Origin of the sequence: Acinetobacter sp. XH1741 (genome assembly GCF_041021895.1) — a bacterium.
In the GTDB taxonomy this organism is placed as follows: domain Bacteria; phylum Pseudomonadota; class Gammaproteobacteria; order Pseudomonadales; family Moraxellaceae; genus Acinetobacter.
In genome coordinates, this window is the sequence record NZ_CP157428.1 from 1,382,355 (window position 1) to 1,440,025 (window position 57,671).

Genomic DNA, 57,671 nt, shown 5'->3' on the forward strand with positions numbered 1-57,671 from the left:
ACAGGCTCAGCGTTACCACCGTAGATGATAGCTGGAACTAAAGATTCGCGACGAAGGCGGCGGCTCGCACCTTTCCCTTGTTTGTCTTCAGCACGCGCTTGAGCGTTTAATACGAAGTTTGCCATGAGTAAATCCTCATTAAAGATTAAATAAACTAAACTTGCGACCAGTCTAGTGATAGAAAACCCCAGCCAAAGCCAGGGTTAAGAAAAAGCTGCAATATTATAAACTATCGAACATCGCGCTGATAGACTCTTCGTTATTAATACGACGAATCGTTTCAGCAACCATACTAGCAACAGAAACTTGGCGAATTTTACCTAAGTTCAATGCTTCTTCAGAAAGAGGAATTGTGTCAGTTACAACTAACTCATCAATGACTGAGTTACGTAAGTTCTCAATTGCTTTACCTGAAAGTACAGGGTGAGTTGCATAAGCAACAACACGACGTGCACCAAATTGCTTAAGTGCATCAGCTGCTTTACACAATGTACCAGCAGTATCAACCATGTCATCTACAATAACACAATCACGATTTTTTACGTCACCAATCAAGTGCATAACTTGCGACTCATTGGCTTTTTGACGACGTTTGTCGATGATAGCTAAATCGATGTCACCCATCTGTTTGGCAACAGCACGAGCACGTACTACACCACCAACGTCAGGAGAAACCACCATAAGGTTATCATGTTGCTGTTGACGTAAGTCAGCAAGCAAAGCAGGAGTACCGTAGATGTTGTCGACTGGAATATCGAAGAAGCCCTGAATTTGGTCAGCATGTAAGTCAATCATTACGACACGATCAATACCAACAGTGGTAAGCATGTCTGCAACAACTTTAGCTGTAATCGGCACACGCGCAGAACGTGGACGACGGTCTTGGCGAGCATAACCAAAATAAGGGATAACAGCGGTAATACGACCAGCACTTGCACGACGCAAAGCATCTGCCATAACCAAGATTTCCATAAGGTTATCATTGGTAGGAGCACAAGTAGGCTGAACGATAAATACGTCTTTACCACGAACATTTTCAGTAATTTCTACTGAAATTTCTCCATCAGAAAAGTGACCGACTGATGCAGCACCTAGAGGGATATGTAAGTGACTTACGACTTTTTGAGCGAACTGTGGATGAGCATTTCCACTAAAAACGACAAGATTGGGCATGAAGCACCCTTGGCGGTTGGTATGTAATGAAATAGATGGCAGGGGCGGCTGGATTCGAACCAACGGATGCCGAGATCAAAACCCGGTGCCTTACCACTTGGCGACGCCCCTAATGCGGCAGAACTTTAATATTTTTGCAATGCAATGTCAAGGATAATCAACAAAAAGCAAGGCAATTAAGTCTGTCTTTAAAATAAGAGAATGGCAGGGGCGGCTGGATTCGAACCAACGGATGCCGAGATCAAAACCCGGTGCCTTACCACTTGGCGACGCCCCTAAATTCGATGATATATATGATGGCAGGGGCGGCTGGATTCGAACCAACGGATGCCGAGATCAAAACCCGGTGCCTTACCACTTGGCGACGCCCCTAATATAATCATCATTACAGGTGAAATTGGCAGGGGCGGCTGGATTCGAACCAACGGATGCCGAGATCAAAACCCGGTGCCTTACCACTTGGCGACGCCCCTAACTTGTAACTTTAAAATGACGTAAAGGAGATTCTTTTAAACTGTTTACCAAGTAAGACTTACATGGTGCATGTTTAAGAATGTCATCAACATTCATTTCATCGGTTACTTCAGTAAAAACACAAGCACCTGTACCTGTAAGCTTTGCATGACCAAATTGATCAAGATATTGCATTGCTTCTTCAACTTCAGGGTATAACTTTCTAGCCAGAGGCTCAAAGTTATTTCCAAAATTAGAAGGTTCTAACTGATAGGCGCAAAATTTAGTGGTCTTAGTGTCTCTTGTCAATGTTTTTTGTGAAAAAAGCAATTGAGTGCTGATAAAACAATCAGGTTTTAAAATAATGAACTGTTTTTGATCTAAGTCTATGAATGTTAAATGTTCACCAATGCCTTCAGCCCATGCATTTTTACCATAGATAAAAATAGGAACATCGGCACCGAGCTTTACGCCATAGTCCGCAAGCTCTGCTTGAGTCAGGCCACATTCCCATAATTGATTTAATACAATAAGCGTGGTGGCGGCATTGGAAGAACCACCACCTAGGCCTGCACCCATTGGAATATTTTTTTCAATTTTGATGTGTAGACCACAAAGTTTTTTTGCATGTGGTCTGAGGATTTGAGCCGCTCGGTAAATTAGGTTTTGCTCAAGTTGAACTTCACCTAAACCTTCGATTTGAATTTCATCTTTCTCAATGGGCGAAAAAACCATCCAGTCATATAAATCAATGAGTTGGAAAATGGTTTGCAATTCATGATAACCATTTTCACGACGTCCCGTAATATGCAAAAACAGGTTGAGCTTGGCTGGAGAAGGTACTCGAATCATAGATTTATAGAATTAGATTTAGCGGTTTTGGATGACCATTGTAATACGGTTTTCTTTATCTTCAGCAAGAGCCTGCTTTAAAACCAGTTTATTTGGTAAAGTTTGTTCGCCGTTATAACTAAAATCAACAGTCCATCCATCTTCAATAAGTTGGCTAACGCGATTTGCGTTATCTTTGCTAATTTGAGCATTTAAAGTTGCTGGCTTTGCTAAGATCCAACTCGTTAAGTGCGTAATCGGTGCTTGCCAGCCTGTAGCACGTTCTAGTAGCTCCTCAGGAGACGCAGCTGTAATGAGCCCAGTTTTTGAACTGTTTAGAGTGACTTCACCCGGTTTTCCCTGAATTTGTGTTTTTCCAACACCTAAAATACCGCTTAATTCGATATCAAAATTATCTTGTTGCTGAACCCATGTAAAGAAGGCGCTACCACTTTGTTGTGGTGTGCGCACTCCAATTTTTCCTTGCAAGTTGAAGTGTTTTTCATCTTGTACTTGGTGGGTAACTGCGGGTTTAGGCTGAGTAAAATGCTGACAACCGGTTAAAAATAACACACTTGATCCACAGATCGCTGTGCACAGTTGGGCAAGTTTGCTCATAAATTTAACTCTTTTTTACAGATGTAGGTAAAATTAACGCATCAAGCTGCTGTAATTGTGGATCATTCGCGTGCTTTTGTTTCAGTTGTTGTAACACAGCGCTAAACTGGGTTAATGATCCTTGCATATACAGTGCTTTAGCGTAACGAATGCCAATGTTTATGTTATGACTGAGTTCATAAGCTTTGCCTAAAACTTCTGCAGCAGCTTCATAATCATTTTGTAAAAATGCGATATAACCTAGCGTATCAAGAATTGAGGCTTGTTCAGGCGCATATTCCAAAGCTTGTTCAGCATATTGTCGTGCTTCTTTTAACCTACGATTTTGCAGAGCTAGTGTATAAGCATATGCATTAAGATAGGTCGGGCTATTTGGTTCTAATTGTAATAGCTGTTTAAGCGTTTTATCGAGTTTATCGCGATCTGTATAAGGGTCTAGTAATAGAACCTCTGCATAAATGAGTTCTGGGTCATCCGGTAAATTTTTGATTGCTTCATCGAGTAAATTTAAAGCAGCCTTTTTATTGCCCATTTTCTTTAAAATTTCAGCTTGAGCCTGATAGAGAAAGCTTGCGTGCTGAGGGTAATTGACCCGCTCTTGGGTTAAAAAACGTAGAGCATCATGTAAATTTTCTTGTTTATCGTAGATTGCAATCAGATTACGTCTTGAGACGATATATAAACTGCCATCTACTAAACGGTAATAGGCTTTTGCAGTTTCATAATGCTGTTTTCGTTCGGCATTAATGGCTAAGTAGTAATATGCTTCATTTTGATATTTTGCAGAGTTGCGTAAATCAACCAAATATTGTTCTGCTTTATCATATTGTTTAAGGTCAATACTGGTTAAACCAGCGATGAACAATGCCTCTTCAGCATGAGGATTGCCCTCTATAATTTTCTCTAATTTTTCAAGCGCAAGTTGAGGTTGGTTAATCTGAATGAGATAACGTACTTCTGCTAATCGAATATCTAAATTTTTCTTATATTTACGACTAGATTTTGCGTACCATTTTAAAGCACCTTCCTGATCACTTAATGCAATAAGCAAGTTCGCTTTCATTAAAATAAAGCTTGTAACTTTAGGGCGGCGGCGTAGTGCACGGTTAATTGTTTCTAATGCAGGTTCTAATTGACCATTTTGTGCTTCAAGATTGGCGATAAGAGCCAAAATAGAAGGGTTTTCCTTTTCTGCACTAGAACGTAAAGCAGTTAATAAGACTTCTCGATCCTGCTCATTTTCAGGTGCAATACTTGCCAAAATTTGTTCAAGATCGGCAGTTGGATCGATTTTTAAAATTTTATCTAAAGTCTCGGCCGCAAGCTGATATTCATGAGTTTTTAATGCAATATGCGATAAATAGAATAAAGCTGGAACGTCTTTGGGCTCTTGAACAACCCAGTGTGTTGCAATATTTAATGCAGCTTGTAAGTCGTTATATTCAAGTGCAACGTCTAGTGCACGCTGCTTAATTGTTGTTGAGTTGCTTTTAATCGCAAGCACTGTGTAGTTGTGTAGTGCTGTAGGAATATCGTCATAAGCTAATGCAAATTCAGCGACCATACTCTGTTGTAGAGCCTGATCAAATGAATGCACTGCATAGGTCTCTTGCAACGGACGTGCATAGACATACGAGGACATGCTACCTAACAATAAGAATGTGGTAGAATACTGTCTTATCGAAGCACCGTTAAAATTAATACGGCTATTCATTTGACGCAATTTTTATTGATCCAAAGTAATGCTTTTTATGACACCAATGTTGCACAATAGCATAAATTTAGCGAAATGATGATCTGATATGTCTTTCTTTGCATTGGGTGTCAACCATCAAACAGCTTCTGTAGAACTCCGCGAGCAAATTGCTTTCAATGCGGAGCGATTAAGTAATTTGCTTGCTGAACAACGTTATCACGAGTCTTTAAAGGACTTGGTGGTTGTCTCAACCTGTAACCGTACAGAAGTCTATGCCATGGCGGAAGATGCCGAAAGCCTTCTGAAATGGTTAGCCGACGCCAATAATATTGATGTAAAGCAGTTAATTCATCATGTTTATCGTTACGAGAATGCTCAAGCCATTACACATTTAATGCGTGTAGCAAGTGGTTTAGACTCATTAATGCTGGGTGAACCACAAATTTTAGGTCAGGTAAAAAGTGCTTTAGCATTGTCTAAAGAAGCACAGACCGTGTCTCCTGAATTAAATAGTGTGTTTGAGTATGCTTTTTACGCTGCTAAACGTGTGCGCTCTGAAACAGCAGTAGGCAGCCATGCAGTTTCAATGGGATATGCTGTTGCACAGTTGGCTTTACAAGTTTTTAGTAAACCTGAAAAGTTAACAGTTATGGTGGTTGCCGCAGGCGAAATGAACAGTCTGGTTGCCAAGCACTTAGCTGAAATGGGTGTTGCCAAGATTATCATTTGTAATCGTAGCCGCGAACGTGCTGATCAATTGGCTCAAGAAATTACCCATCAAGTTGAAGTTGAGATTATTGATTTTTCAACGCTATCAGAAAATTTATATCGTGCTGATGTGGTTTCAAGTTGTACGGGGAGTTTGTATCAGGTTATTGCCTATGCAGATGTTAAAACCGCACTAAAGAAGCGCCGTTACCAGCAAATGTTAATGGTTGATTTGGCTGTACCACGTGATATTGATCCTAAAGTGGAATCACTTGATGGTGTGTATTTGTATGGAGTTGATGATTTACAAAGTGTGATTGATGAAAACTTGGCTCAACGACGTCAAGCGGCTGTTGAAGCGGAAGTAATGGTTAATCAGCTAGCCACTCAGCTCATTACACATCAAAAAGTTAAAGAAGCGGGTAGCACAATTCATGCATATCGCCAGCATAGTGAAGAAATTAGCCAGCAAGAGCTTGCTCATGCATTAGAAACTTTGCACCATGGGGGAAATCCTGAGCAAGTGCTTAAAGAGTTTGCTCACCGCTTAACGCAAAAGTTAATGCATCCTACCTCTATGTTATTGCGCGAAGCTGCCAAAGCAGAAAGTCCTGACTATTTCGAGTGGCTACAACAGCATTTACAAGATGTATTTGACCATGAGCGAAAACCTAAACGTTAAGACAGTAGTCTTAAACTAATTTGTTTAGTCAGTTCATTAAGTTGTTGTCTTAAGTTTCGTGACTCAACTAATGAAATTTTAGATTTCAGTTTTTGACGTAAATATCTTTCTTGCAAGCCTAACGCATATTCTTTAGCAAGTTTATCAGCGACTTCAGGAGCTTGAGTTAACGCTTGAATATTGGTTCTTTGCATAATATCTGCAACTTCATGGCAGTAACTGCTACAAGCGCCTAGTACATAATAAGTTGCTAATTCTTGATCATCAGGTAGATCATCAAATATACGGTTTAGAATTGCTAAAATTTTAGCCAATAACTCATCTTGTGCAATATAGGCACGCAATCCTTCAAAATGAATATAAAGAAATGGATGATGCATTAAAATTGCAACAGCAAAGTCTTCATCTTTCGTTTGGATGTTAAAAGAGAGTGATGCATCGTGACTAACTTGTGGAGTAAAGCGCTTGCCTAAACCTAATTTTTCACGGAAAGATTGTGTTAATAGGTAACGGAAAGATCCTTGTTTCGGCAATAGCTCGGTGAGTTCCCTTAACTCACCCATGACAAGACTCTTGCCTTCAGGGGTACTAATGTTATGTTGACCCGTAAGATGAGCAAAAACGAAGTCAGAGAGCAGGGGAGCTTGATCTAATAGCCTTTGGAAGTTTTCAAGACCTTCACGTCGGATTAGAGAGTCTGGATCGTCGTCATTAGGCAGTACAAAGAATTTAAGCTCACGACCATCATTGAGTAGTGGTAATGCAATTTCTAAAGTTCGACGTGCTGCTTTTTGACCGGCAGCATCACCATCAAAGGCAATCGTAATTCGATTATTTTGTTTAAATAAAATATTTAAGTGTTCAGTATTACTTGCCGTTCCTAAAGTTGCGACAGCACCCGTGATGCCATATTGCTGTAATGCAATGACATCCATATATCCTTCTACCATTAACCAGTCATTAGATTTTAATTTTCGACCTTCATATAGACCATAAAGCAGTTGGTTTTTATGGAAAACTTCTGAATCTGGTGAGTTAATGTATTTGGGTTTAATTTCGTCATTGAGCGCACGACCACCAAATCCAACGACACGACCTTTCGGGTCTCGAATTGGGAAAATAACGCGATCACGTAAAAGGTCAAAGTCACGGCCATTATCACTTGAACGGATGAGTCCGAGTTGCTTTAGACCTTCAATATCGTAAGGAAAAGCTTTTTCTAAATGCTGCCAATCTTCGGGAGCATAACCTAAACGCCAAAACTGAATAGTTTGGTCAGTTAAACCACGCTGCTTAAAGTATTTTTTAGCTTTTTGACTGGTTGGTAATTGATGTTCGTAAAACTGAGCAACATTTTCTAAAAGGTCGTATAAATTACCTTCTTGTACGGGTTCATCAAAACTAAAAGGCTGTTCAAACTGTGCAAAAGGATCATCAAAATATACTGGCTCAAGCGTATTATACTGATCATCTGTAGGTGCTTGAGTTGTGGTTTCATCAGTCGTTTTTTGTGGCGCAGGTGACTTAGTAACTTGGCGTGTATAAGATAGTTTTTTATTATCGGTATTATCTTTTGGTAATTCGACACCCGCATGACTCGATAATTCCTTCATCACATCAATGAAGTTTCGGTTATCAATATCCATCAAAAAGCGAATGGCATTACCGTTTGCCTGGCAGCCAAAGCAGTGATAATACTGCTTATCACGGTATACATGGAAAGAGGGAGTTTTTTCTTGATGAAAAGGGCAACAACCAGAATATGTTCGTCCGGTCTTTTTCAGTTTCACACGTTGACCAATCAGATCGACAATATCTGTCCGATCTAAAATCTGATCAATCGTATGTTGTGGAATTGCCATAATTCAAATAACCGTGTTTAAACTAATGATGCGATAGGTCAGATTATTCTGACATGATGAACCGAGATATGCCCGATAAATATTTTACTATTTTATAAAAACAAACAGGCAAGTGATATCACTTGCCTGTTTGTTGTTTATTTTTAAGCTGTTATTGCTTATTGAGCAGCGTCATTTACTTCATTCGAAGAAGCCGCAGGCGCAACTGTTGCACCTTCTGCTGCTTTTTCAGGTTTATCAAGTAAACCGAAACTTAAACGATTAGTCCAGCTACGTTCAGGTTTTGGCGTTTCAACAGGTTTACTGGTTGATTCTTCAGCTTCTTCTTTGCCAGAGTTACCAATTAAACCAAAACTTACGCGGTTCAATAAACTACGTTTTGGTTCAGTCGCAGAAGTTGTTTCAGCTGTTACAGATTTAGATTCGCGACCGAGAATACCCAAGGTTGCACGGTTAATCCAGTTACCTTCTTTACGTGCGGCACGCATATTCACTGTGCCATTTTTATTTACAAGGCTAGGGTAGTTAAGTTTTAGAACTTCGATATATTGTTGCGAAGTTGCCTTATCACCTAGCTTGTCATAGCTATATGCCAAAGTTGCTAATGCTTCTGGCACTTGAGGCGTTTGTGGATAGTGTTCAATTACCCATTGTGAACGCTCAGCTGCGGCAATCCATGCTTTACGTTTAACATTGAAACGTGCTGCATTCATTTCGCTTTCAGCAAGCTCTTGACCAATAAACTTCATACGCTGTGCTGCATCTACAGAGTATTGGCTACTTGGGAAGCGACGAATCAAATCAACAAAGTTTTGATAAGCAAGTTTTAAATAACTGATGTCACGGTGAGATTGTTGCAAAGAGGTATAACGCAATAAGCTGTCGTAGTTCAGCTCCATGTTAGATACGCCACGTACATAGTATGCATAATCTAAATTTGGATGCTGAGGATTTAAACGAATAAAGCGTTCTGCTAGAGCAATTGCTCCTTCATAATCTTTTTGCTTAAATTTTGAATAGAGAAGTTCAAGTTGTGCTTGTTGTGCGTATTGTCCAGTTGGATAATAAGTATCAATCGCTTCTAATGACTTAGTGGCGTCAAGATATTGACCACGATCAAGAGATTTTTGGGCCTTTTCAAAATACGCTTGTTCACTAGATTGAGGGCCAGTATCGACCACTTCTTTTTTACTTGGATTGCTGCTACAGCCCACAAATGCAGACGCTACACCTAAAGATAAGGCAAGCATCGTAATTTTATAACGTGGTAGCGACATAAAAACTCCTCTGTTATGTTGGGCAATGAGCTACAATTGCGCTATTAAACCACTTTTATCTCAATGATCAAATGACTTCAGCACAATCTTCAAACACAAACTTCTCTGAAACTGACTTCAATTTACTTGAAGATTCTGAGGATGCAGATAACCATACTTCTGATACAACTGCAACACGTTTATCGTTGCAAGTTCAGCTAGATGAAAGCTACTTAGGGCAACGTATCGACCAAGTTGCAGCTATGGTGTGGAGTGAATTCTCCCGCGAAAAACTTAAACAATGGATGAAGGAAGGTCATCTGTTGGTAAATGGTAACATCGTAAAGCCTAAATATCGTTGTGAGGGTAGTGAAACACTTACATTAAATGTTGAACTAGAAGCACAGACCACCAGTCAGCCAGAAAATATTCCACTTGATATTGTTTATGAAGATGAAGATATTTTAGTCATTAATAAGCCAGTAGGTATGGTGGTGCATCCTGGGGCGGGGAACACCTCTGGAACTTTGGTGAATGCTTTACTTTACCATTCTCCAAAATTGGCTGAACTCTCTCGTGCCGGTTTAGTACATCGTATTGATAAAGATACTAGCGGTTTATTGGTTGTTGCTAAAACATTAGAAGCTCAATTTTCTTTAAGTAAACAGCTGGCAAATAAATCGGTTTACCGTTTATATGATTTGGTTGTGTATGGAAATATTATTGCTGGCGGTACGATTGATGAACCGATCAAACGTCATCCAGTTGACCGTGTGAAAATGGCAATTTTACCGGGTGGGCGAGATGCAGTGACCCATTACAATGTAAAAGAGCGCTTTAAAGATTTTACCCGTGTGCAAGCTCGCCTTGAAACAGGTCGAACTCATCAGATTCGTGTGCATTTTAGTTACATTGGTTATGGCTTGATAGGTGATCAGGTTTATATGAACCGTGTACGTGTGCCTGCTGGTGCTTCTGAATTGCTCATTGACACTTTACGTGGTTTTAAACGTCAAGCGTTACATGCAGCGAAGCTTGGCTTAAAGCATCCTCGTACTGGTGAAGAAATGACATTTGAAGCACCATGGCCTGAAGATTTTACCCAGCTAATTAATGTGTTACGTTCAGAAAACGCTGCATATTAAGGATATACATATGGAATTTGTTCAAGGTTTACCTCAAGGTGTATTTGTAGGGCAGACGCGTATTCAACATCCTTTGGCATTACCAACGGATCAAAGTGAACTAACAGGTTTTAATCTTGCTTTACATGTTAAAGATGAAGCCCAGCGCGTTCAGCAACATCGAATGATGCTGTTAGACGAGTTTGCTCAGTTTGGTGTTAAGAAAATGACATGGATGACTCAAACGCATAGTACGATTTGTCATACGGTTAATGAACAAATTCCTTTTATCGCATTAATTGGTGATGGCTTGGTCACACAAACCAAAGGTCATGCATTAATGATGATGACCGCCGACTGTTTGCCTGTGGTACTGGGTAATGCTGAGGGTACTGAAGTTGCCAATTTACATGCAGGATGGCGTGGTTTGGCGGGTGGTATTATTGAAAATACAGTTGCTGCTATGCAGAGCCCTCCAACATGGGCTTGGTTAGGAGCTGCGATTAGTCAACCCTGCTTTGAAATTGGAGCTGAAGTAAAAACTGCTTTTTGCAGTAAATATCCTGAACTGGAAACAGCATTTATTGATGGGAAAGCTCCAGATAAATTTCATGCAGATTTGTATGCGATTGCTCGTTTTATTTTGCAAAAACTCGGTGTTAAACAGGTTTTAGGGGGCGATCAATGCTCATATCAGCAGCAAGATGAGTACTTTTCTTATCGCCGTGATGCTAAAACTGGCCGTATGGCAACTTTTGTTTTTATGTAGTTTATAAAATCCATATTTTATTTTAGAAATATGGTCGTTGCTGATTACTCTCTTATGTTATTTAGATATTTAAATATCGTAAGAGAGTTTTTTATTTTTTGAGTTTTTAATATTGAATAAAATCAGTCATTAAACAGCTGGTCTTTATATTCATAGATCATGGTTTAGCAAGTTTTAATAAAATGATAAAATAGAAAAAATCGCTCAAAATATTAAACTTATGTCTTTGCCTGAAAAACATCTTTCTATTGTCTATCACAGTCCTTATGGTCACACTGCAAAGGTAGCATCTGCTATTGCTGCTGGTGCAGAGGTGATGGGTGTTAAAGTACATGTGATGAATATTGAGCACATTGACTGGGATGTTTTAGATGCTTCACAGGGGATTATTTTCGGCTCGCCAACGTATATGGGGAGTGTAACTGCTGATTTTAAAAAGTTTATGGATAGCACATCCAAACGTTGGAAAAATCGTTTATGGCAAGGCAAGTTAGCAGCGGGTTTTGCAAATTCGGGTGGTTTGAGTGGCGATAAACTGGCGGTTCTACAACAGCTTAATATTTTTGCAATGCAACATGGCATGTTGTGGTCTGGTTTGCCTTTAATGGCGACAGGTCATACTGAAACTGATTTAAACCGATTATCAAGTTGTTTGGGTTTAATGACTCAGTCGGATAATGCACCTGTTGAAATTACGCCACCGCAAGGGGATTTAGATACTGCTAAATGGTTTGGTGAATATATTGCTGGACTTTTATATAGATTAAATTAAATAAATCGTACGATATAAAAAAGCCTCTAACAGAGGCTTTTTTATTCAATTATTTATGAAATATTCGAGCTTTATCACGCTGCCAGTCACGGTCTTTTTCAGTTGCGCGTTTGTCATGGAGCTGTTTACCTTTTACAAGCGCAATTTCTAGTTTAACCAAGTGTCCCTTCCAGTAACATGCTAATGGAACGCACGAGTAACCTTTTTGGTTCACTGCGCCCATTAAGTGTTCAAGCTGACGTCGGGAGAGTAATAACTTACGAGTACGTGTTGCTTCAGGCACAACATGAGTTGAAGCCGATAATAAAGGCTGAATTTGTGAGCCAAGTAAAAATGCTTCGCCATTTTTAAAAATGACATAACTTTCTGTCAAAGTCATACGCCCAGCACGTAAGGATTTTACTTCCCAACCTTGAAGTGACATACCTGCTTCAAATTTTTCTTCGATAAAATAATCATGACGGGCACGTTTGTTTTGTGCGATGGTTCCGCCATTATGTTTCTTTACTACTGTTGCTTTCGCCATAATTCAAACTTCCACAATTACCTCTATTGTGCCGTAAAGTGATGCTAAGGTGAAGTTTTTTCCCACATATCAATATTTCGTCTCTTGTATAACTTTTGCTAAAATAGGCGCACAATACAATTAGAGTACTAGCGGATGTCTAAAACGCGTGTAATTTATCCTGGAACATTTGACCCTATCACAAATGGGCACGTTGATTTAGTTACTAGAGCATCAAGAATGTTTGATGAGGTCGTAGTAGCTATTGCAATTGGACATCATAAAAATCCTTTGTTCAGTCTAGAAGAAAGAGTTGCACTGGCACAGTCATCATTAGGTCATCTATCAAATGTCGAATTTGTAGGTTTTGATGGTTTACTGGTTAATTTTTTCAAAGAACAAAAGGCCACAGCAGTACTACGTGGTTTAAGAGCAGTCTCTGATTTTGAATATGAGTTTCAACTGGCCAATATGAACCGCCAACTTGATCCGCATTTTGAAGCAGTGTTTTTAACACCTTCTGAACAGTATTCTTTTATTTCTTCGACGTTGATTCGAGAAATTGCACGCTTAAAAGGGGACGTAACCAAGTTTGTTCCGCAAGCTGTGGTCGAAGCTTTTGAACGTAAACATCAACAAGGTTGGTAAAGTGTCGTTATATATCACCGATGAGTGCATAAACTGTGATGTTTGTGAACCAGTTTGCCCAAATGAAGCAATTTTTATGGGTGAAGTGATTTATGAAATTCATCCGGATTTATGTACCGAGTGCGTTGGTCATCATGACCAGCCACAGTGTCAATTATTTTGTCCAGTCGACTGTATTCCTAAAGATCCGCAGCATGAGGAAACGGAAGAACAGCTATTAGACAAATATAAAAAACTAATTGCTCAAAAAAGCACAAGCAATTAGTGAATAAATTTGTTAATATGCGCCCTCGAAGTGAGCCGGATGGTCGCTGCTGTGGAGGTCTCCGTGACTGAAGCAGGAGAGGAAAGTCCGGGCTTCATAGGGCAGGGTGCCAGGTAACGCCTGGGCGGTGAAAGCCGACGGAAAGTGCAGCAGAGAGTAGACCGCCTCATTCGTGAGGTAAGGGTGAAAGGGTGCGGTAAGAGCGCACCGCGTGTCTGGTAACAGTTCACGGCATGGCAAACCCCACCAGAAGCAAGACCAAATAGGAATCCTAGGTGCGGCCCGTACTGGATTCGGGTAGGTCGCTTGAGCGTATGAGTGATTGTACGCCTAGAGGAATGACCATCCTCGACAGAACCCGGCTTATAGGCTCACTTCACCTCATTTTATTTAAAATTTTTCTTGACGCGCGGTAAAGAAGCTAAGATAATGCGCGCACAGTTTACGGCTATGTAGCTCAGTTGGTTAGAGCACCGCACTCATAATGCGGGGGTCACAAGTTCAAGTCTCGTCATAGCCACCATTTTACAGACCACGCTCCTGCGTGGTCTTTTTTTATGCTTTTTTTGATTAAACACAGTTTGTAAAGACCGACTTCATAGTTCTGGCATTGTTTGTCTAGGGCAATTTCTTCATGTTCTTATATCACTTAACAAGGATGTTGAAGACATGAAAAGGTCATTATTATTTTTAGGAATTTTAAGTCTAACTGCGGGAGCACAGGTTTCTGCTGCTGATTTAAGTTGGGGAGATCCCACTTTAGATTCAGGTCAATTTAAAGTGTCTGGGGCGGTACGTTCCCGTTATTTACATAAGGACTATGTAGTTGGGGCGAATGAAGGTTCTCAAAATGATGATTGGCGACTCACAGATATTAAATTAGTTTTAGGTTATGAAAATCCAGATTGGATTGCAGGTTTAGATGCCCGTTGTTATCAATATAACCGCTTGTGTGATGCAATTTTTCTAAAAAAAGCATGGGCAGGTTATAAGCTATCTGACCAGCAAAGAATTACAGTAGGTTTACAGCCTGTTGATTTTGGCTTTGGAGAGTTTTGGGGAAGTAGTTACTACGAAACGCTTTTAAATACGGTCGGTTTAGAAGATATAGATAATTTAGGCATTAAATATAAATTTGCAGATGATAAATATAATTTGACCTTAGGTTTCTATCCAACGGATGGAGGAAATTATAAGGGGACTTCAAAGGACTCAAGTCGATATAGTGGAAATTTTGTTGAAGCTGATGATTTGGCTACAGGGACTAATATTAAAGAAAAGAATATGTGGATTGGCCGAGCTTCTAGAAAATTTGAATTAGATAAGTCTCAGAAATTTTCGACAGAGCTGGGTGGTTCAGTTTGGTATTCTGATTTAGAAAATAAAAGAACAAATGTAGATGGACATCGTAAAACATGGAACGTCTTTGCTCAAACGCAATATCAAGCTTGGCAATGGATGTTTTTAGCAGGTAAGCAAGACGTCACGAATGGCGATAATTTGTTTCCTAATAGCTCAACCATTGGTGCATTTGATTATCCATACCAAGTCGCTAACAAGGGTAAATATTTGGTTAATGAAATTAATTACACCTTTGCTCAGCCATTCCATCAACTTACCAATATTAAGCCGTATATCTCTCATAGCCGCTTTTTTAAAGATGAAGATGGCTATAAAGACTCTGAACGTTTAATTGCCGGAGTTTATTTTAATTACAAGGCCATTGGTATTCAGGGTGAATATATTATGAGTAAAAATGACCCAATGGTCGGTGGTGGAGCAAATGGTCTTGCACAAGGCAGCAGTAATGAGTGGGATAAATTATTTTATCTTTCAATTGGATATTATTTCTAAAATTTAAAAGTAATCTATTGCCCTAAGTGAATAAGCCTCACTTAGGGTATTTTTTATAGAAATACTTTTTCAGGTGGAGGTTCTCGTTTAACTGCCGGAGAGACGAGTTGTCCACGGTTTAGATTCTGGACATGCTGTAAACGATTAAGTAATTCATTTTGAATAAACAAAATACAGGTTTGCAGTTTAGATGAGCTTTTGAGTCGTGATGGATAAACCGCCCAAATATCTGCATCTTGCCAATATTCAGGCAAAATATGTTGAAGTTGTCCTGTAATTAATTCATCTTCCACATCCCAGATTGAGCGGAAAATAATACCATGGCCCTCGATAGCAAGCTGATGGATAATCTCGCCGTTATTTGAAACAAAGCGGGGTTTGATATGCACGGAGACATCTTCAGAAGCATGCCTAAATTTCCATAGGACAGATGATTGGTCGCGCTCACTGATCGTCAAGCAATCATGTGATTGCAAATCTTCAATACTGTCTGGTACGCCGTGTTTAAGTAAATAACTTGGCGCTGCACATAAAATCCGAAAATTAGAAGCTAACTTTTTCGCGATCATATTTGGTGCTATTTCATTACCAATTCTAATATCCAAATCAATACTGTGTTGAATCAGGTCTTTGGTATTGTCGATGGTGTCAAAATGAATCTGAAGTTTTGGATAAAGCATCATTAATTTAGACAGAATAGGGGCGATATGTTTTCTGCCAAAACCAAAACTGCTAATAATATCCATACGACCTGTAGGTGTACTTAGCGGGTTATTCACCAGTTCACATACTTCATCAAATTCTTCAAGAATATTTGAAACCCTCTCAAGGATAAGTTTCCCATCTTCTGTCAGGCTAACATGACGTGTGCTGCGATGAAAAAGTTTGCAGCTTAGAGTGTTTTCTAAAATATTAATTCGCTTGCTAATAAAAGCTGGCGATGTCCCGAGTTCCTCAGCAGATTCGACAAAACTTTTCAGCTTCGCGACTGTGCAAAAAACCTTAAGATCCGATAGGTTAGGTAGATTGTTCACGATCCGTGTCCATTGGAGTGATAGTTCCGTTGTTGATCATTTTCGCTTAAAACATCATGTTAAAGCTATACAAGGATATTAGTCGAAGGTGTAAAGGAAGCTTATGGCAAAAAGATATAAAGTTGCCACGATTGCAGGCGATGGCATTGGTTTAGAAGTTCTACCAGAAGGCATTAAGGTTGTAAAGGCAGCGGCAGAGAAGTATGGCATTGAGCTTCAACTCGATGTATTCGACTGGGCAAGCTGCGATTATTATCTTGAACACGGCAAAATGATGCCAGATGACTGGTTTGAAACCTTACAAGGCTACGATGCAATTTATTTTGGTGCTGTAGGCTGGCCTGATAAAGTTCCTGATCACATCTCGCTTTGGGGGTCTTTACTTCAGTTCCGTCGTCGCTTTGATCAATATGTAAATTTACGTCCAGTGCGTCTAATGCCAGGTGTGAAGTGCCCATTAGTGGGTAAAAAACCAGGTGATATTGACTTTTATGTGGTTCGTGAAAACAGTGAAGGTGAATATTCAGCTATTGGTGGTAAAGCGTTTGAAGGTACTGATCGAGAGTTTGTACTTCAAGAAGCAGTATTTACTCGCCATGGCGTAGACCGTATTTTGCGTTACGCATTTGAGTTTGCAAATCAGCGCGAAGCGAAAAAAATTACAGCAGCAACCAAATCAAATGGTATTGCTGTCAGCATGCCGTATTGGGATGAGCGTGTTGATGAGATGGCAAAGCAATATCCACAAATACAGGCAGATAAGCAGCACGTTGATATTTTAGCAGCTCGTTTTGTTCTACAACCTGAGCGTTTTGATGTGGTTGTAGCATCAAATTTATTTGGCGACATCCTTTCTGATTTGGGTCCTGCTTGTACTGGAACCATTGGTTTGGCCGCTTCAGCCAATTTAAACCCTGAAAGAAAATTTCCATCATTGTTTGAACCTGTACATGGTTCAGCACCAGATATCTACGGTAAGCAAATTGCCAATCCAATCGCTGCAATTTGGTCGGGTGCCATGATGTTTGAGTTCTTTGGTGAAGAGGATGAGCGCTGTATTCAAGCTGGTCAAGACATTATGCAAGCCATTGAAAATGTATTGATCAATGGGCCAAAAACAGCCGATATCGGCGGTCAGGCAAAAACTTATGAGGTAGGAGATGCAATTGCATCGTGTGTAGCCGAAATTAAAATGGACGTGTTCGCTATGGAATAACGCCATCCAAAAATGGATGTATGGATATGGATAACCAAAACTCAAAAATTTATACGGATAAGGTACTTGCCGTAACCAGCTTGCTGTTTGTGTTTGTCTCAGTTGCTGGTTTGGCGATTTATTCGCAAGAATCGATAAAGCTTGCTGCAACATGGATGCAGTGGACAACATCGATGTTTACAACACCCGTATTATTGTTCGCTTTCTTAGCTATTATTTTTACTTTTGGCCTAGCCTTTAGTAAATACGGCAAAATTAAACTGGGTGAGGGAAAGCCTCAATACAGTACGATGTCATGGATTTTCATGTTCATCTTGTCGGGTATCGGTTCATCAACACTCTATTGGGGGTTCCTTGATTGGGCGTATTACTACCAGACGCCGGGTCTAGGTTTATCACCAGAATCAGCTGATGCCTTGAAATACAGTGTGGCTTACTCTTTTTTCCACTCGGGTTTAAGTGCATGGGCAATTTATGCTTTGGCATCAATTTCTTTATGCTATAGCTACCATGTTAGAAAAAACAAAGGTTTAAGTCTAGCTTCTGTGATTGAGGCAGTGACGGGTTTTAAATCAACAGGTGTGGTTGGACGTTTAGTCGACCTTATGTTCCTGCTTTGTATGTTTGGCGCCTTGACCATTTCGTTGGTACTTACCGCTGTGACATTTACCAATATTTTGTCTCAGCTTACAGGCATCCCAAATACCTTTATGACTAAAGTCATCATTATTTTGGGTGTTTCTGTTCTGTTCGCACTAAGTTCTTATGTGGGTATGGATAAAGGCATGCAGCGTTTAAGCCATTTGGTGTGCTTAGGTGTGGTGTTATTTGCAGTTTATGTGCTGTGCTTTGGCCCAACGCAATTCATTTTGAATAATTCACTAATGAGTTTTGGGTTAATGGCAACCAACTTTGTCGATATGAGCCTATTTACTGACCCGATGGGTGATGGCAAGTTTACTCGTGAATGGACTGTTTTTTACTGGTTATGGTGGATTTCCTATGCACCGGGTGTGGCGCTGTTTGTAACTCGTGTTTCTAAAGGTCGTACCATTAAAGAAGTGATCTTTGCCATGGTGATTGGTGGCAGTGTTGGCCTCTGGTTTATCTTTGGTGTATTTGAAAACTACAGTGTATATAGCTTCATTCATGGGGCTGTAAATGTGCCACAAATCTTAAGCCAACAAGGTGGTGAGGTTGCGATTGGTCAATTACTTAGTCTGTTACCTGCTGGAAAGCTCATGATGTGGATTTTCCTTGGCATTATGGTGGTGTTCTTGGCAGCACACATGGATGCAGTAGGGTATGCAGTTTCAGCAACTTGTACACGTGGTTTAAGTGAAGGACAAGATCCATCGCCAAATGCTCGTCTGTTCTGGTGTGTCATGCTGACTTTGGTTCCAATTGCCATGATCTTTAGCAAAGCGCCTTTGGACACCATGAAAACAGCGACCATTGTGACGGCTTTACCATTCATTGTGATTATTTTGATTCAAACCTACGGTTTAGTGAAATGGCTGATTCAGGATTATGCCAAAGTCCCATCGCATTTGATTGAACAACAAGGTTATGATGATGCGGAAATTGGTTTAAACCAGTCTCAAGATGAACATGCAAAAAGGATGCAGCTTGATCTTGCAAGCTCAATCAAACTGGACAGAAAAACCAGCTAGAGGGAATGGTAATGACGACATGTGAACAGAACACTTATGCCTTAAGTGAAGAAATGCAAAGCCTCGTGTATTGGAGCAGCATTTACTCACCAGCAGATGCAGATATCGACTCAATTCGTGCAGCATATGATGCAATGTGTCGACACTACACTTTGCCACGTGATGGCAAGATCGAAGTCGAAGATCGATTTGTTGCAAATCAAGAGCATCAAGTTCCTGTTCGCGTGTATTTACCAAAAACAAATCGACCTGATTCAGGTTGGCCATGTGTGTTGTATTTCCATGGTGGTGGCTGGATGGTCGGCGGGCTTGATTCACACGAATTTATTACAAGTTATCTCTGCCAAGATTTGAGTGTTGCGGTCATTAGTGTGGATTATCGCATGGCGCCAGAGCATCATTTTCCAGAAGCTTTTGAAGATTGTTTGGCAGTTTATCAATGGCTTAAACAGTATGGTTCAACTTGGCAGATCGACAGCGAACGTATTGTTTTGGCAGGTGATAGTGCAGGCGGTAACTTGGCAACGGCCCTTGCAGTGGAACTACAGCATAGTGGCTTGCAAGCGCAAGGACTGGCATTGGTTTATCCATGCTTAAGCACTGCACTTGATACACCATCTGCACAAAAGCATGCATATGCACCGTTACTCACAACGGAAGATATGCACTTTTATTTAAAGGAATATGCACCGAACTCACAAGATTGGCTGGATTTACGTCTAGCGCCTTTATTGGCAACTGATTTTTCAGATATGCCTATGAGTTTCGTAGCAGTAGCCGAATATGATCCTTTAAGTGATGACGGTTATCTCTTTACCCAAAAATTGGAACAAGCAGGCATCCCTAACGAGTTCCATTTAGGCAAAGGTTTATTACATGGCAGTTTACGTCTCATGCGTGATTGCCCAGAAGTTCAACATTTATATCAAAACATGCTTGGTGCGATACGTCGCATGTTTGGAAATGTTGAAAAAACATCAATTTAATATCGAGTCATTTGGACGAAAAGAATTTAATGGAGTAAGAACATGAGTGCAGTTGAAAAATTACCTGAAGATTTTTGTGCAAACCCAGATGTTGCATGGACTTTCCCTAAAGTTTTTTATACTTCATCACAAGTTTTTGAGCACGAAAAAGAAGCAATCTTTGCTAAAAGCTGGATTTGTGTTGCACATGGCAGTGAGTTAGCACAGCCGAACGATTATATTACCCGTAAAGTAATTGGTGAAAATATTGTCATCATTCGTGGTAAAGATAGTGTTTTACGCGCGTTTTATAATGTGTGTCCACACCGTGGTCATGAGCTTTTAAGTGGTAGCGGTAAAGCAAAAAATGTAATTACTTGTCCATACCATGCTTGGACTTTCAAGCTAGATGGTAGCTTAGCTTTGGCACGTAACTGTGACCATGTTGAGTCTTTCGATAAAGAAAACTCAAGCATGGTGCCTTTAAAAGTTGAAGAATATGCTGGCTTTGTTTTCATTAATATGGATGAAAATGCAACTTGTGTAGAAGATCAGCTTCCTGGTTTTGCTGAGCGTTTAAATCAAGCATGTAGCGTGATTAAAGATTTGAAACTGGCAGCACGTTTTGTGACAGAAACTCCGGCAAACTGGAAAGTGATTGTTGATAACTATTTAGAGTGTTATCACTGTGGACCAGCGCATCCTGGTTTTGCCGATTCTGTTCAAGTTGATAAATACTGGCATACCACACATCAAAACTGGACACTACAATACGGTTTTGCCCGTTCATCAGAGAAGTCATTCAAACTTGATCCATCGATAACAGATCCAGAGTTTCATGGTTTCTGGACTTGGCCTTGCACCATGTTTAACGTACCACCCAGCAGCAATTTCATGACGGTTATCTATGAGTTCCCGGTCGATGCAGAAACGACTTTGCAACATTACGATATTTACTTCACGAATGAAGAACTGACTCAAGATCAGAAAGATTTGATTGAGTGGTATCGGAATGTATTCCGTCCTGAAGATTTAAACTTGGTAGAAAGTGTACAACGCGGTTTGAAATCACGTGGTTATCGTGGTCAAGGTCGTATTATGACTGATAAACAACGTTCAGGAATTAGTGAGCACGGTATCGCTTACTTCCAAAACCTAGTAGCGCAGCATCATAAATAAAAACAAATGGATTTATTCAGGTGTAATGATGAATTACACCTGATTCTTCAGTTAGGAAGATGATATGTCGAGTTTACAAAGCACTGAATTATTTCAGCAACAAGCCTATATTAATGGGCAATGGCTAGCTGCACAATCGAATGCGACGGTTCCGGTAAGTAACCCTGCAACAGGCGAAGAAATTGGCACAATTCCAAATATGGGAGCGGCAGAGGCGACTCAAGCAGTCGAAGCTGCTTATACTGCTTTACAAAGTTGGAAAGCTTTAACGGCTCAAAATCGTGCAGATATTTTATTAGCTTGGTACAAACTGGTTCTCGATCATACCGATGAACTTGCTTTGATTATGACTATTGAGCAAGGTAAGCCTTTGGCAGAAGCGAAAGGCGAAGTACGTTATGCTGCATCATTTATTCAATGGTTTGCCGAAGAAGGTAAGCGCATTTATGGCGATGTGATTCCGACCGTAAATAACCAACAGCGTTTCATTATTAGTAAAGAACCTGTAGGGGTCGTGGCTGCGATTACGCCGTGGAATTTCCCAATTGCAATGATTACCCGTAAAGCAGCTCCAGCTTTAGCAGCAGGATGTACGGTTGTCATTAAGCCAGCAAATGAAACACCTTATTGTGCTTTAGCGATTGCAAAGCTTGCAGAAAAAGCAGGTATTCCGGCTGGTGTGATTAATGTCGTTACAGGTAAATCTCAAGAAATTGGTTCGGTATTTACTTCGCATGAAAAAGTGAAGAAATTAACCTTTACTGGTTCAACTCCAGTGGGACGCTTACTCATGCAGCAGTGTTCGAGCACCATTAAAAAATTGGCGCTTGAATTGGGGGGGAACGCGCCTCTGATTGTGTTTGATGATGCCGATTTGGATAAAGCTGTACAAGGTGCGATTTTTGCCAAGTTTCGTAATGCAGGCCAGACTTGTGTTTGTGCTAACCGCATTTATGTACACGACAATATTTATCAAGCTTTTGCCGAGAAGTTTGTACAAGAAGTACAAAAATTTAAGGTCGGTAACGGTCTGGAAGATGGCGTGCAAATTGGCCCATTAATTAATGAAAAAGCAGTGTTAAAAGCACAGCAGTTGATTGATGATGCAGTCAGTAAAGGCGCTAAAGTCGCTTGTGGCGGTAAACAGCATGCTTTAGGACAAACGTTTTATGAGCCATCAGTTTTAACTAACGTTGATCGTAAAATGGAAATTGTCCAAGAAGAAATTTTTGGCCCAGTCGCACCACTTATTCGTTTTACAGATGAAGCAGATGTCGTTGCTCAGGCTAATGACACCATTTTCGGTTTGGCAGCTTACGTTTACAGTGAAAATATTTCACGTTTATGGCGGGTGTCAGAACAACTTGAATATGGAATGGTCGGTATGAATGCCACAGCAATTTCAAATGAAGTTGTACCATTTGGTGGCGTAAAACAATCAGGTGTCGGGCGTGAAGGCTCAAAGTATGGTCTTGAAGAGTTCATGACTATTAAATACATGTGTTTAGGGCTTTAAGGATAAGCCCTAACAACAAGAAAATGCGGTAAAAGAAGGATTCTAATATGGCTAGTCATTATGAAATGTTCCCAGCGGTTGTTACTCATGTGGAACAGCTAACCCCTTTAATCAAACGGTTTACGTTCAAACGTCAAGATGGGCAGAACTTTCCTCGATTTAGTGGGGGAAGCCATATTATTGTCAAAATGAATGAGCAGCTTTCAAATGCTTACTCATTGATGAGTTGTACGCAAGATCTATCGACTTACCAAGTCTGCGTTCGTAAGGACGTGGAAGGTAAGGGCGGTTCGGTTTTTATGCATGATCAGTGCAATGAAGGCTGTGAAATCCAGATTTCAGAACCAAAAAATTTATTCCCTTTAGCTGAAACAGGTAATAAACATATCTTAATTGCAGGTGGAATTGGTATTACACCATTCTTACCTCAAATGGATGAGCTAGCAGCACGTGGTGCTGAGTATGAATTACATTATGCTTATCGCTCACCTGAGCATGCGGCTTTGTTAGACGAGTTAAAGCAGAAACATGCCGAGCATGTATTTAGTTATGTTGACTCAGAAGGTTGTGCACTGAATTTAGATCAACTCATTTCATCACAGCCTAAAGGTACACATGTCTATGTATGTGGTCCTAAACCCATGATTGATGCGGTAATTGACTGTTGTAATAAGCATCGTTATCGCGATGAGTACATTCACTGGGAACAATTTGCTTCAACAGTGCCTGAAGATGGGGAAGCTTTTACAGTTGTACTTGCCAAGTCTAATCAGGAAATTGAAGTACAAAGTAACCAGACAATTTTACAAGCCATCGAAACATTAAATATTGATGTGGAATGTTTATGCCGAGAAGGAGTGTGCGGTACATGTGAAACCGCTATTTTAGAAGGTGAAGCAGAGCACTTTGATCAATACTTAAGTGATGCAGAAAAGGCTTCGCAAAAGAGTATGATGATTTGTGTATCGAGAGCAAAAGGTAAAAAGCTCGTATTAGATCTCTAATACATTTCTGTGGCCGATCAATTGTTTAACATATAGATTTGCTAAAAAATGAACAAATAATAATGATCTGAATTTTATTTGTTCATTTGGTGGGCATTAAGAGTTTTGAGCTATTGACCTGCTATACAGAACTATAGATAATGCGCACACAGTTTACGGCTATGTAGCTCAGTTGGTTAGAGCACCGCACTCATAATGCGGGGGTCACAAGTTCAAGTCTCGTCATAGCCACCATTTTAAAAACCACGCTCCTGCGTGGTTTCTTTTTATCTATTTTTTACTCATTGAAATGTTTTTCGATCATATCGAGCGTTTTTGCACTTTGATAAAAAGGTGCTAAGAGGGCTTGAAGTAATGGTTCTAAAATACCGTGTTCATTGAAGGCATCCATGACTTTCGGATAAAAACGTAGAGCTTCTGTTTGTAAGTCGCTTTCGGTTAATCCAATCTCACTTAATACTTCAAATAAACTCTGGTCTTTATAAAAGTCATAAAAGACTTCGACACCATACAAAATTAGATCTTGCATAAATGGCGATTGACGTAATTCTTTCCAATATTCATAAATTAAAACAAAGAACTCTTCAACATCGAGAGGAGTTAACTGTTTCATAAACTCATACATCTTTTTATGTCTAAGATCTTCCCACACATGACGTACTAGACTTTCTATATCGTCAGTCGATAAAAGACTTAGTTCTGTGAGTTGTTCATGAATAAAACTGGCAATCCACGTCTCAAGCTTATGTTCAATACGTTGCTGTTGTAAAAAAGAGAACTTTTTGAGTTTATGTTGCCACTCAAAGTGATAGTCATTCACTCGAGATGCACTTAGAAATTTTGGTAATTTTTGTTCTAAGGTTGAGGTCGCAATATATTGGCAAAGCTGCTGAACAGAAGGGCTGGTTCTTAAAAACTCATTCAGATAATGAGGAATATGTTCCATTTCCAAAAATTTGGAGAGCCACATTTCAAATTGATGATCAGATACCAAGTCTTGTAGCTGAATTGGTGATTTCATGGCAGATAAATAAATACGCTGTGCAATTTCCCCAATAAACTCAAGCAGGCCTGCACCGAGCTGCATTTCAAAAGCATAGCGTTTCACAACGGCTTGTAATTGTTCTAATTCAACAACTTCATAAAGTTTGATTTCATCGGCATGTTGCATAAAAAGTTGAATGAACTGCCGAAAATAAATAGGTGAGTTTTCTATAGATAATTGTTTTTTGAAAAATTCCACCTGCTCAAGCAAAAGTGCTTGAGCAAGTGCTGTGGTTTTTGATGAGTTTTTCTGCTCAGTCATTCGCTGTCCAACCGTTGACAATCGGATAACGTCGTTCACGACTAAACGCACGAGAAGTAATTCTCGGGCCAATCGCACCTTGACGACGTTTATATTCATTACGATCAACTAAACGGATGACTTTTTCAACAACTTCTTTATCAAAACCTTTGGCAATGATATCGGCCTGACCTAAATCTTCTTCAATATATGCATAAAGGATGGCATCCAATACATCATAAGCTGGTAAAGAATCTTGGTCTTTTTGATCTGGACGAAGTTCTGCTGAAGGTGGGCGAGTAATTACGCGCTCAGGAATTACTGGGGTTTCACTTAAGCTATTACGGTATTTTGCTAGTTCAAACACGATTGTTTTATAAACGTCTTTTAGAACAGCAAAGCCACCGACCATGTCACCGTAAAGTGTACAATAGCCAACTGAAAGTTCAGATTTATTACCTGTAGAAAGCACTAAATTGCCAAACTTGTTTGATAAGCCCATAAGCAAGGTGCCGCGAGCACGCGCTTGTAAATTTTCTTCAGTCGCATCAGCTGGTGAATTGCCAAAGAAAGGATAAAGCGTTTGCATGAAGCTATTTACGATTGAGTGAATCTCAGCAATACCGAAAGTTACGCCCATACGACGAGCTTGTTCTGCTGCATCTTCTACACTAATTTGAGAGGTATAAGTATATGGCATCATTACGGCTTGGACTTTTTCTGCACCAATTGCATCAACAGCAATAGCAAGTGTCAGGGCAGAATCAATACCACCAGAGAGACCTAAGATTACACCAGGGAAACCTGAGCGCTCGACATAGTCACGTGTTGCCATGACTAAGCCTTGATAAATCTCTGCAAAAGTTTCTAATGCTGGAGCAGACTCGATAACTTTATAAAGTTTTGTGTCACGGTCAAATTCAGCAATATAGAGGTCTTCTTTAAAGCTTGGCGCTTGTAAAGCAATTTCACCATTTTGGTTGCTGACAAAGCTCGTACCATCAAAAATTAAATCGTCTTGTCCACCAACTTGGTTGACATAAACAATATTTAAATGAAGCTGTTTTGCAAGCTCACTTAATGTTTGTTTGCGATGCTGTGGTTTACCTACTTCGTATGGAGACGCATTAAGCACAAGTACAGTATCAACATTTAATTGGCTTAATTGTTTTACTGTATTGATTGACCAGATATCTTCACAAATGAGTACACCAAACTTATGGCCTAAGTATTCAAATACTAAGTGCTGATGGCCTTTTTGGAAATAACGCTTCTCATCGAAAACGCCATAGTTTGGCAAGTTATGCTTATTGAAGACGCCCAGAACCTGACCATCTTTCATAACAGCAGCAGAATTATAACGTTGGCCATCTTCAGTTTGGTTTACGAAGCCGAAAACCATCACAATATCTTTAACTTCGCTAAGTTGAGCAAAAGCTTTTTGCATACGTTTATTTAAACTTGGACGTAACAATAAGTCTTCAGCTGGATAACCAATCACAGAAAGCTCAGGAAAAATAATCAGGTCAGCGTCTTGTTTTTTCGCCTGATTTGCTTGCTCAATCATCTTTTGGGTGTTTGAGTCAATATTGCCAATATGCGGAGAAAACTGAGCAAGGGCAACTTTAAAACTTTTCATTCAAACCTAATCCTAGATCATAACGAATATAAATACACATAGTGTTGATTTTTATGAATATAATTTTTCAACGATGTGTATATCACGATAATAAACAAGTAAAATAGTAAACAAAAATGTCAAGATCAATAATATATACCAATCACATATTTTCTGCGTAAAAATAACGAGATTTTCTGTATACAATAGAAACAAGCTTCATTATTTTTATTGTTTGTATACTGCCTTAACACTCCAAAATTTGGAATAAGTTTTTATACTTATTTTCAATAATTTGACATTAATAAACTCAGATCTCAACTTTATTTTCATATTTTTTTGTTTATAACTTTTCTGTTGGTAAGTTGGCAAAAAAGTTACGTTGAAGGCAATTTTGATTATTTAGTTACAAATCAAAGTGAGGCGAACAAATAATATTTGGAAGCTTTCCTGAGCAAATATCTCGAGCAATTTCACCTTGTTGTTCAATATTGTAAGACCTAAATGCTTTATCAGGATGATAAGTGTATTTATAAGGATTGTAATATTTAAAGCTCAGATAATAGGCGGATTGCAGCAAAGCACCTTTTAGTAATACATGAATACCTTGTTGGTATTGCAGAACATGAGTCAATTCATGAATAAAAATACCTTGTATGAATTTAGACTCTAGAGCGTAATTATTACTGTAGTCAGAAATATTAACATAAATATTTCCATTTGGAGCCATCAAAATTCCATGCGATTGCCAAGGTAAGTAACGAGTAGCAATAATTTTAGGGCGTTCGCAATCAAGCAAATTGCCAAAAACCCTTTGCGCTAAAGCCTTTTCTTCAGGCGTAAGAAATCGAATCGGATAGCTTTTTAGGTGACGAAGAATAAAAAGAGTGAAAATAATAAATTGTCGATCTAGGACAAGTTTAAAAGCGTTGAGAGTGAACATAGTTTTGCTATTAAATAAGTTCATCTATTTGTTTAGCAGCATACCACACATCAATTATGTTGAAAGATAGACACAATGAGCGACTTTCATTTCTTACGTGACGATTTGACTGTTTTATTTGGCAAAATTTCCGCTTTTAATATCATCATAGGCTTGTAAAATCTCATCATAAGTATTCATTACAAATGGGCCATGACCATTCATTGGTTCTATAATTGGCTGTCCTATTAGAATAAGAAATTTACAAGTTTGTAATGCAGTAATAGAAAAATTCTCTCCCAAGTTTGACATTACTGCTAGGCCTTGTTCTTCTAAAACTTCTTCATCTTTTTGAAATTGTGCTCGGCCTGATCGTAAATAAACTAAAGTTGTTTCACCAGATTGAGCAGGGAAGGTTGCTTGTTGACCTGCATGAAGCTCTACATCTAGCAGTTTAATTGGAGTGTGAGTAAGTGCAGGGCCTTTAATGTTGTTAAACTGACCCGCAATAACTCTTACAAATCCTGCCTCATTTTCAAGCTTTACTAAGGGTATTTCAGTTTTCTTTAAACTCTGATAACGCGGAGCATTCATTTTGTCTGCTGCGGGTAAGTTTACCCATAGCTGAATCATCTCAAAAGCACCACCAGATCGAGAAAATTCTTCACTAAACAATTCGCGATGAATAACTCCCGAAGCTGCGGTCATCCATTGCACATCACCAGCATTTATGAACCCACCTCCACCAGATGAATCTTTGTGCTCCAATTCACCTGCATATACAATTGTGACAGTCTCGAATCCACGGTGTGGGTGATCATTAACTCCTCTGCGTTTACTCGAAGGTACAATTTTTCCGGGGCCTAAATGGTCGAGCAGTAAAAAGGGTGAAAGGGTATTACCTAATTCATGATAAGAAAAAACAGAAAGAACAGGATAAAAATCACCAACTGCAAAGCGTGTATCATTACGATGAATGAAAGCCAGACTTTTCATGATTTATCCTTACTGTTTATTGAATTTATAAAAAATAATAATGTGTTTTTATAAGCATGTACTATGAAGAGTCTAAAAGTCGTTCGCTTAGAATAATAAATTATGAATAGGTTGAGTCAGTGAGGAGAATAAAAGAGTGGAGATAAAAATCTTAGATAATAAAAAACCCCAGTTAGAACTGAGGTTTTACGACAACTAAAATCACAACCGCAAATAAAATCAAGGTTGGCATTTCATTGAAGAAACGCCAGAACTTATGCGATTTGTAGTGAGCATTTCCGATGAGCTTTTTACGATAGTAACCACAAACAAAATGGTAAACCACCAATAAAGCCACTAATCCAACTTTGAGGTAAAACCATGTTGCTTGATGATAATGTCGAGTTGCATCACCCCAATCTACAAGGAAATGCGCGGTAATTAATGTGGCAATCATAGACGGCCACATAATACCTCGATACAACTTACGTTCCATTACCTCAAAGCGTTGATGACTTGCGGCATCGTCACTCATAGCATGATAAACATATAGACGTGGTAAGTAGAACAAAGCAGCGAACCAACAAACCACGGCAATAATATGTAATGCTTTTACCCACAAAAAAGCATCAGAAGGTGCATCCATCGATAATCCTACGTGGGATTATGCATCCCACTTTTTGAAAATAAGGCAAGCGTTCACACCGCCAAAGCCAAAACTGTTACTCATTACAGTATTCAATTTTGCATCACGTTTTTCAAGTACGATATCAAAAGGTTTTGCGCCTTCATCAAGCTCAGTTACATTGATGTTTGGTGCGATGAAGTCATTTTGCATCATTAGAACAGAGTAAATAGCTTCTTGAACACCAGCTGCACCTAAGCTATGACCTGTCATAGATTTAGTTGAACTAAGCGGAGGTACTTTACCTTCACCAAATGCACGTTCCATTGCTTTAAGTTCTGTAATGTCACCAGCTGGTGTAGAAGTACCATGTGTATTTACATAGTCAATTTTTTCTACGCCATGCTGCTTAGCTTCTTCAAGTGCCATCAATACACAGCGTGTAGCACCTTCACCACTTGGAGCAACCATGTCTGCACCGTCACTGTTTGCAGCATAACCGACTACTTCAGCTAAAATATTTGCACCACGTGCTTGTGCGTGTTCAAGTGACTCAAGTACTACGAAACCACCACCACCAGCAATTACAAAACCGTCACGGTCTGCTGAATATGGGCGAGAAGCTGTTTCTGGAGTATCGTTATATTTTGAACAAAGTGCACCCATCGCATCAAACAATAAGCTTTGAGACCAGTGATCTTCTTCACCACCGCCAGCAAGCATAAGATCTTGTTTGCCAAGTTGAATAAGGTTGTACGCATAACCAATTGCATCTGCAGAAGTTGCGCAAGCACTTGTAATAGTATGAGCAATACCTTGTAGTTTAAATGCAACACCAACGTTTGCCGTAATGGTGTTTGACATATTACGTGGTACAAAGAATGGGCCGACTTTACGTGCGCCTTTAGTTTCTAATAATTCTGTCATTTCAACAACAGATGCAGTTGAACCACCACCTGAACCACCTGCGATACCATAACGTGGGTTACCACCAAGTTGCTCAGGAGTCAGTCCTGCATGTTCAACCGCAGCTACAGCAGCATTGTAAGCATACATCGCACATACGCCCATGAAGCGTTTTAATTTACGGTCAATATGATCAAAATCTTGATCGGCAGCAGCGCTTACATGGCTCTTAAAATTGAGTTCAGCATAAGTTGGGTTAAAACGTGTCCCGGAGATTCCATTTTGAAGTGAGTGAGTAACTGCTTCTAAAGAGTTACCGATACATGAGTTAATACCCATACCAGTGATTACGACACGTTTCATCTACAGGTCCCTTTATGGTGATATTTAAAGTCTATGAACATGAACAGCTATTAACTAATAGGAGAATGTAGCTGTAAGAACATTAGACATATGTTTTCGTTGCTACCATGATAGCAGAAAGGTTTTTTATTTCTTATGGCAAATCTTTATGTCAATTTTGCATTTAAAAAAAATAACCAAATACACAGTATGTTGCATTTAGGGTTAACTAAAATACACACATTCAAGTTGAGATAAATCCACATTCCACCTAGTATTTATGTCTAATTAGATAAATTAAAAAATCGAGGTACTGGATGACAAAATTTAATAATAATCAATCTGACAATTTGTTTTCTCAGGTCTTCGGAGTGGCTAAAAAGCTCAGTTCTACTGGTTTAAACATCTTGCAACAAAACCAAATAGGTGAGGTTAGTAAGTTGGTTGAGCCACTTTCGAGTGGAAAAACAGTAGAGGGTAATGCTAGAAATAAAAGCCCATTTGAAGTGGAACAGTATGAAAGTCCACAACAAATGCTGCGTGAACATTTGCCTAAAGTTACTCGTCAGGTGTTTGGCCGTCATTTTAGAAAGGTCAATGGTATTGCTACATTTATTTCACCTGACTGGAATGAAAAAATATCAAGCTACTTATTTGATTGGCTGAATGATTTTAGTTCAAAAAGTACACTCACTGAAAAAATTTTAGAAGAAGCAGGGGCTAAAGACTTATTTGAACTGACAAAAGATACAGCACGCTCTCAACGTTTAAGTCAGGCCCTTATTGAACAGAATAAACTGATTGCGACCATACAAGGTGCGATTACTGGTGTATCTGGTATGGCAGGTGCAGCGATCGATATCCCTGTATCTTTAGTCCTAGTTCTAAGAACAATTTATCAAACAGGGCGATCACACGGCTTTGATTTAACCGAAGCAACTGATCAAGATGTGGTTGAATTTATTTTTAAAGAAGTTGATATCAGCTTAATTGCAGAAAAGCAGACAGTGCTTTTGGCGTTAAAAGCTTTACGTAATATGCTGGAAACTCAAGATGTTCAACAATTTCAGCAAGTACTAGGTTCTTCAAATGATATTGAAACCTTGAAAAGCTGGTTAGTTGATGAAAATGGCGAGTTTAAATGGAACTGGCTAAATAAAGTTCCACAGCTTGCCTCTGTTGGAAAGTTTACGCCGGCAGTAGGGGCAGTTCTTAGTGCTGTTTATAGTTGGAAGTTACAAGAAGATGTTGGCCATAAGGCTCAAGCTATTTTTGGGGCTGCACGACATTATTTAAATGAGCACCCAAGTGAGCATTTATCTCCTCTTCAAGCCTATTATGCTGCTGTGACTTTAATTCAGAAGGCGAGTCCTCGTCTTTTAAATGTAGGTGAAAATGGTAGTGTTCATGCAGCTCAGCATCACAAAATTGAAAATCATGACGTCATTTCAAAAGTGTCGGTTGTTGTTAAGCCAGCTACCTCTAAAAAGAATGAAGAAAAAGTTCAAGAAAATGTTCATCAAGGAATTGAACAGCTTGCCGAAAAACACGTGGTTGAGCATGAACATAGTGAACAAAAGCCAGCATTAGAAATTGAAAATGATGATGCTGTAGAAGATCAGAAGTACTCTTAACAATACAATTACAAAGAGTTGGTTTGAAAACTAAATTTCATCCCTATTTAAATTTGTAACTCACCCTGTCAAACATTGATATGGTCAACATTTGGTGATTATTGCCATGTTGACCATTTTTGCATCTTAGCTTACAATTATGTGCCCTTAAAAAGAGGTGTTTTCTTTTTAAGGTTTTTTAATAACGGGAGAATTGCCATATGGCAACAACGAATCAGTTGATCCGTAAGGGTCGTACGACTTTGGTTGAAAAATCCAAAGTTCCTGCGTTGAAGGCTTGTCCACAACGTCGTGGTGTTTGTACACGTGTTTATACAACTACACCTAAAAAACCTAACTCAGCTATGCGTAAGGTTTGCCGTGTTCGCTTAACTTCAGGTTTTGAAGTATCTAGCTACATCGGTGGTGAAGGTCATAACCTACAAGAGCACAGTGTTGTTCTTATCCGTGGTGGTCGTGTTAAAGACTTACCAGGTGTACGTTACCATACCGTTCGTGGTTCATTAGACTGTGCTGGTGTTAAAGATCGTAATCAATCACGTTCTAAATACGGTACTAAGCGTCCTAAGAAGTAATTCTAGGAAACTAGTCGAATAAGCCCTTTAGCGTTTCGCTTGTTTGAATTCTTCATAGATTTGTAATTCAAGCGACGTATAGTAAGGCCAGCGTCGTGTACATGACACTTGTACAAACTGCTGGATTATCCTGAAGTGTCATATAATTAGGTGTATTAAAATGCCAAGACGTCGCGTAGTCGCTGCTCGTGAGATCCTTCCAGATCCAAAATTTAGCAGCCAAACAATCGCTAAATTCATGAACCACGTAATGCAAGATGGTAAAAAATCGATTGCAGAAAGTATCGTTTACGGTGCTTTAGAACGCGTTCAAGAAAAAAATAAAGTAGACCCAGTTGAATTTTTCGAGACTACTCTTGAAAAAGTTCGTCCTATGGTTGAAGTAAAAGCACGCCGTGTTGGTGGTGCTACTTATCAAGTACCTATGGAAGTGCGCCCATCCCGTCGTACTGCCTTAGCTATGCGTTGGTTAGTAGATGCTGCTGCTAAGCGTTCTGAAAAAACGATGGCTTTACGTCTTGCTGGTGAGTTGCTTGATGCAGCTGAAGGTAAAGGTGCAGCAATCAAAAAACGTGAAGATGTGCACCGTATGGCTGAAGCTAACAAAGCCTTCTCTCACTACCGTTTCTAAGCGGATAAAACAGGCCTTAATCAGGAGAATATTCATGCGCACAGCAGCTCGATTCAACATTGCTCTCTATCAAAGTGGGGGCTTTGCAGGTATTTAAGTTGCCTGTTTGGATATTCGCGCGCATCAATTTAATTGGTGCGTCCTGTTTTAAATATAACATTTAGGAATGTAGACATCATGGCTCGCCAAACCCCAATTACTCGTTACCGTAACATCGGTATTTCTGCGCACATTGACGCAGGTAAAACAACTACAACTGAACGTATTTTGTTCTACACAGGTGTATCTCACAAAATTGGTGAAGTACACGACGGTGCAGCAACAATGGACTGGATGGAACAAGAGCAAGAGCGTGGTATTACAATTACCTCTGCTGCTACAACTTGTTTCTGGTCTGGTATGGCTAACCAATTCGACCAACACCGTATCAACGTAATTGATACACCGGGACACGTAGACTTCACAATCGAAGTTGAACGTTCTATGCGTGTTCTTGACGGTGCGTGCATGGTTTACTGTGCGGTAGGTGGTGTACAGCCTCAGTCTGAAACTGTATGGCGTCAAGCTAACAAATATAAAGTGCCTCGTTTAGCATTCGTGAACAAGATGGACCGTACTGGTGCAAACTTCTTCCGTGCTGTTGAGCAAGTTAAAACTCGTTTAGGCGGTAATCCTGTTCCTATCGTTGTGCCAATCGGTGCAGAAGATACGTTCCAGGGTGTTGTTGACCTTATCGAAATGAAAGCGATTATCTGGGATGAAGCATCTCAAGGTATGAAGTTTGAATATGGCGATATTCCAGCTGACTTAGTTGAAACTTCTCAAGAGTGGCGTACTAAGATGGTTGAAGCAGCTGCTGAAGCTTCTGAAGAATTAATGGACAAGTACCTAGAAGAAGGTGATCTTTCTAAAGAAGACATCATCGCTGGTTTACGTGCTCGTACATTAGCTTCTGAAATCCAAGTAATGCTTTGTGGTTCTGCATTCAAAAACAAAGGTGTTCAACGTATGTTGGATGCTGTAATTGAATTCTTACCATCACCTACTGAAGTTAAAGCGATCGAAGGTATCCTTGACGACAAAGATGAAACTAAAGCATCTCGTGAAGCATCTGACGAAGCTCCGTTCTCTGCACTTGCGTTCAAAATCATGAACGATAAGTTCGTAGGTAACTTAACATTCGTACGTGTTTATTCTGGTGTTCTTAAACAAGGTGATCCGGTTTATAACCCAGTTAAATCTAAGCGTGAACGTATCGGTCGTATCGTGCAAATGCACGCGAACGAACGTCAAGATCTTGATGAAATCCGTGCAGGTGATATCGCAGCGTGTGTAGGTCTTAAAGACGTTACAACTGGTGATACATTATGTGATGAGAAAAACATCATTACACTTGAGCGTATGGAATTCCCAGAGCCAGTAATTTCATTGGCTGTTGAACCAAAAACTAAAGCTGACCAAGAAAAAATGTCTATCGCTTTAGGTCGTTTGGCTAAAGAAGATCCATCGTTCCGTGTTCGTACAGACGAAGAATCTGGTCAAACAATTATTGCTGGTATGGGTGAGCTTCACCTTGACATCATCGTTGACCGTATGAAGCGTGAATTCGGTGTTGAAGCAAATATTGGTAAACCAATGGTTGCTTACCGTGAAACGATCAAAAAGTCTGTTGAACAAGAAGGTAAGTTCGTACGTCAAACAGGTGGTAAAGGTAAATTCGGTCATGTATATGTTCGTTTAGAGCCACTTGATGTTGAAGAAGCTGGTAAAGAATACCAATTCGCTGAAGAAGTTGTTGGTGGTGTAGTACCTAAAGAATTCTTTGGCGCGGTTGACAAAGGTATTCAAGAACGTATGAAGAATGGTGTATTAGCTGGTTACCCTGTTGTTGGTATTAAAGCTACATTATTCGACGGTTCTTACCATGACGTCGACTCTGACGAATTATCGTTCAAAATGGCAGGTTCTTATGCCTTCCGTGATGGTTTCATGAAAGCGGATCCTATCCTTCTTGAACCTATCATGAAAGTTGAAGTAGAAACTCCAGAAGACTACATGGGCGATATCATGGGTGACTTAAACCGTCGTCGTGGTATGGTTCAAGGTATGGACGATCTTCCTGGTGGAACAAAAGCAATTAAAGCAGAAGTTCCTCTTGCTGAGATGTTTGGTTACGCGACTCAAATGCGTTCTATGTCTCAAGGTCGTGCGACTTACTCAATGGAATTTGCTAAATATGCTGAAACTCCACGTAACGTGGCTGAAGGCATCATCGCTAAATTCCAAGCTGGCGGTAAAAAAGGTGACGACGAGTAATCTTTCGATTACTATAAGCCCTAACTAAATCTTAGTTGAAAACCAAGTGCTCATGGGGTGACCCTCCATGAGTAGTTAATAAAGGAAGATCATCATGGCTAAAGCCAAGTTTGAACGTAATAAACCACACGTAAACGTGGGTACAATCGGTCACGTTGACCATGGTAAAACAACTTTAACTGCTGCGATTGCAACTATTTGTGCAAAAACTTACGGCGGTGAAGCGAAAGATTACTCACAAATCGACTCAGCACCTGAAGAAAAAGCACGTGGTATTACAATTAATACTTCACACGTAGAATACGATTCTCCAATTCGTCACTACGCACACGTTGACTGCCCGGGCCACGCCGATTACGTTAAAAACATGATCACTGGTGCTGCTCAGATGGACGGCGCGATCCTTGTATGTGCTGCGACTGATGGTCCAATGCCACAAACTCGTGAACACATCCTTCTTTCTCGTCAGGTTGGTGTACCTTACATCATCGTATTCTTAAACAAATGCGACCTTGTTGACGACGAAGAATTACTTGAATTAGTAGAAATGGAAGTTCGTGAACTTCTTTCTACTTATGACTTCCCAGGTGATGACACTCCAGTAATCCGTGGTTCAGCTCTTGCTGCTCTTAACGGTGATGCAGGTCCTTACGGTGAAGAATCAGTTCTTGCACTTGTAGCAGCACTTGACTCTTACATCCCAGAACCAGAACGTGCTATCGACAAAGCATTCTTAATGCCAATCGAAGACGTATTCTCAATTTCTGGTCGTGGTACTGTAGTAACAGGCCGTGTAGAATCAGGTATTGTTAAAGTTGGTGAAGAAGTAGAGATCGTTGGTATTAAAGATACAGTTAAAACAACTGTAACTGGCGTAGAAATGTTCCGTAAACTTCTTGACGAAGGCCGTGCTGGCGAGAACTGTGGTGTATTACTTCGTGGTACTAAGCGTGAAGATGTACAACGTGGTCAAGTACTTGCAAAACCAGGTACAATCAAGCCGCACACTAAATTCGACGCAGAAGTATACGTACTTTCTAAAGAAGAAGGTGGTCGTCACACTCCATTCTTAAATGGTTACCGTCCACAGTTCTACTTCCGTACAACTGACGTAACTGGTGCAATCCAGTTGAAAGAAGGCGTTGAAATGGTTATGCCAGGTGACAACGTTGAAATGTCAGTAGAATTAATCCACCCGATCGCAATGGACCCAGGTCTACGTTTTGCGATCCGTGAAGGTGGTCGTACTGTAGGTGCTGGTGTTGTTGCTAAAGTAACTGCATAATCACTTTTCAGTGAAAAGAGCGCTCCTTTTGGGGCGCTTTTTTTATGTTTAATTGTTAGACAAATCATTTTAAAGCTGGCCTTAACTGATACTTCACTGTCCCTATTTGCACTTAAGCCTTTTGATTAAGTTTGTATGATAAGAATCAAGAAAATGAACAATAAAGTTTAAGTAACTCAGGTTACTGGCAAGGAGCTTTCACTATGAACGCTAAAGTAAATATCACGAATCGTGCAGGTGCAAGCTTTCCTGTACGTCGTATGAACTTCGATTTTAATGATGTACCAGAATACTGGATGAATGGCTCTGCTGGACTCACACATTTTATGACAGCATTGTCAGCTCTATTTCCTGCTGGTGAGAAGTTTTTTATTGATAGTGTACGTGCGGTACGTTATCACCCAGCAATTAAAGACAATGAAGAGCTACAAAAAGAAATTAGCGCGTTCATTGGTCAAGAGGCGATGCATACACAAGAGCATGTAAATTTTAATGCTTCTGCACAAAAGTTTGGTCATGATGTCGATGCGCTGGAAAAATTTACCGATACTGCTATTCAGACTGCGCGTAAAACTTTTGCAAAGATCGTAAAACCATTTGGTATGACGCAAGAGATGGTAGATTTAACTGCGACTACGGCTCTTGAGCATTTTACTGCAACGATTGCATCTCAGCTTTTAGTTAATACCCATATTCAAGAGCTTATGACAGATCAGACTATGTCAACCATGTGGTATTGGCATGCAATTGAAGAAAATGAACATAAAGCTGTTGCATTCGATGTTTATGAAGGTGTGTTTGGAAAGGGCGTAAAAGCTTATGCTTTACGTACAAGTTCGCTTGTATTTGCGATGGCACTTATTTTTGCTATTCAGTCTTCATTTGTACTGCGTCTATTAAAGCAAGACAATAAATTAAACTTAGATGAGTTGTCTGTCATTTACAAATATGGTTATAGCCCATCCAAAGGTATTATCACGGGTATGGCTAAAGAAATGTTGGCCTATTTTAAACCAGGCTTTCATCCAAATCATTTAGATACTGATGGTTTATTAAAAACATGGAAAGCTAAACTTGGTCTTTAATCCAAACCGAAGTTAAAAGGGCTGCAAATAGCCCTTTTTTATTGCCGGAAGTTGCTTCTCTTTTGGGGAAAAGAGGGTTATTAATTTTGCTCTAAAATAAGGCTATTTATGACCTCATCTGATAATTTGCTGTCCTCATCTGCACTTAAATAGCACTTTTAAAAGCGTATGATTATAAATATTAAGAAAATATATAAGGATATAAGTGAATTGTAGATTCACTTAAAGGAGTCTGACATGAATGCTAAAGTAAATATTTCTAATCGTGCTGGAGCAAGTTTCCCTGTGCGTCGTATGGATTTTGAATTTGCTCAAGTCCCACGCTATTGGGCAAATTACGATGCAGGATTAACTCATTTTATGACAGCATTATCAGTTCTTTTTCCGGAAGGAGAACAGTTCTTTGTAAATAGTACGCGTGCTGTACGAAATGATCCTAAACTTGCTGACCCAGATCTTCAAAAAGAAATTAGTGCTTTTATTGGTCAAGAAGCAATGCATTCGAAAGAACATTTAGCATTTAATGCTTCAGCGCAGGCTTATGGATATGATGTCCGTCATATGGAAAAGCAAACAGGCAAAGTCATTAAGATGGGTACGGCTGTTGTAACCAAGTTAATGAAACCTTTTGGCTACACCAAAGAGATGATTGATTTAACAGGCACTTGTGCTTTAGAACACTTTACATCGACGATTGCAGCTGAACTTTTACAAAATCCTGAAATTCAAGCAATGTTTCAGGATGACACGATGTATCATCTATGGATGTGGCATGCAGTAGAAGAAAATGAACATAAAGCAGTGGCGTTCGATGTGTATACAAGCATGTATGGACAAGGCCCGAAAGCTTATTTTATGCGTTCAACTGCTTTAATTATTGCAATGGCTTTAATCTTTGCTACTCAGTCTTATTTTACTGCCAAACTACTTAAAACTGATGAAAAGTTAACTTGGAAAGATACTAAGTATATGCTTAAGTTTATGTATGGTCGTAAGGGCTTTATGACACGCCAAATTCCAGAATTATTAGATTTCTTAAGACCAAAATTCCATCCAAATGATTCTGATACAACTGCTTTATTGGCAACTTGGCGTGAAAAGTTAGGGCTTTAAAATTACTTTTAAAAAGAGCAATTAAATTGCTCTTTTTTTTACTCGTTTTTTTCGTTGGAGTTTCTATAATACGCTTACTTTGAAATCTAAGAATGTATTGAAACTCATGATTCGTACTATGCAAGCCTCCGATATAGATAGCGTTGCTCACATTGAGAAGCTTGTTCAAACACATCCATGGTCTAGGCAGCAATTTTTAGAGTCCCTCGATGCTTATCAATGTACGGTAATTGAGTTAAATCATAAGGTGGTTGGTTTTTGTATTTTACAACCCGTTTTAGATGAAGCGAATTTGTTGCTTATGGCGATTGATCCTCAAATGCAAGGTAAAGGTTTGGGCTATGAATTGTTAGAGGCATCAATTGAACGTTTAAAGAATCAGCCTGTACAAATTTTTCTTGAAGTTCGTGAAAGTAATAAAGCGGCAATTGGCTTATACGAAAAAACAGGTTTTCATCAAATTGACTTACGTCGTAATTATTACCCAACCCAAGAAGGCGGGCGAGAACATGCGGTCATTATGGTAAAAACCTGTACTGATGATTTCGCTTCTTTATTTTAAGACTCCTGTCTTATTGGGTGTTTACCAAAAAGACAGGACAGAATTATTTAATAATTAAATTATTCCACTCAGAAGGTAATGTTGTCATAAGTGAATTGCCTAATTGATGTATCTCTTCGAGCGATAGTGATCTGTTTAAGCGGCGCCATTGGCCATCGAGTAAAAGTTCTAGCGGAGTATATTGAGATTTATAATTCATCTTGGCTGAGTGGGGGACCCAATACCCTAAATAAAGATATTCTAAACCAAGTGATTTTACGTATTCGATTTGATTCAGAATCGAATAAACACCTAGAGATCGGCGGTGTTCATCTGGGTCAAAGAATGTATAGACCGCAGATAATCCATCGTCCATTAGGTCACAGGTAGAAACGCTAATAAGACGATTGTCTTTCCATAGTTCTAGAAAAAAGCTATCTGTACAGCTATGAACCAGAAATTTTTCAAATTGATCTAAACTTGGTGGAAACATATCGCCATCAGCATGGCGCTCGTTAATGTAACGTTCATATAGATCATAATGTATTTGCGCAGCTTGTCGGGTTGGCAGAACCGTCATAGTCAGGTCTTGATTTCGCTTCCAAGCTTTTTTTTGCATGCTGTTCATTTGGAAGTCGGCAACAGGCACACGACAAGATAAACACTGTCTGCATAAATGACATTCAGGACGGTAAACAAAGTCACCACTACGACGAAATCCTAAACGAGATAGCTCAGATAAAGTTACAACATCGATGCGATGAATTGGGTCTAAAAAGACCATACGTGCTGACTTATTTTCTAAATAGCTGCAATCGTGAGGTGGAGTAATATAATATTGCAGATCATTTAAAAGGGACTTCGGGTGATATGATTTCATGATTGGTCCCTCCTGTTGTCATTCCATTAACTTTGCATTTAATGCTATTGTTTTACTTGAAAATACACGTTCTTGATACTTTTTCCAATTGATAGATGGGTGAATAATTACATCTTGTAACGATTTAAGGTAGTCCTGCCGAGAAAGTGTACAAGCTCCAAGGCTAATTAAGTGACTATTTACAAGTTGGCAGTCGACCCATGGAAGCTGATTTTCTTGTCCGATCAACATTAATGTATAAAAAGCCATTTTAGAAACATCGGTTTGGGTACTAAACATAGACTCGCCAAAACAACCCTTACCGATGGTAATTCCATATAAGCCACCCACCAGTTGTTCTTCTTGCCAGACTTCTACGCTATAGCCATAACCTGCATCAAACATGGCACAATAACCCTGAATAATATCTTCGCTAATCCAAGTTTCGTTGGCATAGCTTCGAGGGAGTGAACATGAGCGGATGACCTGTTCAAAAGCACGATTTACCGTAATGGTGTAATCATACTTTTTCATGTTCCGAATGAGCGATTTACTTGGTTTATAGTTTTGAGGATAAATCACGCAGCGTGGTTCAGGGCTCCACCAACAAATAGGCTCATCTTCATTAAACCACGGGAAAAGTCCGTGGGTATATGCTTCATAGAGCGTAGAAGGGGAGAGGTCAGCACCAATACAAATTAGACCATGACCATCTGGATCGGCTTCCTCTGGATCTGGAAAAATATATTTAGATAGAGGTAGTTTGTTCATAAGTCTAAAATAATGTGTGCTTAAGGGTTATGCTATAAAAATTAATATGACGCAGCCATTAATTATTATAAATTATAAAAAAACAGCCGTTATGAAACGGCTGTTTGTAATATCTAAATTAAAGGTTATCTAGATATTTTTCTGCATCTAATGCTGCCATACAGCCTGAACCAGCTGAAGTAATCGCTTGACGGTAGATACTGTCAGCAACATCACCCGCAGCAAAAACACCTGCTACAGAAGTTGCTGTTGCATTACCTGAAGTACCACTTTGTACTTGAATATAGCCATCACGTAAGTTTAACTGGCCTTCAAACATTCCAGTGTTTGGCTTGTGACCAATGGCAACGAATAAGCCTTGAACTTGTACATCTTGTTTGCTTTCATCTTTTGTAGATTTTAAGCGAACACCTGTTACACCAGTATTGTCGCCAAGAACTTCTTCAACTTCATGGTTCCAAACGATACTGATTTTGCCTTCTTTTTCTTTAGCAAATAAGTGATCTTGCAAAATCTTTTCAGAGCGTAAAGAATCACGGCGGTGAACAAGGGTTACATGTTCAGCAATATTTGATAAATAAAGCGCTTCTTCAACCGCTGTATTACCACCACCGACAACCATAACGTTTTGGTTCTTATAGAAGAAACCGTCACATGTTGCACAAGCGCTCACGCCTTGGCCCATAAATTTTTGTTCAGACTCTAAACCAAGATATTGAGCTGTAGCACCAGTTGCAATAATGAGCGCATCACAAGTGTACTCATCCATATCACCTTTAAGAACGAAAGGACGTACACTTAAGTCCACTTCATTAATATGGTCATAGACGAGTTCAGTACCGAAGCGTTCAGCATGTGCTTGCATGCGGTCCATTAAAGCAGGACCTGTTAAACCTTCAGGATCGCCCGGCCAGTTGTCAACTTCGGTTGTTGTTGTAAGTTGGCCGCCAAGCTGTAAACCTGCAATAAGTGTTGGTTTAAGATTTGCACGTGCTGCATAAACAGCTGCACTATAACCAGCAGGGCCAGAACCGAGAATAATTAACCGAGAATGACGAGCACTCATTGAGGGTATCCTTATTTATTTCGAGAATTTTGAAAATTATACGTGAAATTGCCGACCAATAGCGTGAAATCAATGTGGATAATATTGATCAGGTCAATCGAATTAAGTTATATAACAATATAGAAGTGCCTTATGTTAACAACAACTGTAAAGAATCATGCACCTTTTTTGTAAGAACAGGTGCATAATATAAAGTTAATTCGTTGAAGATCTAGAATGTAGATCTTCACATCTCTAAACCAATAATTAAATGGGTTACAGGACTGTATATGACTGCGGTGTCAAGTGTTTATGCACAGCGCTTATTGATGACATTATTCTTGGTCTCTTTTGGTATTTATATGTTTCTGGCGACAGTAACATATACGCCATTTGATCCGGGCTGGATGCATATTTCAAGTGATACTCAGCAAGTATCCAATGCGAGTGGTATTGCCGGTGCATGGATTGCAGATTTGCTGTTTGGCTTTTTAGGTTGGGCAAGTTTACTTATTCCAATTTTCCTGTTTGTTGAAGCCATCCAAGTCTGGTGGCCGCATAGCTTTCTAAATCGTCCATTCCGTTATGCTGCTCAATTCTTCTTAATTCTTGTTGTGTCGAGTTTGCTTTACTTACACTGGAATGTGCCTGCAGATACTTTAGATAATGCGGCAGGCGGGATTATTGGTTATGAATTGGGGCAAAGCCTGTCTCAACTTTTAACGATTTATGGTGCGACACTATTTCTGCTCGTATTTGGAGTGGTGCTGTTCACTTTGGCATTTGGGGTACAGTGGAGCAAAACTTGGGTTACGCTCAAAGCGATGCCAAGTTATTTGCAAGATTTGTTTTATAAAAACGTATCTCCGAATGAATCTGCTTATGACTTAACAACTCAGCCTGCAAATAAAACAGCAGCAGTAAAAGTTGCAGAGATGCCTAAAGTGGAAACTGCCACTGAAGCGGAAAATATACAACCTGAAAAAACTCAATCTAAAGTTAAGTCTACAAGACATGATGAAATGGCAGAGCGTTTATTTGCTGATGTTTTAGCGAAAGAACAAAGCCAGCCTGAAACTGTTGAAGAAAAGCAAACTTCTCAGCCAGAAAACTTTGAACGTACACTTGAGCAAGCTCAACAGCTTAAAAAAGATAGTGAGCGTTTAGTGGCGACAGGTGAAGTTTGGCGTGCCCTGCAACGTGATGATGCAAGTCATAAACAAGAAATTGATGCACTGTTAAGAGCTGCTGACGATTCAAATGATCAAGCTCCAACTCATGAGCAGTTTCAAGAAACTGTTTACCAAGCTAAACAAAATCAAGCTCAGCCATCGAATATCCATCAAGGGTTAGATTGGAATGATGATGAGATTTTTGATGAATTACTTGCCGCAGTTCCAAACAGTAAAACAGCAACTGATGTACATACGCCGTTTGTACAAGACCATCATGTTGAACCAGTAGTAGCACCGCAAGTTTCTCATACATCAGTTGAAGCCTCTGTACCTGTATCAAATTTAAATCAGTCACCTAAAAATTTATCAAATGAACAAGTGTTCGATGACTTTGATGATTTATTGATTGATGAGGATATTGCTCAGGTAGCTCAACCAGCCCGAGCAAGTAGCTATGCCCAATCTTCAGCATTTGTAAAAGCACCTATTCAAACAACAATTGGTGCAGAGAAGCTTTCGAAAGAAGAGTTTATTGAAGCTTGGCAAGAAACTGCTGGAAAGCCGGAAGATGAGCTTGATGATGAATTTGATTTTGATGCACCATTAACTGATGCATCAGGCCGACCAATGTCTCGTGCAATGCAAGTGGCTAAGAAACGTTTAGATTTGCCGACCTTACCGGGCTTTGAATTGCTTGATAAAGTTGACCCAAACAAAAAAGTGAACTTTACCGAAGAGCAGCTTTCTCGTTTGTCTGAATTGCTTGAGATCAAATTACAAGAGTTTAATGTTAAAGCTCAGGTTGTTGAAGCTCAGCCAGGCCCAGTTGTTACACGTTTTGAACTAGACTTAGCTCCGGGTGTTAAAGCATCTAAAGTGACTAATATTTCCCGTGACTTGGCGCGTTCAATGTCTATGGCTTCAGTACGTGTTGTGGAAGTTATTCCGGGTAAACCATATATTGGTATTGAAGTACCAAATAGTGCCCGTGAAATGGTGCGTTTGATTGAACTATTAGAAACGCCAACATATCGTGATCCAAGTGCGCTCATTAGCATGGCAATGGGTAAAGATATTTCAGGTAATCCAGTATTAACAGATTTAGCCAAAGCACCACACATGTTAGTTGCAGGTACAACCGGTTCAGGTAAATCAGTTGCAGTTAACTCGATGATTTTATCGATGTTGCTTAAATATACGCCTGATCAGTTACGTTTAATTTTAATTGACCCTAAACAGCTTGAATTGGCTAACTACAACGATATTCCGCATTTATTAACACCTGTAGTAACTGACATGAAAGATGCAGTTAGTGCATTAAACTGGTGTGTAAATGAAATGGAGCGTCGTTATAAGCTCATGTCATTCTTGAAAATTCGTAAGTTAAGTGACTACAACCGAAAAGTTGAAGAAGCGATTGCGAATGGGGAAGACTTGATTGATCCAACTTGGAAACCAAGTGACTCAGCAACACAAGAGCGTGCCCCTCGTTTAACACCATTACCATCAATTGTGATTGTGGCCGATGAATTCGCCGACATGATCATGCAGGTAGGTAAGAAAGCAGAGGAAATGATTACGCGTTTGGCACAAAAGTCTCGTGCTGCGGGTATTCATCTTTTACTTGCAACTCAACGTCCATCGGTAGATGTCATTACTGGTCTTATTAAAGCCAATATTCCAACGCGTGTAGCTTTACGTGTAAACAGTAAAATTGACTCACGTACTATTTTGGATGCAGGTGGTGCAGAAGACTTGTTAGGTCATGGTGATATGCTGTTCTTAGGACCAGGTAAAATTGAGCCTGAACGTGTACATGGTGCATTTATTAGTGATGATGAAGTGAACCGTATTTGTGATGCATGGCGTGAACGCGGTGAACCGGACTATGTAGATGAGATCTTAACGCCATATGATGAAGAACCTACTTCTCGTGGCTTTGAAGAGGGTGAGGGTGGTTCAGACCGTGATGCACTTTATGATCAATGTGTATCGTTTGTCTTAGAAACTAGAAAAGCTTCTACATCTTCATTACAGCGTAAGTTTAGTCTTGGTTATAACCGGGCTGCCCGTATTATCGACCAAATGGAAGAGAACGGCATTGTGAGCGCTATGGGCGCTAATGGTAAGCGCGATATTTTGGTTTAATATGTCCTCTTAAAATTAAGCCTCTTCGGAGGCTTTTTTATGCTTAAAAATAATAGTTCCAACGAGAGTTTAAGATTTTATCGAATAGTAAAAAATGCTAATGTGTGCTTCTAAACAAATAACAATGAAACAAATCAGGAGGACAACATGTTAGTCGCGTTAATTACGTTAGCTTTTATTCATTTTTGTGCGCTTATTACCCCTGGGCCTGATTTTTTTCTGGTATCACAGACCGCAGTGAGCCGATCTCGCAGAGAAGCCATGTTGGTTGTTGCAGGAATAACAGTTGGCGTTATGTTTTGGGCATCTTTAGCGCTGATGGGCTTAAATATTATTTTTGAAAAAATGGCTTGGTTAAAGCAAGGTTTACTCATCGCAGGTGGTTTGTACCTGTGTTGGTTAGGCTATCAAATGTTGCGTTCGGCATTTTCAAAAAATCAGCCGGAAGAGGTTACAGCTGTTGAGTTGCCTAAAGCACCGTATTTATTTTTTATGAAGGGCTTGCTGACCAATTTATCAAATCCGAAAGCTGTGATTTATTTTGGTAGTGTGTTCTCTTTATTTTTAGCAAATCCTCAACTTGATCAAGTGCATTGGCTGCTTTTTATTATTGTGTCAGTTGAAACGATTTTATGGTTCTGCTTTGTGACTTTTATTTTCTCATTACCAAGTTTCAGAGTGGCTTACCGTAATTTCTCGAAATGGATTGATGGTATTTCAGGTGGTATTTTTACCGTGTTCGGTATTTTCCTGATTGGAAATCGATAAATCCAGACGATTAAAAAAGCCTCTTAAAGAGGCTTTTTTATTTTTCAGCTTAAGCAAACTTTGCTAAAACTTCTAAAAACGGTGCTGATTGACGTGGAAACTTAGCAATTACGTCATGAATGCGTTCACCTTCAGGACTTGTTGCATTGATATCTCGACCATCTGCAACAAATTTAGTCAAAAGACGTTCATAGTCATTCGGACGCATATGTTTGAATGCATGGTAGAGCACGTGAAAATCTGCGTTCACACCATTTGGAGGAAGTTGGTTGAGGTAGGCAAAAACACGCTCATCGGACCATTCTTCATTGAAAGTTGCTGGCTGTGATAATGCCATGACAATCTCCTCATTTTAAAAAAGGCAAAATAACTTGCGTTATTTTGCCTTGATTCTGATTTATTGAATAGTCAGAAATAGAATTATCGTTCTTCAGGTAAATTGATATTCATTTCTAACATTTCGATATTTGCTTCAGAACGAACTTGCATTTGGATATGCTGTTCGCCTACACCGCTTACATAGCGACTAACCACCTGCATGATTTCTTTCTTCATTTGGTCAATCTTGTCTTGGCTTAGACGACGGCCTAGACCTTGTTCTGATGCAACAATAACTTTTAAACGATCTTTGGCAGTTTGAGCACTTGTTGGTTTTTCTTCACTGCTAAATAATTTACTCCAGAATCCTGCCATATCTACGCTCCAAATAGTCGTGCTAACCAGCCTTTAGGTTGAGCTGTGATGTGTCGATAAGGGCGGTCTTCGCCAAGAAAGCGAGCAACCAAGTCATCATACGCTTGTCCAGCTTTAGTTTCTGAATACAGAATAACTGGCTTACCTTCGTTTGATGCTTGTAATACACTTGGACATTCTGGAATAACACCTAATGTCGGTACGCGTAAAATATCTTTAGAAATATCATCAATCGTCAGCATTTCCTGACGGTCAGCACGTTCAGGGTTAAAACGTGTAATACATAAATGCTTACGTATACGTCCTTCGTTGTGTTCAACTTTTTTAGTTTTGCTGTCTAACATTCCGATGATGCGGTCAGAGTCACGTACTGAAGAAATTTCAGGGTTTGTCACAATGATTGCTTCATCTGCATGGTACATTGCTAAAATCGCACCACGCTCGATCCCCGCAGGTGAATCACAAATAATGTAATCAAATTCTTGAGCAAGCTCATCAATTACACGAGCAACACCTTCGTCGCTCAAAGCATCTTTATCACGGGTTTGTGAAGCCGGCAAAATGTAAAGGTTTTCGATATCTTTATCGCGAATAAGGGCTTGTTGCAGACGTGCTTCATTATTAATTACATTAACGAAATCATAAACAACACGACGCTCACACCCCATAATTAAATCAAGGTTACGTAAGCCTACATCAAAGTCAATCACAACAGTTTTATGACCACGAAGGGCTAAACCTGTTGCAAAAGATGCACTCGTTGTAGTTTTACCTACACCACCTTTGCCTGATGTTACGACAACAATTTTGGCCACCGAATCCACTCCTATTATGGTCATACATACACCCTTAAAAGGGCTGTTTTTTGGTGATTTGCTTAATAAACTAAAGTTCTAGAGCTTCAAATTCAAGCTCTTGCTTTTCATTTAAATAAATATGTACTGGCTTTTTTACCACATGTTTAGGGATATCATCTGCGACACAATATGTTCCGGCAATGGAAACGAGTTCAGCCTCTAAAGATTGGCAAAAAATACGTGCAGCAGCGTGCCCACCCGCACCAGCAATGACTCTACCACGAACCGTGCCATAAATATGTATATTTCCTGAAGCAATCACTTCAGAACCACTATTCATGCCAGCTTTTAAAATAATATCGCCTTGATCTTGTACAAGAGATTGGCCTGTACGCAAAATTTCATCATGATAAGAGGTAATATGGGCAACTGCATTATTATTTAGTGGTTTTTTTGTTTCTGGTGAAGCTTGTGCAGGTGCTGGTTTCTCTACAATTGCAACTTGCTCGGCAGTTGCCTTAATGCGTTGTAATGGTTGATCTGCCGGTAACACAGGGAATTGAATAGCACGGGCTTCATCACCTAATATACCGTCAATGACTGCCATAGGTTGTAAACCTAAGCTCACTAACAGCTGAATCAAGGCAATTAGCTCTTGCTCAACAGTACTATCTATAATAACGACAGTTCCTTGATAGGAACCTTCATTTAGAATATTTGATAATTGCTGGCGGATCACATCATGATCATTCGTATCGAAGGTTATCCTGCTAAAGTTAACCATTCTGCCGGTAATCCGGATATCAGCCATAAGTCTTCCTTCAAGGCGTTAAAACGAGCTGTAGTATCGTTAAGTTTATTGTAAATAGAACAAATGCTAGAACAAATCGCACCAATTCTCTAGCGTGTTTCATAAAAAATTAAATAAATGCTTATTCTTTGATTCGATCACGCTCCGCAAGCATTTGTTGCCACTGTTTGACTTTAACTTGTTTACGAATTGCTTCAAGACTTTCGAATACGACAGACTCAACAAGTTGTTCAAGCTCGCGGTTATTAATATTTATATTACTAATCTTTTCTGAAATTAATTGATAAGTTGCATTGGGCTGTTCTTTTGAACCTTCAATTAAAGGTTCGATTAAACCTGCACTAATATTTTCACCGAGTCGTTGACCAATACTTTGAATTTGTTGTTCGATACGACCGCCGACTAAAGGAATTAAACGTAATAACTGAGTGAGTTCAGGTGTATTTTCTATGGCTTGATCAACAATTTGTCCAACACCTTTTGTGATTGCTGGTTTTTGTTCTTTTAAAGCTGTAGCCAACGATTCTTGTAAAATAGAGGTGAGGGTAATGGTAAATTGTTCACGATGGTGATTTACCAGCTCGTGAATAATTTGCTTATGACTTGAACTGGTTTGGAGTTCATTTCGAATACCGTCAATTACGGTAATAACAACACGGTCAGATAACTCTTCCATAACAACGCGGTAGTAAAATAGACCGTTTTTTCTCCAGCTTTCCGGAATAATAGGATAGCCTAATTCATATAGACGGTATGCGATAATACCAGCGCGAAATAAACGTAAAAAACGTAATTGTGGAATGATGGCTAAAATTTCATACCCGTGAATGAATGGAAAGAAAAACCAGCGCTTATGGTGCTTATAAACAATAGAGATGCCCCAGCGGACAAGAAACTCGGTAATTAAAAAACCAATAAACCAAGCTTCAGTCGTAATCACCCAAGGGTGCAAATAAGTTTTATAAAAGGTGAGTACTTGGGACAAGTGAATGTGTTCAAAAAACCATGCCCCAATACTGCTCATTAAAAAGAAATTTGCTGCAAGACAGAACAGATTGAAAATAATAATAAACACCATAAAGATGTCATAAATCAAAAACAGCTTAAATGAAATGCTGCTTGAGTCCCTATGGTGATATTTTGCTGGTTTTTCGGTACTGTTTTGCATAGCGATAAATGCTTTTAATGAGTTGAAGTAGTATATCGAGCTTTCATTTGTTCGATGAGTTGATCTTTCTCAGTCCAAAGCTCATGTACCCATTGTTGAAAACGTTCACGGTAAACTGGGTCATCTTCATAGTTACCGCCGAGTACCCAGTCCGGTATTTCAATTTTACGAAGATTTACCGCAATTTGTGAAACATCGCCTAACCAGAATTCGCCATAACCCGGCACACCGTCAGGATAAACAATCGTCATATCAACCAGAGCATCAATTTTGTCGCCCAAAATATTTAGAGCCAGCGCCAATCCGCCTGCTTTAGGTTTTAATAAATGTTTATATGGCGAATTTTGTTGATCATGTTTCTCTTGAGTAAAACGGGTACCTTCCAAATAGTTTAATAACGTAAAAGGTTGGCTTAAGAGCTGTTCACACGCTTTACGTGCTTCCATCATGTCACGATCTTTGAGTTCGGGATTTTTCGCAATTTGCTCTTTGGTATGACGCTTCATCATTGGAAAGCCTAAAATTTTAAAGGCTTGACCAACGAAAGGAATAAAAATGAGTTCCCACTTTGTAAAAAAGCGGGTCAGTGGCATACGGGTTAAACCGAAGTATTGGTTTACAGTGGTATCAACCCAACTTTGGTGGTTACATGTCATTAAGTAACGGCCTTGCATACTCAAATCAAGACCTTCATCGATCGTAATGTCCCACTTTAAATTAGGTAAAACATGATCAATGAGCCAGTTATTGACACCCAGCCAGCTATTTGTAATTTGAATATTGGTTTCATCAATTTTAGAAGATTTTTTTAATAACTTAGTCAAACCTAAAGCCAATACAGGTGGTCCATGAAAAAAAGTACTACCTGTGATGACTGTACCTACAGTGAGTCCACGTGTAATTTTTTTTAGCGCAGATTGCTTATTGGGTGCAGTTGACATATAAATGACCCCGAATATCTAAAATCCATAGAAAGTTGTTCAACTATAACTATCGTGAAATGAAATACAACGGTATCTTAGATAACAATGAAGAAATTGTGATGAGTGAGCGTCTTAAAGTGCATCAAAATATTACAAAAAACTAACTAAACTGTTTATTATTAACAAAATATCAATGTTTTATACTTCCTTTTTGTTTCATTATTCATCCAGACAACAAAACACACAAATGTGAGGAGGCATGCAATGCGTGCATTAGCGATTTCAACACTAATCGGGGCTGGTTTGGTTCTTTCTGGTTGCCAAACTACAGGGAATGGCGGCAACGGTTTTGAATATGACAAAACAGCAGTAGGCGCAGTACTTGGTACAGCATTAGGTTACGGTATTTCTAAAGGTATTGGTAACGGTAGCAGCGCTCAGAATAACCGTGCAATGGCAATCGGTGCAGTTCTTGGTGGTGCTGGTGGTTTATATCTTGACAATAAAGAGAAAAAATTACGTCAACAAATGGCGGGTACTGGCGTAAATGTTGGCCGTAACCCAGATGGTTCTGTTCAATTGATCATGCCAGGTAGCATTACTTTTGATACAAACAAATCAAATATCAAACCAAACTTCTATGCAACTTTAAACAAGGTTGCTCAAACTTTGGCTGAAGATAACAAGAGTGCAATTCTTGTAACAGGTTACACTGATAACACTGGTAATGATTCAATCAACATTCCATTATCACAAGCACGTGCTCAATCAGTACGTAGTTATTTAGCAAGCCAAGGCGTATCTGCTAGCCGTATCGACGCGCAAGGTTATGGTTCATCTAACCCAATCGCAGATAACTCAACTGCAGCTGGTAAAGAACAAAACCGTCGTGTTGAAATCAGCATTTATGCAAAACAATAAGATCTAGTTTATTGTTTCAAAAACCACCTTCGGGTGGTTTTTTTATGAGTGCAGTACAAAAAATAATCACGACATTCTGCGGCGCATAAATTGCATTATTAGACATCATTTATACATATCCGTAGATTTACTATTGGGATTCTAAAAAAGAGATGACTATAATCATGCTCGAAAAATTAAGAGGTAATACACGATGTCATCTGCCAGTCAATTGAACAACAAGCAAGAAGAAGCCATGAAATATACTCAAGGCCCTTTATTGGTGCTTGCTGGTGCTGGTTCAGGTAAAACATCTGTAATTACACGTAAGATTGCCTATTTGGTGCAGCATTGCCGCATTCCTGCGCATCGTATTACAGCAATGACCTTTACCAATAAAGCTGCACGTGAAATGAAAGAGCGTGTAACCAAGCTTTTATCACGTGAAGAAGCAAAAGGTTTGTCTGTTTCAACCTTCCATACTTTTGGTTTAAATCTTTTACGTTTAGAACTTAAAAATTTACCTTTAAAAGCTAATTTTTCGATTTTGGATGCAGATGACTGTAAACGTATTTTGATGGATTTGATGCATCGCGATAATTTGTCGGGTGCAGAAAGCAAAGAATTAATTGCCAAGGCAATGAAGAAAATTTCAGATTGGAAAAACGATCTGATTGTGCCGGAGCAAGCACATTCGACCTGTGAAACACCAGAAGATGTTCAATTTGCCCATCTTTATCAGCTCTATGAGCGTAATTTACGTGCTTATAACGCAGTTGATTTTGATGACTTGATTGTTATGCCAACGCGTTTATTGCAAGAAAATGCCGAAGTACGTGACAAATGGCAAAACCGCGTTCGTTATTTATTGGTCGACGAATATCAAGATACTAACACCGCACAATATATTTTAGTGAAACTGTTAGTTGGTGTAATGGGGCAGTTTACAGCCGTTGGTGATGATGACCAGTCGATTTACGCATGGCGTGGTGCTAAGCCTGAAAATATGGCTTTGCTTAAACAGGATTTCCCAAATTTACATATTATTAAGCTTGAGCAAAATTACCGTTCGACCAGCCGTATTTTGAAAGCTGCCAACTGCGTGATTCAAAATAACCCGCATATTTTTGACAAGAAATTGTGGAGTGATAAAGGACATGGCGAGGTCATCAGAATTATTACCTGCCGTAATGATGATGATGAAGCGGAGCGCGTAGTTAAAGACTTACTGACTCATAAACTTATGAACGGTAAGAACTGGAAAGATTATGCTGTACTGTACCGTGGAAACTTTCAGGCACGTGTATTAGAAACCCAGCTTCGCCAAATGCAGATTCCGTACAAACTCTCTGGCGGTACGTCGTTCTTCGCGCGTGCAGAAATTAAAGATGTGATGAGCTACTTACGTCTTATTATTAACCCTGAAGATGACAGTGCGTTCTTACGTATTATTAATACACCTAAACGTGCGATTGGCCCGGTTACTTTAGAGAAGCTAGGTTTATTCGCACAAGAAAATCATTTGTCTTTGCTTGGTGCTTCTTCTGACCAGCGTTTAAGTATGGTCCTGCCTAAAAAAGCAGAAACCCAATTGCATGAGTTTGCCGACTTTATCGCGACATTTACGCGTGAGTTGTTAGAAGATGATGAGCCTGTGCCTAAAGTTCGTCAAATGATGAATGAAGCGGGTTATATCGATTATATTCGTGAGCAATCTGCAACACCTGCTCAAGAGAAAAGTAAGCTCGATAATATCGAGAATTTATTTACTAGTATTCAAAATCTGATTAATCGTGCAGAAGATGTAGATGAAAAGAATATTGAAAGCGTCATTCGCAAACTGGTTTTACTCGACTTGTTAGAACAGCAGCAAGAAGAAGAGGACACAGACAAAGTAAACCTACTTACTTTGCATGCAGCAAAAGGTTTGGAGTTCCCGTATGTTTATATTATGGGACTTGAAGAAGAGCTTTTACCGCATAAAAACTCGATTGCAGCTGAAACCATTGAAGAAGAACGCCGTCTTATGTATGTGGGAATTACCCGTGCACGTCAAGGGCTGACTTTGACTTTGGCAGAACAGCGTAAAAATGGCGGTCAAATGAAACAGATGACCCCAAGCCGTTTCCTTGATGAGCTTCCGCAAGACGAGCTCGAATGGTTAGGGCGTAAAAAGAAAATTGCAGCAAATGTTGACCCTAAAGAACAGGCTCAACAATATTTGGCAAATTTAAAAGCTTTATTAAAGCGTTAATTTTTTAATTTTTAGGAAATCTCATGAAAGTTCAAGTTAAATTGCTCGATCCGCGTTTAGGTAAAGAATGGCCTTTACCTTCATATGCAACAGCAGGGTCAGCAGGTCTAGATTTACGTGCCTGTGTAGATGAAGCAATTGAAATTGAACCAGGCCAAACTGTATTGGTTAAAACAGGTATGGCAATTTATATTCATGATGTGAATTTTGCTGGTTTGATTTTACCGCGTTCAGGTTTAGGTCATAAACACGGTATTGTGCTTGGCAATTTAGTTGGATTAATTGATTCTGACTACCAAGGTGAATTGATGGTTTCAGTTTGGAACCGTGGTCAAACGACATTCCGTTTAGAGCCAGGTGAACGTTTAGCACAATATGTTTTAGTTCCAGTGGTTCAAGCCGAATTTGAACAAGTGACTGAGTTTGAAGAAACTTCACGTGGTGCGGGTGGCTTTGGACACACGGGTAAACAATAATTAACTTATAAAAAATAATGAAAAGAAACGCCTGTTTTACAGGTGTTTCTTTTTATACCTTGAATGTTACAATGAATTATATTACAAAACGCTTTACTCATACTCTTTTGACTTTTTTAGCAAATACCCTTTTGAATACTCTATGTTTTTGCGATAGATCAGATTGATCTTTAAAATAGAAGATACGCTATGAATGTAAGACACTCATTCCCAAAAAATATTTTCCGTGCTTACGATATTAGAGGCAAACTTTCTTATTTAACTACGGACGTCGTCCGTTCAATTGCCTACGGATTGGCACAACAATATAAACAAGCGGAACAAACTCGACTGGTTATTGGTTATGATGCGCGTTTAACAAGCCCAGCTTATGCGCATTTAATTGAAGAGATATTAGTAGAACAGGGCCTAACGGTTACCAATATTGGCTGTTGCTCAACGCCCATGATGTATTATCTCGCACGAGAGTTTGGTGGTAACGGTATTATGGTGACAGCGAGCCATAATCCTAAATCAGATAATGGTATAAAGTGGATCTTAAAAGGTGAGCCTCCATCTCCTGAAATGATTCAGCAAGTTGGCGAATTTGCTCAAACTTATACACCTACTCATACAATTTCATTATTAGAATTATCAACTCCTCAATTTAAAGCAGAATTTTGCAAACAATACCAACAAGCTATCTTAAAAGATATTCAACTCAAGCGGCCTTTAAAAGTTGTATTAGATGGCTTGCATGGTTCAGCAGGACATTGCTCAAAATTTATTCTTGAAAAAATGGGGTGTGAGGTGATTGCCTTACGTACTACCCCAAACGGTGAATTCCCCGATCACGCACCTGACCCTTCGCATGCTGCGCATTTGAAAGAGTTACGTAAAACGATTATCGAACAAGAGGCAGACATCGGTATTGCTCTTGATGGCGACGGTGATCGCGTTGTACTACTCGATGAAAAAGCCAACATTATTACAGCGGATCGTTTATTGTCGTTATTTGCTCAAATGTGCTTGGAACAACAACCAGAAAAAGAAATTGTATTTGATGTGAAATGCTCACTGATGGTTCAAAGAACCGTAGAGACACTGGGCGGCCAAGCAAAAATGATTCGTACCGGAAGTAGCTTCCTCCGTGCCTATTTATCGAAGTCCAAAGGTCATGCCATTTTTGGTGGTGAATACGCTGGCCATTATGTGTTTAATGACGGACGCGGTTTTGGGTATGACGATGGTATATACGCTGCACTTCGTGTAATGGAGTATTTCACCGAGTCTCGTGCGACAACAATTTCTGATTTATTTTCTATTTATCCGGAAAGATGCTGTACCGAAGATACCTATATTAGCACCCACCAGTCAGACCCTAAGCACGTATTGCAAGATATTGAAATTTTGAGCCATCGTTTAGGTGCTCATATTAGTAAAATTGATGGTGTACGTCTTGATTTTGATGACGGTTTTGGCATTATTCGAGCATCAAATACAGGCGAGTATTTCACTGTAAGATTTGATGCTGATAATCCTTTACGCTTAAAGGAAATACAGCAAAAATTTATTGATATGTTGCAAGAGCGTTACCCGCAAATTGCACAAGAACTTTCTGAGGCCTAATAAGGAGAGGCGCAATGCCACAACATCAGCATCTTGGCGTCGACAAAGCAAAAATCTTGATTGAAGCTTTGCCATATATTCAACGTTTTTCTGGTAAGACGCTAGTGGTGAAATATGGTGGTAATGCGATGACTGATCCGGAGCTTGAAAGTTCATTTGCCCGAGATATCGTTTTACTTAAAACAGTGGGTTTAAATCCGGTTGTTGTGCATGGTGGTGGCCCACAAGTTGACTCTTTTTTAAAACAATTAGGTCGTGAGTCTGACCGTATTGATGGTATGCGTGTGACTGATGCTGCGACTATGGAAGTAGTTGAAATGGTATTGGGTGGTAGCGTAAACAAATCCATTGTTAATTTAATTAATAAACACGGCGGTCGTGCAATTGGTCTAACTGGTCAAGATGGCAATCTATTACGTGCTCGTAAGCTCTTGATGGAAAAACAAGAAGAAGATGGTTCTATCAAGCATATTGACCTAGGTATGGTAGGTGAAGTAACTGGGGTAAAAACAGATGTGTTAGAAATGTTTACCCAAAGTGATTTTATTCCTGTGATTGCACCATTAGGCGTAGATGAAAAAGGCAACACCTATAATATTAATGCTGACTTGGTGGCTGGTAAGGTTGCAGAGGCATTAGGTGCAGAAAAATTAATTCTGCTCACTAATATTACTGGTGTATTAGATGAAAACAAAAAACTATTAACTGGTTTAACAACTCAAGAAGTTGACCGCTTAATTGAAACAGGTGTGATTTACGGTGGAATGATTCCTAAAGTAGGCTGTGCACTTGATGCTGTAAAAGGTGGTGTTGTGAGTGCACACATTGTGGATGGTCGCGTACCACACGCAACATTACTTGAAATCTTTACAGATCATGGTGTAGGTACATTGATTTCAAATCGCACAAATGCAGCACACTAAATTTGATGTTTTTATTAAAAGATCACGCTAAGTGGTCTTTTTTTATGTCTTTTAATTTTGGTCATTTTTTTGTCATGAGCTTTGACTAGTGTAAGGGGTGTCACTAGGAGCGTTCATTATGCTGGAAAAATTTAATCAATATCGCCAAACCTGGACTTTACCTTTAAATCGTCATAAAACTACGAATCAAACACAATTTCGCTTTGAATGGGTTGATAACTTAAAAGAATTACAAGATGTACAACGGTTCCGTGCACAACAATTTAGTAAACAATTCGGTATCCATTTTGAAGATAATTTAGATCAAGATATCTACGATTTTAGTTGTGAACATGCGGTATTACGTGAAAAATGGACTGGTGAGATCGTTGCCTATACACGACTTAAACTCTTCCAAGGCCATGAAATAGCGCAGAGTTATAGTGCGCATGAGTTTGATATTGTTCCTCATTTGTCACACTTGCCAAACGTATTGGAAATAGGGCGTACCTGTGTTCATCCACGCTTTCGTAATGGTAAGGCACTTTCTACGCTTTGGATGAACCTTGCACCTAAAGTGTTGTGGTCAATGCGTGCTAAATATTTGATGGGATGTGTGAGTATTCACCTCCAGGATAATTTAGCTCGAGCTTACTATACGCACCGTCAGATTCAGCAATTATCAGACACTAAGACTATCGATATTCGCTCTAAAAA

53 protein-coding genes, 6 tRNA genes and 1 other RNA gene (2 of these 60 cut by a window edge) are annotated in these 57,671 nt (G+C 39.5%); 32 read left to right on the plus strand and 28 right to left on the minus strand.

Annotation, left to right across the window (positions count from 1 at the left end; translation table 11 throughout):
- From rplY to ABLB96_RS06725, 9 genes are all read right to left on the minus strand, one after another.
- Positions 1-125 carry the 5' end (the start) of a 50S ribosomal protein L25 gene (gene rplY, locus ABLB96_RS06685; protein ID WP_348895892.1) on the minus strand. 172 nt of this gene lie to the left of the window's left edge, so the window shows 125 of its 297 coding nt (coding positions 1-125); it begins with the start codon at positions 123-125; the stop codon falls past the left edge of the window.
- Between the two features lie 97 nt (positions 126-222).
- A complete protein-coding gene (locus ABLB96_RS06690; protein WP_004703381.1) occupies positions 223-1,173 on the minus strand; it encodes a ribose-phosphate pyrophosphokinase in 951 nt (316 codons plus the stop codon).
- A 36-nt stretch (positions 1,174-1,209) separates the two neighbouring features.
- A tRNA-Gln gene (locus ABLB96_RS06695) sits at positions 1,210-1,284 on the minus strand.
- A gap of 91 nt (positions 1,285-1,375) precedes the next feature.
- Positions 1,376-1,450: transfer RNA gene (locus ABLB96_RS06700), tRNA-Gln, on the minus strand.
- Positions 1,451-1,470: 20 nt separating this feature from the next.
- Positions 1,471-1,545 (minus strand) — tRNA-Gln (locus ABLB96_RS06705).
- Between the two features lie 26 nt (positions 1,546-1,571).
- Positions 1,572-1,646, minus strand: a tRNA-Gln gene (locus ABLB96_RS06710).
- Positions 1,645-2,478: a 4-(cytidine 5'-diphospho)-2-C-methyl-D-erythritol kinase gene (gene ispE / locus ABLB96_RS06715; protein ID WP_348895891.1), complete on the minus strand. Its 834-nt coding sequence runs from the start codon at positions 2,476-2,478 to the stop codon at positions 1,645-1,647. The genes ABLB96_RS06710 and ispE overlap by 2 nt, the downstream gene beginning before the upstream one ends.
- A gap of 18 nt (positions 2,479-2,496) precedes the next feature.
- Complete coding sequence (gene lolB / locus ABLB96_RS06720; RefSeq protein ID WP_348895890.1) at positions 2,497-3,075, minus strand: lipoprotein insertase outer membrane protein LolB; 579 nt, start codon at positions 3,073-3,075, stop codon at positions 2,497-2,499.
- A 4-nt stretch (positions 3,076-3,079) separates the two neighbouring features.
- Positions 3,080-4,789, minus strand: a complete 1,710-nt coding sequence (locus ABLB96_RS06725; protein ID WP_348895994.1) for a tetratricopeptide repeat protein — start codon at positions 4,787-4,789, stop codon at positions 3,080-3,082.
- Between the two features lie 88 nt (positions 4,790-4,877).
- Between ABLB96_RS06725 and hemA the strand changes: the two genes are divergently transcribed.
- Positions 4,878-6,161: a glutamyl-tRNA reductase gene (gene hemA / locus ABLB96_RS06730; protein WP_348895889.1), complete on the plus strand. Its 1,284-nt coding sequence runs from the start codon at positions 4,878-4,880 to the stop codon at positions 6,159-6,161.
- Here the strand turns inward: hemA and ABLB96_RS06735 are convergent.
- Entirely contained in the window at positions 6,158-8,023 is a 1,866-nt protein-coding gene (locus ABLB96_RS06735) for a DNA primase (RefSeq protein ID WP_348895888.1), read from the minus strand. The two genes, hemA and ABLB96_RS06735, sit on opposite strands and share 4 nt — an antisense overlap.
- Before the next feature lie 158 nt (positions 8,024-8,181).
- Positions 8,182-9,300 (minus strand): outer membrane protein assembly factor BamD, encoded by a 1,119-nt coding sequence (locus ABLB96_RS06740; RefSeq protein WP_348895887.1) that lies wholly within the window; start codon positions 9,298-9,300, stop codon positions 8,182-8,184.
- 71 nt (positions 9,301-9,371) lie between these two features.
- Here ABLB96_RS06740 and rluD point away from each other — a divergent pair, with 71 nt between their 5' ends.
- The 3 genes from rluD to ABLB96_RS06755 all read left to right on the plus strand — a co-directional run bounded on the left by rluD (position 9,372) and on the right by ABLB96_RS06755 (position 11,944).
- Positions 9,372-10,424: a 23S rRNA pseudouridine(1911/1915/1917) synthase RluD gene (rluD, locus tag ABLB96_RS06745; RefSeq protein WP_348895886.1), complete on the plus strand. Its 1,053-nt coding sequence runs from the start codon at positions 9,372-9,374 to the stop codon at positions 10,422-10,424.
- Positions 10,425-10,434: 10 nt separating this feature from the next.
- Positions 10,435-11,172, plus strand: coding sequence for a peptidoglycan editing factor PgeF (gene pgeF, locus ABLB96_RS06750; RefSeq protein WP_348895885.1), 738 nt, complete (start codon positions 10,435-10,437; stop codon positions 11,170-11,172).
- A gap of 220 nt (positions 11,173-11,392) precedes the next feature.
- On the plus strand, positions 11,393-11,944 hold the full coding sequence (locus tag ABLB96_RS06755; RefSeq protein ID WP_348895884.1) for a flavodoxin family protein: 552 nt from the start codon (positions 11,393-11,395) through the stop codon (positions 11,942-11,944).
- Between the two features lie 49 nt (positions 11,945-11,993).
- On the opposite strand, the gene smpB is transcribed toward ABLB96_RS06755, so the two are convergent.
- Positions 11,994-12,470, minus strand: coding sequence for an SsrA-binding protein SmpB (smpB, locus tag ABLB96_RS06760; protein WP_004641603.1), 477 nt, complete (start codon positions 12,468-12,470; stop codon positions 11,994-11,996).
- 135 nt (positions 12,471-12,605) lie between these two features.
- On the opposite strand from smpB, the gene coaD reads away from it, so the two are divergent.
- From coaD to ABLB96_RS06785, 5 genes are all read left to right on the plus strand, one after another.
- Positions 12,606-13,097: a pantetheine-phosphate adenylyltransferase gene (coaD, locus tag ABLB96_RS06765; protein WP_000047853.1), complete on the plus strand. Its 492-nt coding sequence runs from the start codon at positions 12,606-12,608 to the stop codon at positions 13,095-13,097.
- A gap of 1 nt (position 13,098) precedes the next feature.
- Complete coding sequence (locus tag ABLB96_RS06770) at positions 13,099-13,362, plus strand: YfhL family 4Fe-4S dicluster ferredoxin (protein ID WP_034679161.1); 264 nt, start codon at positions 13,099-13,101, stop codon at positions 13,360-13,362.
- Between the two features lie 27 nt (positions 13,363-13,389).
- An RNA gene (gene rnpB / locus ABLB96_RS06775) (RNase P RNA component class A) lies at positions 13,390-13,744 on the plus strand.
- A gap of 64 nt (positions 13,745-13,808) precedes the next feature.
- Positions 13,809-13,885 (plus strand) — tRNA-Met (locus tag ABLB96_RS06780).
- A gap of 146 nt (positions 13,886-14,031) precedes the next feature.
- Complete coding sequence (locus tag ABLB96_RS06785) at positions 14,032-15,216, plus strand: porin (protein WP_348895883.1); 1,185 nt, start codon at positions 14,032-14,034, stop codon at positions 15,214-15,216.
- Positions 15,217-15,269: 53 nt separating this feature from the next.
- Here the strand turns inward: ABLB96_RS06785 and ABLB96_RS06790 are convergent, their stop codons facing one another.
- Entirely contained in the window at positions 15,270-16,250 is a 981-nt protein-coding gene (locus ABLB96_RS06790; protein ID WP_348895882.1) for a LysR family transcriptional regulator, read from the minus strand.
- A gap of 103 nt (positions 16,251-16,353) precedes the next feature.
- Here ABLB96_RS06790 and ABLB96_RS06795 point away from each other — a divergent pair, with 103 nt between their 5' ends.
- The 7 genes from ABLB96_RS06795 to ABLB96_RS06825 all read left to right on the plus strand — a co-directional run bounded on the left by ABLB96_RS06795 (position 16,354) and on the right by ABLB96_RS06825 (position 24,037).
- The gene (locus tag ABLB96_RS06795; protein ID WP_348895881.1) at positions 16,354-17,466 is read left to right on the plus strand and encodes a tartrate dehydrogenase; all 1,113 of its coding nucleotides are present in this window, start codon (positions 16,354-16,356) and stop codon (positions 17,464-17,466) included.
- A gap of 20 nt (positions 17,467-17,486) precedes the next feature.
- A complete protein-coding gene (locus tag ABLB96_RS06800) occupies positions 17,487-19,139 on the plus strand; it encodes a BCCT family carnitine transporter (protein WP_348895880.1) in 1,653 nt (550 codons plus the stop codon).
- A gap of 11 nt (positions 19,140-19,150) precedes the next feature.
- Positions 19,151-20,125, plus strand: a complete 975-nt coding sequence (locus tag ABLB96_RS06805; RefSeq protein ID WP_348895879.1) for an alpha/beta hydrolase — start codon at positions 19,151-19,153, stop codon at positions 20,123-20,125.
- Between the two features lie 42 nt (positions 20,126-20,167).
- Positions 20,168-21,283 carry a carnitine monooxygenase subunit alpha gene (gene cntA, locus ABLB96_RS06810; protein ID WP_348895878.1) on the plus strand — a complete coding sequence of 372 codons (1,116 nt, stop codon included), beginning with the start codon at positions 20,168-20,170 and terminating at the stop codon, positions 21,281-21,283.
- 64 nt (positions 21,284-21,347) lie between these two features.
- Entirely contained in the window at positions 21,348-22,799 is a 1,452-nt protein-coding gene (locus ABLB96_RS06815; protein WP_348895877.1) for an NAD-dependent succinate-semialdehyde dehydrogenase, read from the plus strand.
- A 47-nt stretch (positions 22,800-22,846) separates the two neighbouring features.
- On the plus strand, positions 22,847-23,803 hold the full coding sequence (cntB, locus tag ABLB96_RS06820) for a carnitine monooxygenase, reductase subunit CntB (RefSeq protein ID WP_216985552.1): 957 nt from the start codon (positions 22,847-22,849) through the stop codon (positions 23,801-23,803).
- A gap of 157 nt (positions 23,804-23,960) precedes the next feature.
- Positions 23,961-24,037: transfer RNA gene (locus tag ABLB96_RS06825), tRNA-Met, on the plus strand.
- Positions 24,038-24,080: 43 nt separating this feature from the next.
- On the opposite strand, the gene ABLB96_RS06830 is transcribed toward ABLB96_RS06825, so the two are convergent.
- The 6 genes from ABLB96_RS06830 to ABLB96_RS06855 form a co-directional block, all read right to left on the minus strand.
- Positions 24,081-25,109 (minus strand): hypothetical protein, encoded by a 1,029-nt coding sequence (locus ABLB96_RS06830; RefSeq protein WP_348895876.1) that lies wholly within the window; start codon positions 25,107-25,109, stop codon positions 24,081-24,083.
- Positions 25,102-26,727 (minus strand): NAD+ synthase, encoded by a 1,626-nt coding sequence (locus ABLB96_RS06835; protein ID WP_348895875.1) that lies wholly within the window; start codon positions 26,725-26,727, stop codon positions 25,102-25,104. The genes ABLB96_RS06830 and ABLB96_RS06835 overlap by 8 nt, the downstream gene beginning before the upstream one ends.
- A 385-nt stretch (positions 26,728-27,112) precedes the next feature.
- On the minus strand, positions 27,113-27,673 hold the full coding sequence (locus ABLB96_RS06840) for a hypothetical protein (RefSeq protein WP_348895874.1): 561 nt from the start codon (positions 27,671-27,673) through the stop codon (positions 27,113-27,115).
- A gap of 90 nt (positions 27,674-27,763) precedes the next feature.
- Positions 27,764-28,624 carry a pirin family protein gene (locus tag ABLB96_RS06845; RefSeq protein ID WP_348895873.1) on the minus strand — a complete coding sequence of 287 codons (861 nt, stop codon included), beginning with the start codon at positions 28,622-28,624 and terminating at the stop codon, positions 27,764-27,766.
- 172 nt (positions 28,625-28,796) lie between these two features.
- Complete coding sequence (hemJ, locus tag ABLB96_RS06850; RefSeq protein WP_348895872.1) at positions 28,797-29,249, minus strand: protoporphyrinogen oxidase HemJ; 453 nt, start codon at positions 29,247-29,249, stop codon at positions 28,797-28,799.
- 18 nt (positions 29,250-29,267) lie between these two features.
- Positions 29,268-30,497: a beta-ketoacyl synthase N-terminal-like domain-containing protein gene (locus tag ABLB96_RS06855; RefSeq protein WP_309456556.1), complete on the minus strand. Its 1,230-nt coding sequence runs from the start codon at positions 30,495-30,497 to the stop codon at positions 29,268-29,270.
- A gap of 296 nt (positions 30,498-30,793) precedes the next feature.
- Here ABLB96_RS06855 and ABLB96_RS06860 point away from each other — a divergent pair, with 296 nt between their 5' ends.
- The 8 genes from ABLB96_RS06860 to rimI all read left to right on the plus strand — a co-directional run bounded on the left by ABLB96_RS06860 (position 30,794) and on the right by rimI (position 39,677).
- Positions 30,794-32,110, plus strand: coding sequence for an EcsC family protein (locus tag ABLB96_RS06860; RefSeq protein ID WP_348895871.1), 1,317 nt, complete (start codon positions 30,794-30,796; stop codon positions 32,108-32,110).
- A gap of 200 nt (positions 32,111-32,310) precedes the next feature.
- The gene (rpsL, locus tag ABLB96_RS06865) at positions 32,311-32,685 is read left to right on the plus strand and encodes a 30S ribosomal protein S12 (RefSeq protein WP_002050319.1); all 375 of its coding nucleotides are present in this window, start codon (positions 32,311-32,313) and stop codon (positions 32,683-32,685) included.
- 160 nt (positions 32,686-32,845) lie between these two features.
- The gene (gene rpsG, locus ABLB96_RS06870) at positions 32,846-33,316 is read left to right on the plus strand and encodes a 30S ribosomal protein S7 (protein ID WP_001138055.1); all 471 of its coding nucleotides are present in this window, start codon (positions 32,846-32,848) and stop codon (positions 33,314-33,316) included.
- Between the two features lie 177 nt (positions 33,317-33,493).
- The gene (gene fusA, locus ABLB96_RS06875; protein ID WP_348895870.1) at positions 33,494-35,632 is read left to right on the plus strand and encodes an elongation factor G; all 2,139 of its coding nucleotides are present in this window, start codon (positions 33,494-33,496) and stop codon (positions 35,630-35,632) included.
- A gap of 94 nt (positions 35,633-35,726) precedes the next feature.
- Positions 35,727-36,917 carry an elongation factor Tu gene (tuf, locus tag ABLB96_RS06880; protein WP_369029906.1) on the plus strand — a complete coding sequence of 397 codons (1,191 nt, stop codon included), beginning with the start codon at positions 35,727-35,729 and terminating at the stop codon, positions 36,915-36,917.
- A 203-nt stretch (positions 36,918-37,120) separates the two neighbouring features.
- A complete protein-coding gene (locus ABLB96_RS06885; RefSeq protein WP_348897776.1) occupies positions 37,121-38,002 on the plus strand; it encodes a metal-dependent hydrolase in 882 nt (293 codons plus the stop codon).
- 237 nt (positions 38,003-38,239) lie between these two features.
- Positions 38,240-39,115 (plus strand): metal-dependent hydrolase, encoded by an 876-nt coding sequence (locus ABLB96_RS06890; protein ID WP_348897777.1) that lies wholly within the window; start codon positions 38,240-38,242, stop codon positions 39,113-39,115.
- Positions 39,116-39,221: 106 nt separating this feature from the next.
- Entirely contained in the window at positions 39,222-39,677 is a 456-nt protein-coding gene (gene rimI / locus ABLB96_RS06895) for a ribosomal protein S18-alanine N-acetyltransferase (RefSeq protein WP_348897778.1), read from the plus strand.
- A gap of 43 nt (positions 39,678-39,720) precedes the next feature.
- On the opposite strand, the gene ABLB96_RS06900 is transcribed toward rimI, so the two are convergent.
- The 3 genes from ABLB96_RS06900 to trxB form a co-directional block, all read right to left on the minus strand.
- Entirely contained in the window at positions 39,721-40,536 is an 816-nt protein-coding gene (locus ABLB96_RS06900; RefSeq protein WP_348897779.1) for an arginyltransferase, read from the minus strand.
- Positions 40,537-40,554: 18 nt separating this feature from the next.
- On the minus strand, positions 40,555-41,286 hold the full coding sequence (gene aat, locus ABLB96_RS06905) for a leucyl/phenylalanyl-tRNA--protein transferase (RefSeq protein WP_348897780.1): 732 nt from the start codon (positions 41,284-41,286) through the stop codon (positions 40,555-40,557).
- A 118-nt stretch (positions 41,287-41,404) separates the two neighbouring features.
- Positions 41,405-42,352 (minus strand): thioredoxin-disulfide reductase, encoded by a 948-nt coding sequence (trxB, locus tag ABLB96_RS06910; RefSeq protein WP_348897781.1) that lies wholly within the window; start codon positions 42,350-42,352, stop codon positions 41,405-41,407.
- A 269-nt stretch (positions 42,353-42,621) separates the two neighbouring features.
- On the opposite strand from trxB, the gene ABLB96_RS06915 reads away from it, so the two are divergent.
- On the plus strand, positions 42,622-45,654 hold the full coding sequence (locus ABLB96_RS06915) for a DNA translocase FtsK 4TM domain-containing protein (protein ID WP_348897782.1): 3,033 nt from the start codon (positions 42,622-42,624) through the stop codon (positions 45,652-45,654).
- A gap of 147 nt (positions 45,655-45,801) precedes the next feature.
- Positions 45,802-46,422, plus strand: coding sequence for a threonine export protein RhtC (rhtC, locus tag ABLB96_RS06920; RefSeq protein ID WP_348897783.1), 621 nt, complete (start codon positions 45,802-45,804; stop codon positions 46,420-46,422).
- 49 nt (positions 46,423-46,471) lie between these two features.
- Here the strand turns inward: rhtC and ABLB96_RS06925 are convergent, their stop codons facing one another.
- The 6 genes from ABLB96_RS06925 to ABLB96_RS06950 all read right to left on the minus strand — a co-directional run bounded on the left by ABLB96_RS06925 (position 46,472) and on the right by ABLB96_RS06950 (position 50,832).
- On the minus strand, positions 46,472-46,759 hold the full coding sequence (locus tag ABLB96_RS06925; RefSeq protein ID WP_348897785.1) for a PA4642 family protein: 288 nt from the start codon (positions 46,757-46,759) through the stop codon (positions 46,472-46,474).
- Positions 46,760-46,842: 83 nt separating this feature from the next.
- Positions 46,843-47,115: a cell division topological specificity factor MinE gene (minE, locus tag ABLB96_RS06930; RefSeq protein WP_309454341.1), complete on the minus strand. Its 273-nt coding sequence runs from the start codon at positions 47,113-47,115 to the stop codon at positions 46,843-46,845.
- 2 nt (positions 47,116-47,117) lie between these two features.
- Positions 47,118-47,930, minus strand: coding sequence for a septum site-determining protein MinD (gene minD / locus ABLB96_RS06935; RefSeq protein ID WP_134262941.1), 813 nt, complete (start codon positions 47,928-47,930; stop codon positions 47,118-47,120).
- 70 nt (positions 47,931-48,000) lie between these two features.
- Positions 48,001-48,723 (minus strand): septum site-determining protein MinC, encoded by a 723-nt coding sequence (minC, locus tag ABLB96_RS06940; RefSeq protein ID WP_309454342.1) that lies wholly within the window; start codon positions 48,721-48,723, stop codon positions 48,001-48,003.
- Between the two features lie 121 nt (positions 48,724-48,844).
- Positions 48,845-49,891, minus strand: coding sequence for a preprotein translocase subunit SecA (locus ABLB96_RS06945; protein ID WP_348897786.1), 1,047 nt, complete (start codon positions 49,889-49,891; stop codon positions 48,845-48,847).
- A 14-nt stretch (positions 49,892-49,905) separates the two neighbouring features.
- On the minus strand, positions 49,906-50,832 hold the full coding sequence (locus ABLB96_RS06950; protein ID WP_348897787.1) for an acyltransferase: 927 nt from the start codon (positions 50,830-50,832) through the stop codon (positions 49,906-49,908).
- A gap of 246 nt (positions 50,833-51,078) precedes the next feature.
- On the opposite strand from ABLB96_RS06950, the gene ABLB96_RS06955 reads away from it, so the two are divergent.
- From ABLB96_RS06955 to ABLB96_RS06980, 6 genes are all read left to right on the plus strand, one after another.
- The gene (locus tag ABLB96_RS06955) at positions 51,079-51,735 is read left to right on the plus strand and encodes an OmpA family protein (RefSeq protein ID WP_348897788.1); all 657 of its coding nucleotides are present in this window, start codon (positions 51,079-51,081) and stop codon (positions 51,733-51,735) included.
- Positions 51,736-51,928: 193 nt separating this feature from the next.
- A complete protein-coding gene (gene rep / locus ABLB96_RS06960) occupies positions 51,929-53,968 on the plus strand; it encodes a DNA helicase Rep (protein ID WP_348897789.1) in 2,040 nt (679 codons plus the stop codon).
- 23 nt (positions 53,969-53,991) lie between these two features.
- A complete protein-coding gene (dut, locus tag ABLB96_RS06965) occupies positions 53,992-54,444 on the plus strand; it encodes a dUTP diphosphatase (protein WP_348897790.1) in 453 nt (150 codons plus the stop codon).
- Positions 54,445-54,633: 189 nt separating this feature from the next.
- On the plus strand, positions 54,634-56,052 hold the full coding sequence (locus ABLB96_RS06970) for a phosphomannomutase/phosphoglucomutase (protein WP_348897791.1): 1,419 nt from the start codon (positions 54,634-54,636) through the stop codon (positions 56,050-56,052).
- Between the two features lie 14 nt (positions 56,053-56,066).
- Positions 56,067-56,975, plus strand: a complete 909-nt coding sequence (gene argB / locus ABLB96_RS06975; RefSeq protein ID WP_348897792.1) for an acetylglutamate kinase — start codon at positions 56,067-56,069, stop codon at positions 56,973-56,975.
- A gap of 118 nt (positions 56,976-57,093) precedes the next feature.
- A protein-coding gene (locus tag ABLB96_RS06980) for a GNAT family N-acyltransferase (protein WP_348897793.1) crosses the window boundary here: on the plus strand, positions 57,094-57,671 show its 5' portion. The gene runs 205 nt beyond the window's last position; 578 of the gene's 783 nt are visible here — the first part of the coding sequence; the start codon lies at positions 57,094-57,096; its stop codon lies beyond the right edge, outside the window.

Bases quoted from the DNA above. Each gene is read 5' to 3' on its own strand.
- ABLB96_RS06690 (WP_004703381.1), bottom strand. From the start codon at position 1,173: ATGCCCAATCTTGTCGTTTTTAGTGGAAATGCTCATCCACAGTTCGCT.
- ispE (WP_348895891.1), bottom strand. From the start codon at position 2,478: ATGATTCGAGTACCTTCTCCAGCCAAGCTCAACCTGTTTTTGCATATT.
- lolB (WP_348895890.1), bottom strand. From the start codon at position 3,075: ATGAGCAAACTTGCCCAACTGTGCACAGCGATCTGTGGATCAAGTGTG.
- ABLB96_RS06725 (WP_348895994.1), bottom strand. From the start codon at position 4,789: ATGAATAGCCGTATTAATTTTAACGGTGCTTCGATAAGACAGTATTCT.
- hemA (WP_348895889.1), top strand. From the start codon at position 4,878: ATGTCTTTCTTTGCATTGGGTGTCAACCATCAAACAGCTTCTGTAGAA.
- ABLB96_RS06735 (WP_348895888.1), bottom strand. From the start codon at position 8,023: ATGGCAATTCCACAACATACGATTGATCAGATTTTAGATCGGACAGAT.
- ABLB96_RS06740 (WP_348895887.1), bottom strand. From the start codon at position 9,300: ATGTCGCTACCACGTTATAAAATTACGATGCTTGCCTTATCTTTAGGT.
- rluD (WP_348895886.1), top strand. From the start codon at position 9,372: ATGACTTCAGCACAATCTTCAAACACAAACTTCTCTGAAACTGACTTC.
- pgeF (WP_348895885.1), top strand. From the start codon at position 10,435: ATGGAATTTGTTCAAGGTTTACCTCAAGGTGTATTTGTAGGGCAGACG.
- ABLB96_RS06755 (WP_348895884.1), top strand. From the start codon at position 11,393: ATGTCTTTGCCTGAAAAACATCTTTCTATTGTCTATCACAGTCCTTAT.
- smpB (WP_004641603.1), bottom strand. From the start codon at position 12,470: ATGGCGAAAGCAACAGTAGTAAAGAAACATAATGGCGGAACCATCGCA.
- coaD (WP_000047853.1), top strand. From the start codon at position 12,606: ATGTCTAAAACGCGTGTAATTTATCCTGGAACATTTGACCCTATCACA.
- ABLB96_RS06785 (WP_348895883.1), top strand. From the start codon at position 14,032: ATGAAAAGGTCATTATTATTTTTAGGAATTTTAAGTCTAACTGCGGGA.
- ABLB96_RS06795 (WP_348895881.1), top strand. From the start codon at position 16,354: ATGGCAAAAAGATATAAAGTTGCCACGATTGCAGGCGATGGCATTGGT.
- ABLB96_RS06800 (WP_348895880.1), top strand. From the start codon at position 17,487: ATGGATATGGATAACCAAAACTCAAAAATTTATACGGATAAGGTACTT.
- ABLB96_RS06805 (WP_348895879.1), top strand. From the start codon at position 19,151: ATGACGACATGTGAACAGAACACTTATGCCTTAAGTGAAGAAATGCAA.
- cntA (WP_348895878.1), top strand. From the start codon at position 20,168: ATGAGTGCAGTTGAAAAATTACCTGAAGATTTTTGTGCAAACCCAGAT.
- ABLB96_RS06815 (WP_348895877.1), top strand. From the start codon at position 21,348: ATGTCGAGTTTACAAAGCACTGAATTATTTCAGCAACAAGCCTATATT.
- cntB (WP_216985552.1), top strand. From the start codon at position 22,847: ATGGCTAGTCATTATGAAATGTTCCCAGCGGTTGTTACTCATGTGGAA.
- ABLB96_RS06830 (WP_348895876.1), bottom strand. From the start codon at position 25,109: ATGACTGAGCAGAAAAACTCATCAAAAACCACAGCACTTGCTCAAGCA.
- ABLB96_RS06835 (WP_348895875.1), bottom strand. From the start codon at position 26,727: ATGAAAAGTTTTAAAGTTGCCCTTGCTCAGTTTTCTCCGCATATTGGC.
- ABLB96_RS06840 (WP_348895874.1), bottom strand. From the start codon at position 27,673: ATGAACTTATTTAATAGCAAAACTATGTTCACTCTCAACGCTTTTAAA.
- ABLB96_RS06845 (WP_348895873.1), bottom strand. From the start codon at position 28,624: ATGAAAAGTCTGGCTTTCATTCATCGTAATGATACACGCTTTGCAGTT.
- hemJ (WP_348895872.1), bottom strand. From the start codon at position 29,249: ATGGATGCACCTTCTGATGCTTTTTTGTGGGTAAAAGCATTACATATT.
- ABLB96_RS06855 (WP_309456556.1), bottom strand. From the start codon at position 30,497: ATGAAACGTGTCGTAATCACTGGTATGGGTATTAACTCATGTATCGGT.
- ABLB96_RS06860 (WP_348895871.1), top strand. From the start codon at position 30,794: ATGACAAAATTTAATAATAATCAATCTGACAATTTGTTTTCTCAGGTC.
- rpsL (WP_002050319.1), top strand. From the start codon at position 32,311: ATGGCAACAACGAATCAGTTGATCCGTAAGGGTCGTACGACTTTGGTT.
- rpsG (WP_001138055.1), top strand. From the start codon at position 32,846: ATGCCAAGACGTCGCGTAGTCGCTGCTCGTGAGATCCTTCCAGATCCA.
- fusA (WP_348895870.1), top strand. From the start codon at position 33,494: ATGGCTCGCCAAACCCCAATTACTCGTTACCGTAACATCGGTATTTCT.
- tuf (WP_369029906.1), top strand. From the start codon at position 35,727: ATGGCTAAAGCCAAGTTTGAACGTAATAAACCACACGTAAACGTGGGT.
- ABLB96_RS06885 (WP_348897776.1), top strand. From the start codon at position 37,121: ATGAACGCTAAAGTAAATATCACGAATCGTGCAGGTGCAAGCTTTCCT.
- ABLB96_RS06890 (WP_348897777.1), top strand. From the start codon at position 38,240: ATGAATGCTAAAGTAAATATTTCTAATCGTGCTGGAGCAAGTTTCCCT.
- rimI (WP_348897778.1), top strand. From the start codon at position 39,222: ATGATTCGTACTATGCAAGCCTCCGATATAGATAGCGTTGCTCACATT.
- ABLB96_RS06900 (WP_348897779.1), bottom strand. From the start codon at position 40,536: ATGAAATCATATCACCCGAAGTCCCTTTTAAATGATCTGCAATATTAT.
- aat (WP_348897780.1), bottom strand. From the start codon at position 41,286: ATGAACAAACTACCTCTATCTAAATATATTTTTCCAGATCCAGAGGAA.
- trxB (WP_348897781.1), bottom strand. From the start codon at position 42,352: ATGAGTGCTCGTCATTCTCGGTTAATTATTCTCGGTTCTGGCCCTGCT.
- ABLB96_RS06915 (WP_348897782.1), top strand. From the start codon at position 42,622: ATGACTGCGGTGTCAAGTGTTTATGCACAGCGCTTATTGATGACATTA.
- rhtC (WP_348897783.1), top strand. From the start codon at position 45,802: ATGTTAGTCGCGTTAATTACGTTAGCTTTTATTCATTTTTGTGCGCTT.
- ABLB96_RS06925 (WP_348897785.1), bottom strand. From the start codon at position 46,759: ATGGCATTATCACAGCCAGCAACTTTCAATGAAGAATGGTCCGATGAG.
- minE (WP_309454341.1), bottom strand. From the start codon at position 47,115: ATGGCAGGATTCTGGAGTAAATTATTTAGCAGTGAAGAAAAACCAACA.
- minC (WP_309454342.1), bottom strand. From the start codon at position 48,723: ATGGCTGATATCCGGATTACCGGCAGAATGGTTAACTTTAGCAGGATA.
- ABLB96_RS06945 (WP_348897786.1), bottom strand. From the start codon at position 49,891: ATGCAAAACAGTACCGAAAAACCAGCAAAATATCACCATAGGGACTCA.
- ABLB96_RS06950 (WP_348897787.1), bottom strand. From the start codon at position 50,832: ATGTCAACTGCACCCAATAAGCAATCTGCGCTAAAAAAAATTACACGT.
- ABLB96_RS06955 (WP_348897788.1), top strand. From the start codon at position 51,079: ATGCGTGCATTAGCGATTTCAACACTAATCGGGGCTGGTTTGGTTCTT.
- rep (WP_348897789.1), top strand. From the start codon at position 51,929: ATGTCATCTGCCAGTCAATTGAACAACAAGCAAGAAGAAGCCATGAAA.
- dut (WP_348897790.1), top strand. From the start codon at position 53,992: ATGAAAGTTCAAGTTAAATTGCTCGATCCGCGTTTAGGTAAAGAATGG.
- ABLB96_RS06970 (WP_348897791.1), top strand. From the start codon at position 54,634: ATGAATGTAAGACACTCATTCCCAAAAAATATTTTCCGTGCTTACGAT.
- argB (WP_348897792.1), top strand. From the start codon at position 56,067: ATGCCACAACATCAGCATCTTGGCGTCGACAAAGCAAAAATCTTGATT.